This window comes from Salinisphaera sp. RV14, assembly GCF_052044135.1.
GTDB lineage: Bacteria > Pseudomonadota > Gammaproteobacteria > Nevskiales > Salinisphaeraceae > Salinisphaera.
Window position 1 is genome coordinate 57,672 of record NZ_JBQDYF010000009.1, and the last position, 57,671, is coordinate 115,342.

A 57,671-nucleotide genomic window follows, 5' to 3' on the forward strand; every position below is an offset into this window, starting at 1 on the left:
GTGGGCCCAGATACAGATCGCCGCTGTGTTCTGCGAGTTCGAGCCGGTGCAGGCAGAGGTAGTTCGACCGGCCCTTGAGGACCGCGGTATGCACGCTCCGCCCGAGCACGGCCTGTGCCAGGGGCACGTCCTTCTCGGCCAACTGCGTCTGTAGATGGCGGGTCGCGGTCGACACGATCACCTTGCGGCGGGAAGCGAGCGCCGGCAACAGATAGGCCAGGGTCTTGCCGGTGCCGGTGCCGGCCTCGACCACCAGCCGGCCGCCGCCGTCCATGGCCTGCGCCACGGCCGAGGCCATTTCCGCCTGCCCCGGTCGCGGGCGGTAACCGGGCAACGCAGCGGCCAGCGCGGCGTCGTCCTGGAACAGCGCGGCGCCTGCCGCTGCCGTCATTGCGGGTATTGCGAGGCGGCCTGGCGGAAGTTCACCGCCTGCGCACGGGCTTTCTGCGCGCCGTTGCTGTTGCCTGCCTGCTTGCGCGCCTCGGCGATCAGCTGCCAGTTGCCGGCCTCCACGAAGGGGTTGTTGTTGGACACGCTGTTGGATTTCATCGCCAGCTGTTCCGCCTGGCCGTTTTCGCCCTGAGCCAGTCGCACCGCGGCCATACGCTGATAAATGAACGGATTGCGCGGCGCGAGATCGAGTGCGCGCTCCAGCGTCGACGCCGCGGCATCCATATGTCCGGCATTGGCCAGTGTATCGGCGCGCCCCAGCAGCGACATCACGGCCGGGCTGCTGATCTGCGATGCGTTTTGCGGCGGCGTCTTCTTCTTCTGCTGCTGCTGCGGTGGCTGCTGCGGCGCATTCACGCTCGGGTTACCGCTGTTGGCGGGCGGCGGCGCCTGTCCCGCCGGGCCCGAGGGGGACGCCTGCGACGGCTGCGACGGCGCGTTACCCGAAGGCGCGGACATGCCCCCGGACTGCGTGGCACAACCGGCCACCAGAATAAGCGCGCCCAGCGCGAGGATCGATTTGATCTTGTTCATATCAGAACAGACGGTGGAACCAGTTGCCCTTGCCTTGATCATTATTCGGTTGCTGTTGCTTCTGCTGGTGACGGCGATTCGCGCTCATGATGTCGGTATCGCACGGCGCGAGGCCCTGTGGCACATAACCCTTGATAAAGGGTACTTTTACCGCATTGGGACAGTTTTGCCCATTGCCGTACATCGCATCGGGGTCCGGCCCGAGGCCCTGGTTGACCGCGCTCGGGTCGAACACCAGGTGCAACGGAACTTGCTTGATGCTGTCCGGCGGCGTGTTCACGATACCGCGCGCATCGATATCGCTCATGATGCGCGACCAGATCGGCAGCGCACCGGTGGCCCCGGTGAGATGCGCCGACTTGTCGTCGTCGCGCCCGACCCAGACCACGCTCACGCGATTGCCGCCAAAACCGGCGAACCAGGCATCGCGCAGATTGTTGGTGGTCCCGGTCTTGCCCGCCATCTGCTTGGCCCCATCCAACACCCGATACATGCCGGCACCGGTACCGTGGCGCGCCACGCGCTCCATCAGCCACTGGATGATATAGGCCGGCCCCGGCTGGACTACCTGATGGACCTTGAGCGGATAACGATTGAGCGGCTTGCCGGTGCGCGTGGTCACGTCACGAATGGCACGCAGCGGCGTGTAATACCCGCCGGTGGCCAGCGTGTTGTAGATCTGGGCCACATCGAGCGGCGTCATGCCGACCGCACCCAGCGCGAGCGACGGCACCGCCATCGGATTACCGGGATAACCGAGATCGTGGAGCGTCTTGATGATATTCGGGATGCCGGTCGACAACGCCAGCCGCGAACTCGCCAGATTGAGGCTGTGTTCCAGCGCGTAGTACACCGGCACGTCCGTGCCGTGGCTGCGCCGTTCGTAATTGTGCGGGCGCCAGGTCTGGCCGTTGGCCAGCTTGACCGCGAGCGGTGAATCGTCGAGCGGGGTGATCGCATTGAACTTGGACGGATTTTCCAGCGCCGTCAGGTAATCGATCGGTTTCATCAACGAGCCGACCTGCCGATGCGCATCGAGCGCGCGGTTGAAGCCGGCATAGCCCTGATCGCGCCCGCCGACCAGCGCCAGCACCTTGCCGCCCTCGACGCTGGTGACCACCGCTGCCGATTCCAGGCTATTCTTCTTGATGCCGTGGGCCTTCTCGACCCGCTTCAGCCCCTGGTCGACTTCCTTCTCCGCCGCGGCCTGCACGCTCGGATCCAGCGTGGTGAAGATTCGCAGGCCCGCCTCGGTGAGGTCGGCATCCTTGTACTGGCCGTGCAGCTGCTTGCGCACCAGATCAATGAAGTCAGGGTACTGGCTGTTGCCGTAAGCCGAATGGCTGGTCACGCCCAGCGGCGCTGCCTTGGCTTTCTTCCAGGCCTTGTCCTTGAGAAACCCGGCGTTGTGAAACATGTTCAGCACCAGGTTTCGCCGCGACTTGGCGCGCTTGGGATGCCGGCGCGGATCGTAGTAGCTCGGGCCCTTGACCATGCCCACCAGCAACGCGATTTCGTTCGGCTGCAGTTCCTGAATCGGCTTGCGGAAGTAGAAGTAGCTCGCCAGCCCGAAGCCGTGGATCGCGCGCGAACCATCCTGGCCGAGATAAACCTCGTTGATATAAGCCTGCAGAATCTCGTCTTTCGAGAAGTGCGCATCCAGCAGAATCGCCATCAGCGCTTCCTTGATCTTGCGCCCCAGCGTCTGGCGATTGCTCAGATAAAAGTTCTTGACCAGTTGCTGGGTGAGCGTCGACCCGCCCTGCACGATATGTCCGGCGCGCAAATCGGCCCAGGCCGCGCGAGCAATCCCCTTGGGCGAAATTCCCCAATTGGTCATGAAATTGCGGTCTTCGACCGTGATCAGCCCGGCGGGCAGCATGGGCGGCACATCGCCCAGCTTGACCAGAATCCGATCCGACCCCTTGGCCGGATAAATGCTGCCGATCAGCAGCGGATCGAGCCGGATCAGCGCCAGATTGCCCTTGCCGTCGATGGCATTGATGGACGACACGCCGTTGCCGTTGAACGTGAGTTTCACCTCGCGATCCGGCTGCGTACCGTCCCAGAACTGGAACTGGCGGGTATGGATCGACAACGTCGAGCTCGACGCCTCGAATGTCCCCTGGTTGTTGATTGAATCGGCCTCGCGATAGCCCAGCCGCCCCAGCCGTTGCTCAAGCCCCTGCTTCGACATATCCAGCCCGGCATACAGTTGTAGCGGGCTCGCGAAGACCTTGGCCGGCAATTTCCAGCGTGTTCCCTCGAACTTGGTGCGCACCTCGTGATCGAGATGGACCATGTACAGCGCCAGCGCCGCCGCGCCCGCGCAGAGCAGTAACGCCAGGTAGGGCAGCAACCGGCGAAGCCAGCCGCGCGGCTGTCCGCGTTTCGGCCGGGATCGTTTACCGGGTTTACGAGATTTTTTCGCCAACGGGACCGTCCACGCATTCGAACCGCGCAGATAGTATCAAAGCTCGGCCCCCTGGCGTTCGAGTCCGGCCCTGTTGGCGCTGCGCGCAAACACGCCGAGCCCGCTCAGACCGCCCGGTAGCGATCCGCCAGCAGCGGCGGCAAGGCCTTTCGGAGCTATCGCCTTTCCCGGACAAGGGCCGGCAAGGTACGACTGGCGAAGGTGCCGCGTTGCCGATAGCAAGCGCCAGGCGACGCACCGGCATGCGCGCTGCGCTGCATCGCCCGCCCGAGCCGCCCGGGCACAAGGCCGGCGCCGCCGCCGACTGCCCTTGTCGCCTGCACCGCCGACCCACCGGCCGGTTTCTCGGCCATTCAGGCGCCGTAGGCCGCGGCGATACGCCCTATTGCCGGATACGGCGTATCACCGCGCCCTGCCCGGCACGAAAAAGCAATCGAAAACCACGACTTGAGCGGTGGTCGTCACAGGGCGCTGGCTAGCTTGGTTTGCGCCGACTGCTCTTGACTTCCTTTTCCAGTTCCTCCATGCCGATGTGCCGCACGTCGCGCCCGCCGACAAAGTAGACGACATACTCGCCGATGTTCGTCGAGTGGTCGCCGATGCGCTCCAGTGCCTTGACCGCCCACATCACATCCAGCATGTGCCGAATCGTGCGCGGATCCTCCATCATGAAGGTGATGCACTGCCGCATCACCCCTTCATACTCGCGATCGACCTCGGTGTCGTGCTGCGCGACGGTCAGCGCCGTCTCGGTATCCATCCGGGCAAAGGCGTCGAGCACGTCGCGCACCATCTGGCGCACGTGTCGGCCCAGTGCGTCGATCTGGTGGAAGGCGCTGTTGGGGCGTTCCTGCCCCGCGAGCTGCATCGCCATGCGGCCGATCTTTTCGGCCTCGTCGCCGATCCGCTCAAGGTCGGTGATCGTCTTGGCAATCGCGAGCACGAGCCGCAGATCGCCGGCCTGGGGCTGTCGCCGCGCCAGGATCTTGGTGCATTCTTCGTCGATCGCCACTTCCATGGCATTGATCTTGTAGTCGCTTCGGGCGACTTCCTCGCCCAGCGCGCCATTGCCTTCGACCAGCGCCTTGACCCCATTGGCAATCTGTTGCTCGACCAGCCCGCCCATGGTGAGTACGCGTTCGCGTACATCCTCAAGCTCGACGTCGAACTGTTTGGAGGTATGTCTCTCGATGCCGACCTTGTCCAATTCCATGATGATGACCTCGTCGCGGTTGCGCGTCGTTTGTATCGATCAGCCGTAGCGGCCGGTGATGTAGTCTTCGGTGCGTTTTTCCCGCGGGTTGGTGAACAGCGAATCCGTATCCGAGTATTCGACCACTTCGCCGAGATGGAAAAACGCGGTATAGCCGGCCACGCGGGCAGCCTGCTGCATGTTGTGGGTCACGATCACGATCGTGTATTCCTCGCGCAGTTCGTGCACCAGCTCCTCGATCTTCAGCGTCGCCACCGGATCCAGCGCCGAGGCCGGTTCGTCGAGCAGCAGTACATCAGGCTTGACCGCCACCGCACGCGCGATGCACAGCCGCTGCTGTTGACCGCCCGACAGCGCGCTGCCGTTGGCGCGCAGCTTGTCCTTGACCTCGTCCCACAACGCAGCCTTGCGCAACGACCATTCCACGCGGTCGTCCATCTCGCGGCGCTTGAGCTTCTCGTAAAGGCGCACGCCGAAGGCGATGTTGTCGTAAATACTCATCGGGAACGGCGTGGGCTTCTGAAACACCATGCCGATCTTCGAGCGCAACACGTTCAGGTCAACGCTGCGATCGAGCAGATTCATGCCGTCCATCTCGATGGCACCGGAGGCCTTGTGGCCCGGGTACAACTCGAAGATCCGGTTGAAGCAGCGCAACAGCGTCGACTTGCCACAGCCCGACGGGCCGATGAAAGCGGTCACTTCCTTGTCGACGATTTCCACGTTGATGTCCTTGAGCGCGTGGAAGTCGCCGTAGTGGAAGTTCAGGTCGCGCACCGCGACCTTGCAGGGGTTGTCCTTGGCGACGACGCCGGTGATCTTCTGCGCTTCGGTCTTCGAAGCGCCGGACGTAGCGTTGTCGGCGGCGCCGTCCGCCGTCGGCGACTCCGTCTTGCTGCGTGGCCCGGCCTCGTCATGGGTGTTGCGTGTCGTCACCGACGACGTCGAGCTCGGGGAAAGCGAATCGGTCGAAGTACTGGCCATGATAATGCTCTCCTATTTGCTCGGGCGGAGTACGAGCCGCACCAGAACGTTGAGCGCCAAGATTGCGAAAGTGATGAGAAACGCGCCAACCCACGCCAGATGATGCCAGTCCTCGTACGGACTGAGCGCGAACTGAAATATCATCATGGGCAGATTCGCGATCGGCTGCAGCACATTCGTGCTGAAAAAGTTGTTGTTCAAGGCCGTAAACAGCAGTGGCGCGGTCTCGCCGGCGATGCGCGCAATGCCGAGAATCACGCCGGTGATGATGCCGGACAACGCCGCGCGATAAACGATCCGGGTGATCACCTTCCAGCGCGGGATACCCAGTGCCGCGGCCGCCTCGCGCATCTGATCGGACACCAGGCGCATCATGTTTTCGGTGATCCGCAGGGTCAGCGGGATCACGATCAGCGACAACGCGATGCCCCCGGCCAGCGCCGAGAAATGCCCCATCGTCAACACCACGATCTGATACACGAACAAGCCGATGATGATCGAGGGCGCCGACAGCAGCACGTCGTTGAAGAACCGCACGATCGCCGCGATCCGCCGGTTGCGGCCGTATTCGGCCAGATAAGTGCCGGCGAAGATGCCGACCGGCGCGCCGATGCCGGTACCGATGAAAGTCACGATCAGGCTGCCGACGATCGCGTTCGACAGCCCGCCACTATTACCCGGCGCCGGCGTCGGCTGGGTGAAGACCTCCCAGTTCAGATAGCCCACGCCATGCCCGACCAGCGTCCAGAGCAGCCAGGCCAACCAGAACAGGCCGAACGCCGTGGTCGCGACCGCGGCCCCCATATTGAAGCGATTGATGAACTGGCGTTTCTGATAAAGCGTCACGTTCGATCCCCCGGGGTTAGCGTTTCACGTCGCGCCGCGTTGGCGGCCGGCCGGCCGGCGCTCGCACTGTCGCAAGGCCGGACACGGCGGCGCGCCGTATCGGGAAATGCGGTGCCTGGCGGCGGCGCCGCATGGCGCGAAAAAGCGCCGCAACACGGCAATGAATCGGCGTTACCGAGCACTAGCGGCCCTCCTGGCTCGACAACTGCATCAACAACAGCCGGGCCAGGACGAGCACGATCAGCGTGATCACGAACAGCACGAGCCCGAGCGCGATCAGCGCCGACGTATACAGCCCGCCCGAGGCCTCGGTGAACTCGTTGGCCAGCGTCGCGGCGATGCTGTTGCCCGGATAGAACAAGCCATTGGGAATACTGTGCGAATTGCCGATGACAAAGGTCACCGCCATCGTTTCGCCGAGCGCGCGCCCGAGTCCCAGCATGATGCCACCGATCACGCCGGTCTTGGTGAACGGCAGGATCACACTGCGCACGACTTCCCAGGTGGTCGCGCCCAGCGCATAGGAGGATTCCTTGAGCACGGCCGGCACGACCTCGAAGGTATCGCGCATTACGGCCGTGATGAAGGGAATCACCATGATCGCGAGCACCAGGGCCGCAGTGAATACGCCGATACCGATCGGCGGCCCGGAAAACAGGTAACCGAAGACCGGCAGGTCGCCGAAGGCGCCGTTCAACCATGGCTGGACGTAATCGGACAGGAATGGCGCGAAGACAAACAGGCCCCACATGCCGTAGATGATACTGGGGATGGCCGCCAGCAACTCGATCGCCGTGCTGATCGGCCGGCGCAGCCAGGCGGGCGACAACTCGGTAATGAACAGGGCGATGCCAAAACTCACCGGCACGGCGATCACCATCGCCAGCGCCGAACTGACCAAGGTACCGAAGATGGCAACCAGCGCGCCGAAGGTATCGGTCACCGGGTTCCATTCACTGCTGAGCAGAAAGCCGAAGCCGAACTTGCTGAGTGCCGGCCAGGCGCCGATGACCAGCGACACGGCAATACCGGCAATCAAGGCGAGCACAATCACGGCGCAGGTCGCGGTCACCACATGAAAAATGCGATCTCCGAGGCCGCCAGCGGCGCGCCGGCCCGTCGGGAATGCCTGCGGGCTCTCAGGGGCGATCATGTCACTCAATCTCGTTCTCCATCGGGCGAGTCAGCCGTTTTCCTCGCATGCCCCGGGGCGCATACCATGGCACGCGAAGAAAACGGCCGACCCAGTCATTGGGTCGGCCGCTCGATGCGATCCGCCGCTCGAACGGCGAATCGCGTCGCAACAGGGATTACTGCTGCACGGGCCAGATCGGCTGGCCGTTGTCGTCTCTCATCTGGCTGTGCCACTTGTCCTGAACCAGCTTCACGGCGCTGTCGGGCATCGGCACATAGTCGAGCTTCTCGGCCATCCGGTCGCCGTTCTTGTACGACCAGTCGAAGAACTTGAGCACGGCCTGCGCCGTCTTCGGATCCTTCGGGTGCTTGTACATCAGGATGTAGGTCGCCGCGGTGATCGGCCAGCTCTTGGCGCCCGGCTGATCGGTCAACACTACATAGAAGCCCGGTGCATTCGCCCAATCGGCGTTCGCGGCAGCCGCCTGGAAGTTGGCCGCGGTCGGCTGCACGAAGTTGCCCGCCTTGTTCTCGAGCGAGACATAGGTCATCTTGTTCTGCAGCGCGTAGGCGTACTCGACGTAACCGATCGAGTTCTTGATGCGGTTCACGTAGGACGCCACACCCTGATTGCCCTTGCCGCCAACACCGGTCGGCCAGGACACGGCCTTGGCGTGGCCGGGGCCATTGGCCCAGATGTCGCTGACCTTGGTCAGATAGCTGGTGAAGTTCCAGGTCGTACCCGAGCCATCGGAACGGTGCACCACCGTGATATCCGTGTCCGGAAGATTCAGGTTCGGATTGAGCTGCTTGATCGCCGGATCATTCCATTTGGTGATCTTGCCGGCATAGATCCTGGCCAGGGTTTTACCGTCCAGGCGCAGCTTGCCTGGCTGGATTCCCTTCAGATGCACGACCGGCACCACGCCGCCCATCACCATCGGGAACTGCAACAGACCGTGTTTGTCGAGCTCGTTCTTCTTGAGCGGCGCATCCGACGCGCCGAAATCCACGGTCTTGGCTTCGATCTGCTTGATGCCACCGCCGGAACCGATGGCCTGGTAGTTGAGTTGCACGCCGGTTTCTTTCTGGTAGGCCTGCGCCCACTTGGAGTAAACCGGATAAGGGAACGTCGCACCAGCGCCGTTGATTTGCTTAACCGCCGCACCGGCCGACCCCCAGATCGACAGCGCCGCAACAGCGGTAACCAACGTCTTAATGAAACTCATTCGCACAGAATTCTCCTTTCTGCCGCATCCGCATAACGGGCGCTTCTCGGCCCGCCCCAATTGGAGTCTTCAACGTTAGGCGCAAATTATGACACTCATATGACACTTGACGCAGGCCCACGCGGGCCCCGGAAGAAGCGGCACGCGCACCGCTGTCCAGGCGCCCCGCTGAACCCGACCGGCAACGATAACGTCTTTCGCGACGGGCGCCGGCCGGCGCATCCGCCGCACGAATCCGTTGGCACACAATCCCCGCCTCCCACGGCGAACGACCTGGCGGTGATCCGCGTTTATCGACGACGCTATCGTCCGGCACGAAACCATTGATGCCGAAGCCCGTCCGTATGCGACAACACAAAAAAATAGCCCGGACAAGCCGGGCTAAAGAATGGGAGCCATCTGTGGATGTGGGTTGCATCGCATCAGACAATGCGACCGGCAGGGACAGAACCGGCCATGACCCACCTTGCGGGATCGGCTCGAGCGCTGGACTCGGCAGCCGCGACCCCGGTCGCGGGGAGAACGCGACCGGGGAAATTATGCGCATCGGATATGACGGGCTCGTGACAACGGCGACGAACAGCCGGAAAACACAAGCAATCGCGGCGCTTCACGCGGCCCGCGCCCCAGCCCCGCCGGGCGCCACGCCAAAAAAAACCCCGGACGAGCCGGGGTTATCGTTCAGACGCCAAAACAGGAACACGGCGTCAGCAGCAGGACATTATTCCTACTGCTGCTTCTGTTGCCGCTCCCAGCGCTTGTACTCCTTCCATTGCTGGAAGGTCTGGAAACGCTGTTTTTCCGGCGAATTCGCAGGGAGATTCTTGAAATGCTCGTATTCCTGGAATTGCTTGAAATCGGAGAAGCTGCCGTTGGCGCCGGCGCCGGAGGCGCTCGGCGAACCGCCCGATGCATTCGAGGCCGACTGACCCTGGTCGCTGTTCGAGCGCTGGCTGCGTACCGATCCGAACACCGACTTTTGCGGGTTCTTGTCCGAATACAGCAGCGTACCGCCACCGTCCGAGGCGTCGTAATGGTCCCCGCTGAGCAGACCCGGCCCCTTGGCCGAATCGTTTTCACCGGGCAGGTTGTCGTAGTCGACCTGCTTGCCATGGGGAAAGCCGGATGCACATCCGGCCAACCCCAACAGCATCACCAGGCCCGTAATGGCGTAGGTAGATTGCATTGATTTCCTAGAAGAACTTCACACGCACGCCAGCGAACACGACGTTCATGTTCTTGGCGTTGAACGAATTGCCGTTGCTGCCGACCAGATTGTCGCCGGTCAGGTGATGGTACGAGGCGTACATGTTAACCGACTTGAGCAGATCATAGCGATAAGCCACGCCGTAGTTGCGCACGCGGCTGTTTTTGCTCTCCAGATCATCGGTCTGGCCGAAGAACGCCTGGATATGGTTCTTGCCGCGGATATAGCCGATGCCGCCCGAGTAGGACTGGGCATGATCGATTTGGCCGCCGCCAAAGCTATACGTCGTATCGTGATAATTGCGGCGCTTGTACTGGGCAAAGAAGTTCAGCCCCGAGGGCAACAGCACCGAAGCCGATCCGCCGAACTCATGGAAATACTCATTGCGGCTGACATAGCCAGCCTGGTTAATACCCTTGTTCCGGTTGCCACTATCGACATAGTCGACGGCACCCGCAACTTTCACACCGTCGGCAAACTTGTGCTCGTAACGCGGCGCGATTTCGTAAGCCTGGCCCTGATCATAACTCACCGAAAGCGTCGCGCCATTGAAGCTCGGCGTGTCGTAGCGCACCGTGTTCACACGTGACAGCGCGTCGAAGTTACTGTAGCCGTTTTTAAGTGTGGGACCCGCTTGGCCGGCACCGTTGACGAAGCTCAGGCCGCCGAAGTAGTCGCCCACGACCGAACCACCACCCAGATCGGTCAGACCCGACAGGTCAACCTTGGACGTGCTGTTGGCGGCGCCGTCGGTCTTGCCGAAGGTCAGCTTACCGAAGCTGCCCTCGAAGAAGACATTGGCCTGACGGTTATCGGTCGAGGTGCCGGTCGCGCTCTTGTTGACGTCGTAAGTACCGGACTTATTGACGAATACACCGAGCTCGTAATCGAAACCGACCTTGAGGTTCGGGTTGACGTCCTGGGTGCCCTTGAACGCGAAACGCGTCGGCGAGGAACCGTTGTCCACCAGACCGGCGTCCGTGGACTTGCCATTGTCGGCGGCGATAACGGCCCGATTGACCTGGCCGGAGATCTTGAAATCCAGCGCATGCGCGGCGGGCGCGACGCCGAACACCGTGGCCATGGAAACGAGGCCGGTTGCCAAACCAGCGTATTGGGCCTTAATCGACATAAAGTTTCTCCCTCGAAGCAGATTGATCCGGGCGTCTTTGCCCTACTGGCACAGTCGGTTCCCGACTGCATCGCTACCCCGGCCGGGCGCGTGCCCTTGCACCACACCTGGTTGCGCAGGTGCAATCGCAACTCGACCCGAGCTGGACGATGCGCCAATTAAACACCCCGCTTATGACCGTTTTATTGCAAGAAGTGAAAATTACGATTCTCGGGGCGCATGGCCCAGCCCCGCGAGACAAGACGCAGGCATTTCAAGGGGTTCGATGACAGGGCCAGCGCGGATTTCAGCGTAGCGGGCACCGGTTCGGCGGCACGGAACGAACGATTACACCGAATCGCTATGCTGCGTCGGCGCCGACCAGCCGCTGATGCGGGAACAGGCAACGGAACGTGGTGCCCTGCCCGAGCTCGCTGTCGATATGCAGCTCGGCCTCGTGATGTTCGAGGCTGTGCTTGACGATGGCCAGCCCGAGGCCGGTCCCGCCATCCGAAGAACTGCGACCGGAATCGATCCGGTAGAAGCGTTCGGTGAGCCGCGGCAGATGTTCCGGCGCGATGCCGGGCCCGTTGTCGCTGACGGCCAGCTGTGCTGCCCCGCGACCATTGCGCCACTGCACGGTGACGTGCCCGCCTACGGGTGTGTAGCGCAATGCGTTGGCCACCAGGTTCGAGATCACGCTCTCGATCTCGGACGGACGGCCGAACAGCGACAGTCCGGCCTGGATATCCGTATCGATCTGGTGGCGGCCTTCGTCGGACTTGCGGAAGTCGGCCACGATACGGGCGATCATGGCCGGCATGTCGACCGTCTCCTGGGCCTGCGCCAGGCCCTCACTTTCCAGTCGCGCCAGGCGCAGGAGGCTGTCGATGATGCGTCCCATACGCGCGGACTGGGCATCCATTTCACGAATCGGGGTGCGCCAGGCCGCAAGCGCCCCTGCGTCGGCCGCGTCCTCGGTCATCATTTCCAGATAACCGCGCAGCACGGTCAGCGGCGTGCGCAACTCGTGCGAGGCATTGGCGACGAAGTCGCGCCGCGTCGATTCGAGCCGTTTCTGCTCGCTGACATCGCGCGCGATGAGCAGGCGCTGGCCGTTGCCATAGGGCACGATGCGCAGCGAGAGTGTGTCGGTATCGTTGGCCGGGGACGGCACTTCCAGCGGCTCACCGATATGGTCGGCGCGCGCCAGGAATTCGGCGAAACGCGGGTGCCGCATCAGGTTGACGATACGCTGGCCGTTATCCTGGCCGGCGCGCAAGGCCAGCAACGCCGCGGCCGCATTGTTGAACCACACGATACGTCCGCGCCCGTCGATGACCACGGCACCATCGGGCAGCGCGGCGGTCGATGCCTGGAACTCGCCGACGATGCTCTTGAGCCGCTTCTTGCGCCGCCGGTTGCGCTGCTTGAGGCGATACAACTCGGTATAGATTTCCTGCCACACGCCCACCCCCTCGCGGGGCTCCACTCGGGGTTGCGCCAGCCAGCGGTGCAGCTGATAGGCGAATATCAGATGCCCCGAGGTGTAGATCGCAAGCGCGATCAGCAGGGCCAGGGTGACCCGATCGAACGCCAGCCCGACCAGCGCCGCGGCCGTCAGCCAGGCGGCGAACCGCAGGCCGACCATGCACCAGATACGGCGTACTTCATTGGCCGAGGGATCCATGCCGGCCGGCTACACCGAACGACTCGAAAAACGGTAGCCGCTGCCGCGCACGGTCTGGATGAAACCGTCGAACCCGTGCGGCGCCAGCGCCTTGCGCAACCGGCGGATATGCACATCGACCGTGCGCTCCTCGACATAAACATTCTGCCCCCAGACGCGATCCAGCATCTGTTCCCGGGTATACACCCGCTCGGGGTTGCTCATGAAGAAACGCAGCAGGCGATATTCGGTGGGGCCCAGCCGCACCGAGGCGTCACCCACCGATACGCGCTGGCTGGCGGCATCGAGGGTCAGACCGTCCAGCTCCAGCGTCTCGTCCTCGCCGCCCGGCAGGCTGCGACGCAACACGGCACGCACCCGGGCCACCAGCTCCGACGAAGAAAACGGCTTGGTCACGTAATCGTCGGCGCCGAGATTGAGCCCGCGCACGCGGTCGTTTTCATCCACGCGCGCGGTCACGAGGATGATCGGCAGGTTTTGGGTAAGCTCGTCACGCCGCCACTCACGTGCGAGCTCCATTCCGGATACCCCCGGCAGCATCCAGTCGAGCAACACCAGATCCGGCCGGCGCTCGGCCACGGCCAGCCTCGCGGCCTGGGCATCCGGTGCCTCGGCCACCGAGAAATCCGAGCGCTCGAGCGCGAACCGGATCATGTCGCGAATCGGGGCTTCGTCTTCGACAACGAGTATGTGCTTGCGTGACATGGCAGCGGTATCGCATCTGAACTTGTGGCGATGTTATGAACGTCATGTGACATCTGTATGACACACCCAACGCCGCCGCGAGACAACTCGCTCAGGCCGCGTCGGCTGCAAGCCCCGCGTCCACGATCTCGCGTGTGTTGTCCGACAGCTCGGCCGCGCCGACGCGCGCCAGGGCATCGCGCATGCCCGCGGCGTAGGGCTCGGTATAGCGCCGCCACGGCGCCAGCAGGCCGGCCAATGCCGCCGCCAGTTGCGGGTTGAACCGGTCCAGGCGCAGGATTTCGTCGGCCACGAGTGCGTAACCGGCGCAGTCCGCCCGATGAAAACCCAGCGGGTTGCCGCGCACGAAACCGCCGACCAGCGCGCGCACCCGATTGGGGTTGCTGAAATCGAAGCGGGCATCGCCCAGCATATCCCGCACCCGCGCCACGGTATCGCCGTCGGGCGTGGCCGCCTGCAGCCGCAGCCACTTGTCCATGACCAGCGGCTCATCGGCAAAACGCTGCGCAAAGTCCGCGCGCACCGCATCGCGGTCGGCACCGGGCAGCTCCTGCAGGGCGTTCAATGCGGCCATGCGATCGGTCATGTTGTCGGCGGCATCGTATACCCGATGCGCGCGATCGCGCAGCGCCGGCGTATCCAGGCAGGACAGATAGTCCAGAGCAGTGGCGAAAACCCGCCGGCGGCCGGCCGACTGCGGGTCGAACACATAACCGGGGCGCGGCGCGTGCGCATCGGCGAGCTGGCCGAGCTCGGTCCGAAACCGCGTCGCGATCTCGTGCTTGACGTGCCGGCGCGCGGCCTCGACCGCCGCGACGTCGATCGCATCGAACGCCTCGCCGATCTGGGTCGTGCTCGGCAGGCTCAGCATTTCGGCCAGCAACGCACGGTCATCCGGTGGATCGGCCAGCAGGGCCGCGATGGCCGTACTCATGCCCGCGCCAAGCACCGGCATGGGTTGCGCGTTCTGATAGGCACTGACCGCTGCGGTGGCCGTGGCCATGTACAGGCTCTGGGCGGCGTCCCAGCGCGACACGGGATCCGAGTCGTGCGCCATCAGCCGAACCAGCGCGGCTTCGGGCTGATCGAATGTCAGCCGCACCGGTGCCGTCAGGCCGCGCAATACCGAAATCGTCGGCGCCGAGGGCACCTCGTGGAATACGAACGTGCCGCGCTGCTCGCTCAGCCGGACGATCTCGGGGGCACGCAGTGGATGGCCAGCATCATCGAACAGGGCCACGGCAACGGGTATGTCGAAGTTCGGCTTGTCTTGCTGGCCGGGCGTCGCCGGCGTGGCCTGTGCCAGATCGAGCTCGAGCCGGCCATCGGAGAAACGTGACGTCACGCGCAGGCGCGGGGTGCCGGCGAATGCGTACCAATGACGGAATTGCGTCAGGTCCAGTCCGGTTGACTCCTCGATCGCGAGCACGAAATCCTCGATGGTCACGGCCTGGCCATCGTGCTTGTCCAGATAATGCCGCACCGCCCGGGTGAATGCCTCGCGCCCGGCCATCTGCGCCATCATGCGGATGAGTTCGGCGCCCTTTTCATACACCGTAATGGTGTAGAAGTTGTTCATCTCGACGTACGATTCCGGCCGCACCGGATGGGCGCGCGGTCCGGCATCCTCGGGAAACTGGACGTCGCGGAGCATGCGCACCTGCTCGATGCGGGTCACCCCGGGCGAACCGTGGTCGATGGCGAACTGGTGCTCGCGATACACCGTGAGCCCTTCCTTGAGCGAGAGCTGGAACCAGTCGCGACAGGTCACGCGGTTACCGGTGTAGTTGTGGAAATATTCATGGGCGACGACGTCGCGCACGCGGGCGAAGTCACCGTCGGTGGCGGTATCGGGGTGGGCGAAGATACAGGCCGTGTTGAAGATGTTGAGGCCTTTGTTCTCCATCGCGCCCATGTTGAAGCTGCCGACGGCCACGATCACGAAGGTGTCGAGATCGTATTCCAGGCCATAGGTCGCTTCGTCCCAGGCCATGGCGTCCTTCAGCGACGCCATGGCGTGATGACACTGGCCCTCGTTGCCGTGCTCGGTGTAGAGCGCCAGCGCGACGTCGCGGCCGGAGGCCGTGGTGAAGGTATCCTGGATCACACCCAGGTCGCCGGCCACCAGCGCGAACAGATAACAGGGCTTGGCGAACGGGTCCTCGTAGACGGCGTAATGCCGGCCCTCGCCCGCCGCGCCGGATTCGATGCAATTGCCATTCGACAACAGCACCGGATAGCGCGCGGCATCGGCTTCCACCCGCGTGGTATAGCGCGACATCACGTCCGGACGATCCGGAAAGTACGTGATGCGCGAAAACCCGGTCGCCTCGCACTGCGTGCACAGAATCGAGCCGGAACGGTACAGCCCCTCCAGCGAGAGATTGCTGTCGGGATCGATTTCGGTGACCACCGTCAGGGCGAAACGATCCGGCAGATCGTCGAGCCACAAGCCGCTGTCGGCGATTTCCAGCGCGTCATCCGCCACGGGCGCGCCGTCAACCGCGATGCTCAGCAAACGCAGATCGCGGCCATCGAGCCACCAGCGCCCGCCATCGCCGATGCGCTGCGGATTGCGACGCACCGCGTAGCGCGCGGTCACCCGGGTCGCGCCGTCGCCAATGTCGAAATCGAGTTCGACGCGGTCGATCAGATAGATCGGCGCTTGATAGTCGCTGCGATACTTGCGCTGTGGCGTGCCGGTCATCGGGAGTCCCTGGAAAGAAAGAGCATGGCTTCAGCGCCGACGGAGTACGACGCTGCCGGCCGAATACCCCGCACCGAAGCCGCACAGGACGCCGACATCGCCGGGCGCGAGATCGTTGGAGAATTTATGGAACACGATCACCGGCGAGGCCGAGCTGGTATTGCCGTATTCCGCCAGCACCGACGGCATTTCGCCGTCCTCGGGCGCGCGGCCGAACACGCGCTTGGCGATCAGTGTGTTCATGTTGATGTTGGCCTGGTGCAGCCACAACCGCTTGAGATCGCTCGCCGCCCGATCGTATTCGGCCACATGGTCGACGATCATCTCGGCCACCATCGGCCCCACTTCCTTGAACACGCGACGTCCGTTCTGCACGAACAGCCGATCGGCCTCGGATCTCGGTTCGATCTCGCTGCGATTGAGGAAACCGAAGTTGTTGCGGATGTTGTTGGAAAAGTGCGTGGCCAGGCGCGTACCGAGCACATCGAAACCGGTGCCCTGCGGGGCGTCGTCGGCGTGCTCCAGCAGCGCGGCGGTGCACACATCGCCGAAGATGAAATGGCTGTCGCGGTCGCGGAAATTCAGGTGCGCGGAACAGATTTCCGGATTGACCATCAGCACGCGCCGCGCGCTGCCCGACTTGATCATGTCGGCCGCGGTCTGGATACCGAACGCCGCGGAGGCGCAGGCCACGTTCAGATCGAAACCGTAACGCCCGCCGCCGAGAAACTCCTGCACTTCCACCGCCAGCGCCGGGTAGGGCCGCGGCAGGTTGGAACAGGCCACCAGAATCACGTCGATATCCTCGGCGCGGCGACCGGCGGCCTCGAGACAGGGCGCGATCGCCGCCAACGCCATCTCGCACTGCAGCGAGGGCTCGTCGTTGCCGCGCGTGCGGATACGCGGATGCATGACTTCAGGATCGAGGATGCCGGCCTTGTCCACCACGTAGCGGCTCTGGATGCCCGAGGCCTTGGTGATGAACGCACTGTTGGAATGCGACAGCGGCGCCACCCGGCCCGCGGCGATATCGTCGGCGTGCGCGGCGTTATGGATATCCACGTAGGCGTTGAAAGACGCCACGAGTTCATCGTTGGAAATCGCCTCGGGCGGCGTATACAGCCCCGAGGCCGTCAGAACGACATTGCTCACCGCTGCTCCTGATCTCGATGGTTCGGCGATAGGCAATTCTGGCCCTCGGGCGCGACGTCCACAACCGGCGGCGGCACAAAAACGCGCATCGCACGTACCGCGGGCCCTCGGTCGAGGCCGATCCGTGGGCGCGCCCGCCCGGCCGGCTTCCGAACGGCAACAACCACGCCACGGCTCAGCCGCGCATGCCCGACTCGGCCAGTGCCCGATCGATAAACGATCGGACATCGGGTTCGTGGCGCACCGACAGATGCGACCCGTGATACCACTGGAGCGCCGGTTCGCCCCAGTGTCGCCAGAGCGCGAGCGGCTGTTCCGGGGCAATCAACTGGTCGGCCGTCGCGGCGAAGATATAGCGTCGCTCGCGTGGCGCGCACGGCTCGGCCGCGAGCGGCGACACGGCCGCCAGCCGCTCGCCCACCGCGGCCGCGCTCAGCCCGCGCGCTTCCAGGTAATGCGCGTGCGCGGTCGGCAAATGCTGCCAGAGGGTCGCCGGGATGTCGGTCATCGGGATGCCGGCGATCACACAGGCCAGCGCCGGTTCGTGCGCAGCCAGCAGCGCCGCGTGGTAGCCGCCGAGGCTGTAGCCCAGCACACCGATGCGCGCGTCGGGGTCGATCTCGCGAATCCAGGCGACGCAACTGCGCAGATCGCACAGCGACTGCGCCTGGCCGTGCAGCAGATCCGCGAACGGCCCGTCCAGGAACAGCCCGCCCGTGAGCGGCGTGGCGCGACGGACGCCATGCAGCGGCAGGATCGGCATGACCAGGTTCAGACCGAGATGCGCGTGCAGCCGGGCCACGTCGAACAACTGAAAATCGAGCCCGGCGACGCCCATGCGATAGCCGTGCACGCACAGCAACCAGGGCCGCCCGCGACCTTCGCCGTGGCGCAGAATGCGCGCGGCCATCGTTCGGTTGTTCTTGTGGCCGCGCCAACGCGCACCGCCCGGCAATGCGGGATCGGGGGTGTAGCGCGAAGGCGCGGTGAGCCATTCGTAGTCCACGCCGAAGGTTCGCATCGGTTCGATGCGCGGCGACTCGAACGGGGCCGCGGCCCCGTGCAAACGCGCCGGGAAGTTCTGCCAGTCGCGCTCGACCGCGATCTCGCCGATCGCATTCAACTCGGCGATGTCGTTATCCACCGCGGCCCCGCGCGGCACGCGCGCGCAGTTGATGAAAAAACCGAGCACGGCCGCATCACAGGCCATCTTGGCCAGCAGTCTCGGTTGCGTCGGCGGTGGCGCCACACCCGCGGGTACCGGGTGCTGGATGCGCAGCGCCCACCCGGCCACCATGAACACCGCCGCGCCGCCGATAATCAACCCCACACCGGGCCACAAGCCGAGCCAGTAGATCAGGATCAGCGCCAGGAGCGAACTCAGCGGGCCCGCCAGCGCCATATGGCAGCACAGCTGGCGATCCCCCGCCCAGAGCAGTTGCCCCGCCCCGGTGGCGATAAGCACCACACCGGGCACGGTACCCAGCGCCGCAACCCCCCAGTTCGTCGGCCAGGCGGCCACCAGCCAGAACAGGCCGATGGCCAGCACGATGCCCGCGGACTTGAAACGCCGCGGTTGCCAACGCATCGGCGACACTTCGCGCAAGGGTTCCATGTCAGCGGCTAGAAATGCCGTAATAGAGTGCAATGAGCACAGCGACCGCGAGCGCCAGTTCCGCGATCCAGAACGTCGGGTGCCGCTTGTCGGTCAGCCAGGTCGCGATGGTTGCAAACAGCGCCACGCCCGCCCCCAGTTCGGTGGCAAGCCATATGTCGGCCAGACCGCCGCCGTTATCGGAGACCTGTGGAAACGGCCAGGTCAGCATACTGATCACCGCGCCGGTCAGGGTGGCCAGCACCGCCAGCGTGAGCACGACCCAATTGACAAACGACAGCCATTTCAGAATCCGGCCTTGCGCCTCGCGCCCCATGACATCGCCACCCAGTGTCCTGTCACCCCAATTCATTGCCATATTCCGGCGCGTCGCCGCGGCATTGCGGCCATTTACCGTCCTGCCTCACGCGATCCCTCCCCGTGCCCTGCCGGGCACGAAAACACGCGAAATACCGGCGCGAACCCGCGTTGCCACAGGCAAGCATAGTAGCCCGCCACCCGAATGGCCGTCCATCGACGGCGCAACGCGGCGCCCTCGCATGAAACGCGCGGCCCCCCTGGGAGGCGCCCATCAGACGGTTAACGCCCCTTTTCGATATAACGCAGCAGCAGGCGCGAGCTTAACGTGATGGTGAGGGCGAAGAAGGTGATCAGCAGGGCCGCGGCGAAGGCCAGCTTGTGGGCCGACTCGAACGGTTCGTTGATGAACGACCAGATGACGTAGGTCAGGTAGCCCACCGGCTCCTGGGTCAGTTGGCCGCTCCACGTGTAATTGGACCAGCCCACGGTGTAGATCAGCGGCGCTGTCTCGCCCATGGACAGGGCCATGGCCAGCAACAGACCGGTCAGAATGCGGCCCGCGCAACTCGGCATCAACACGCGCAGAATGACGCTGGCCTCCGAGGCGCCCAGCGAGTACGCGGACTCGCGCAGACTGCCCGGCAACGCGACCAGTGCCAACTCGGTGGTGCGGGCAATATACGGAATAATCATGATCGCCAGCGTGATCGCACCGGCGAGCACGGAGAAATGCCAGCCCAGGGCCACGACCATGGTGATATAGCCGAACAGGCCGAGCACGATTGACGGCACGCCGACCAGCACATCCCCCATGAAGCGCACCACCCGCGAAAACAGATGATGGCGTTTTTCCGAGCAATACACGCCGACACCGATGCCCAGCGGGCCCGCGATGGCCACCGAGCCGACCGTGAGCAGCGCCGTGCCTTCGATCGCGTTCAGAAGACCGCCGGACACGCCCTGTGTGGGTTCGGTGAACAGCTTGAGATTGAGCGCGGAAAACCCGCCCACCGTGACTTCCGCCAGAATATCAACCAGCGCCGCGGCCAGAATCAGGAAACTGGCACCGCAGATGGTCCAGCCGATATAGCTCACCAGTCGTCGCCGGTGGTACCGGACCCGCGACTTGGCGTCGAGGGCGAACGCCGTATTCGCAAACGTTTCACTCATGTTCGGTTACTCTCTTATCTGCCAGAGCAGCAGGCGCGCGACCGCGTTGACGATCACCCCCATGATCAACAGCACCAGACCGATCTCGGTAAGACTGTTCACCGCCATGCCGGTCGGGTCCTGCAGCGCGCTGTCCAGCTGCGAGACAATGAAAGCCGCCATGGTGGACATCGGGTTATAGATATTCGTCGGCACCGCCAAGGCGTTACCACTGACCATGAGAACCGCCATGGTTTCGCCCAGCGCACGCCCCAAGCCGAGAATGGTCACGCCGATGATGGCGCGCCGAACCTGGGGCATGACCACCTTGCGCAACACCTCGAAGCGCGTCGCACCCAGCGCAAAGCCGGCCTCGACTTCGCTCTGGGCCACCGCGGAAATGGCCTCGCGCACGTTGGCCGTGATGATCGGCACGACCATCAGCGCGAGCACGATGCCCGCGGTCAACAGACCGTAGCCGGCCCCGACCGGGCGGCCGAAACCCGGGATGAAGCCCAGCACATCCGCCATATAGGGATACACATAATGTGAGGCCAATGGTATGACAACGACGTACCCCCACAGCCCGAACACCACACTGGGCACCGCGGCCAGTAGTTCGACGATGGCCGCGACCAGATCGCGCACACCGGCCGGAACGATCTCGGCGATGAACATCGCCGCCAGCACCCCGACCGGCACCGCGAACAGCAGCGCCAATCCGGAACTCGCCAGGGTGCCAAAAATCAGAAAGAAAATGCCGTAGCTCGCGCCCGGCAGGACCATATGGCCATCGACCGTGGTCGGCGTGCCGTATTGGCTGCCCAGATTCCAGTCGTTACTGCCCAGAAAACCCAGGCCATTGAACTGGAGCGCAGGCCACGCCTTCCACGTCAGAAAAAGGAAAAGTCCGACCAGGAGCGCGGGAATGATCAGCGAGAACAAGCGCAGCAACAGGGCGAACAATACCCGCTGAATGCTTTGCCAGCGCGCATTGCGCCGAGTCGAGACGAAATCCGCAGTAACTTCGGACATATTGGTTTTATCTGCTGGCCGGAAACGCGTAAGAGCCGGCACCCCGGCGGCGCGCATGCACCGCCGGAGCCCGGCTCATCAACGCTGCACCCGGACTTTAGCCGTGGATCTTGTCGATCTGGTTCAGCGTGAGCTTACGCGCCGGAGCGGGCAGCGGCATGAAGTGAACCTGCTTGAGGTACTGCATGCTGTTGCCGCCATCCGAGCTCACCGCCCAGGTCAGGAAGTTCTTCAGTTCCTTGGCGGTCTGCTCATCCGACTGCTTCGACTGTACGAGCACATACTCGTAGTTGATGATCGGATAGGACTTCTTGCCCGGCGCGAAAATCAGGCTGATGCGCTCGCTCTTCGGCGTCTTCGGCACCATCTGAGCGGCCGCCGCCGGGACAGTCTTCTCGTCCGGCTGCACGAAGTTGCCGGCCTTGTTCTTCAGCATCGCTTCGCCCAGACCGGCCTTGTCCGTCTGATCCTTGTAGCTGACACCGATGTAGGCGATCGAGTACGGATTGTTACCCAGCGCGGTCACCATGCCCGAGTTGCCGGTCGCGCCGATGGCGCCCTGCACATTCGGCCAGCTGACGGTCGTGCCGTAACCCGCCTTCCAGTGATGCCCGGCCGACTTGGTCAGGAACTGGGTGAACAGGAAGGTGTCGCCACTGCCGTCGGCGCGATGGAGCGGCACGATGCGCTTGTGCGGGAGATCGGCGCCATGGTTCATGGATTCGATCTTCTTGTTATCCCAGTAGCGGATCTTGCCGCTGTAGATCTCGGCCAGCACCGGACCGCTCAGCTTGAGATTGGCATCATTCTCGCCCGGCACGTTGTAGTTGACCATCTGCGAGGAAATCGCCACCGGGATGTTCAGCATGCCCGGATGCTTTTTCATCTGCGCGTTGCTGAGGTAGGCATCCGAAGCGCCCATCTGCACGATGCCCTGGGTCGACTGGGCAATGCCCGTGCCGCTGCCCGTGGCTGCCGTGTTGATTTTGAGATCGCTGTGGTTGCTTGTGTAGGCGGGAACCCACAGGTTGAACAACGGATACAACAGGCTGGAACCGGTTTCGGTCAGCGTCGTGGCGCCGAAAGCCACGCCAACCGATGACGCCACAAGGGCAGCGCCGGCGATCGCTTTGACCGAACGACTATAGAAAGGATGATTATCGAACATAAACCTCGTGCTCCTAATATTTTTAGGTGAAGCGCCCTAGGTCTTCGCAATAGGGTAGCCACACTTTGCATGGACTATGTGACGAAAACATGACAGCACTTTCCCCGTCCCGGCTCATTCATTTCGCGAAATCGCCGTCACACAATCGTTAACCAGCGCCGGCCCGCGATAGATCAACCCAGTATAAATCTGCACCGCACGGGCCCCCGCCGCAATCTTTGCCGCCGCATCCGCGCCGTTCATGATCCCGCCCACCCCGATAATCGGTATATCCTCGGCAAGACGTGCATGCAGCGCGGTAATCACGCGATCAGAGGCCGCTCGAACGGGCCGTCCGCTCACCCCGCCCGCCGCCTCGCGCCAGGCCAGAGGCAGATCGGCACGCGCCGTCGTGGTGTTGGTCGCGATCACGCCATCGATGCGATGATAACGTAGGCGGGCCACGATCGCGTCGATGCCGGCCTCGTCCAGATCCGGGGCGATCTTGAGCGCGAGCGGCACATAGCGCCCGCGCGCCTCGGCCAGCCGGTTGCGCTCGGCCACGACCGCCGCCAGCAGCGCATCCAGCGCATCCTCGCCCTGCCAGTCGCGCAAGCCCGCCGTGTTCGGCGACGACACGTTGACGGTGACGTAATGGGCCGCATCGTAGACCGTGGCCAGTGCCGATATATAGTCGTCGACCGCCCTGTCGGCCGGGGTGTCCTTGTTCTTGCCGATGTTGATGCCGAGCACGCCGTCGTATCGCGACGACGTCAGATGCGCCACCAATGCGGCCGCCCCGGCGTTGTTGAAACCGAAGCGATTGAGCAACGCGCGCTGCTCGGGCAGTCGAAACAGGCGCGGTTTCGGATTGCCGGGCTGAGGCTTCGGCGTGACCGTGCCGACCTCGATGAAACCGAAGCCGAGACCGGCCAGCCCGTCGACATGCGCGCCGTTCTTGTCGAGCCCGGCGGCCAGGCCGACCGGATTGGGCAGGGTCAGCCCCATCAGGGTCGTGGGCAGCGCCGGTACGCGCGCGCCATACAGGCGATGCGCGAGTGAGGGGAAGCGCGACAATCCACCCAGCGTGAGTTCATGCGCGCGCTCGGCCTCGAGGCCGAATAGCGCCGGTCGAATCAGCGAATACATGCAAATGCGGACTTGGAATGCATGCCTATTGTGCGGGCTGAAACGACGCAGCGCACCATTTGGTCTGGACGGCCATGATGCGATAATCGCGGCATGACCAAATATTCACGCAGAAATCCCGCGGGCGCCCGCCTGTCCGTGGCCCCGATGATGGACTGGACCACCCCGGCTCAGCGCTACTTCATGCGCCGCATCACGCGCCATGCGCTGCTGTATACCGAGATGGTCACCACTGCCGCGCTCATCCACGGCGATACCGCCCGGTTTCTGGATTATCACGCCGACGAGCACCCGCTGGCGCTGCAGCTCGGCGGCAGCGATCCGGCGGCCATGGCGCACTGCGCGCTGCTGGCCGAGAACGCCGGCTTCGACGAAGTCGACATCAACGTCGGCTGCCCGTCGGACCGGGTCCAGAACGGCGCCTTCGGCGCCTGCATGATGGCCGAGCCGGAGCGCATTGCCGATTGCGTGGCCGACATGAAAGCCCGCGTCGCCATCCCCGTGACGGTCAAGACCCGTATCGGCATCGATCATCAGGACAGCTATGAATTCCTGCACGATTTCGCCTCGCGCGTGGCCGAGGCCGGCGCGGACCGGCTGATCGTGCATGCGCGCAAGGCCTGGTTGTCGGGCCTCTCGCCGAGGGAAAACCGCGAAGTGCCGCCACTCGACTATGCCCGCGTGCACCGGCTGGCGGCCGATTTTCCGGATCTGCCGATGTCGATCAACGGCGGCATCGTCGATCTGGATACGGCGGAAACGCAACTCGCACATGTCGACGGCGTGATGATCGGGCGCGAGGCCTATCGCAACCCCTATGCGATGGCCGGGGTGGATTCACGCTTTTTCGGTGACGATACGCCCGTGCACTCACGCCTGGATGTGGTCGAGGCCATGCGGGACTATATCGCCAACCATCTGGCCGCTGGCGGCCAGCTCAAAAGCGTCACCCGCCACATGCTCGGATTGTTCCATGCCCAGCCCGGCGGTCGCGCCTGGCGGCGCGTGCTGTCCGAACAGGGCAATCACCCCGACGCGGGTCTTGAGGTGCTTGATGCGGCGCTAGCCCCGGCCACCGGTGCGGTGCCGGCGTAGGCAACACCGGCGCATTGCCGCACAATAGCGGTTTTTGCGCGGAGCCTGTTCATCATGGTGATCTTCAAGACCAATCTCGGCGATATTCATATCGATGTCGACGAGCACAACGCCCCGATCTCGGCCGAGAACTTTCTCACCTATGTTCGCGACGGCTTCTACGACGGTGTGATCTTTCATCGCGTGATCCCGGGCTTCGTCGTCCAGGGCGGTGGGTTCGACGAAAACTTCAACCAGAAGACCACGCGCGCGCCGATCAAGAACGAATCCGCCAACGGGCTGGACAACGAGCGCGGCACCCTGTCGATGGCCCGCACCCAGGACCCGCATTCGGCCACCTCGCAGTTCTTCATCAATCTCGAAGACAACGAGGCGCTGAACGACATGGGTACACGGCCCGGCTATGCCGTATTCGGCCGTGTGGTCCAGGGCATGGAAGTGGTCGACGCCATCGCCAAGGTGCCCACTGGCGGCGCCGGGCCGTTCCATCAGGACGTCCCGCGGGACACTGTTCGCATCGAGTCGGCGGAAATCGTCTGATCGGCACGCCGTGGCCGCGACCCACTTCATCGCCGATCTGCACCTGATCGACGATCGCGAGCCGGCTGCGCGCCGGCTCGCCGGCTATCTCGCCGGCCCGGCGCGAGCCGCCGATGCGTTGTATGTGCTGGGCGATCTGTTCGATGTCTGGATCGGCGACGACGGCTCGATTCCGCAGCACGCGGCAACGCTGGATGCGTTCGCCGAATTCGCCGGCACCGGCGTACCGGTGTTCTTCATTCGCGGCAACCGTGATTTCGCCGTCGGCCCGGCGTTCGCATCACGCAGCCGCATGCAGATCCTGGATGACCCCACGGTTGCCACGCTTCACGGCGTGCCCACCCTGCTCGCCCACGGCGATGTGTTTTGCAGCGACGACATCGCCCACCAGGCATTTCGGGCCCGATACACTGACGCCCGCTGGCGACAACGGCGCCTTGCCCTGCCGTTGTGGCTGCGGCGCAGGGTGGCAAGGCGCGCGCGGCGCCGTTCGGCTCGGGAGAAAACCCGCAAGCCGATGCGCATCATGGATGTGAACGCGGCGACCGTGGCGGGCATGGCCGACGAATACCGGGCCCAGCGGATCATTCACGGCCATACCCACCGGCCCGCCGATCATCTGGACGGCCATATTGCACGCTATGTGCTGGCCGACTGGCGCGACGACCGCGCCGAAGTATTGGTCGTGGACGATAACGGCGTCGCGCGCCGGCGGCTGGACCACGCCGGGCGCTTCATCGACTGATTACGGTCGCCGCGCGTCGCGCGCGGTCAGTTCGTCCAGTTCCGGCTCGGAAAAACGCGCCTCGCGCCGTGCGGCGAGGTTGTACGGCCCGGGCGGGCCGCCGTTCATGTATTCATCGAGCAGTCGGAAAAATGTTTCGTCCGGATCGAGCCCACGTGGCTCGGCGAAGTAGCGAAACCACTTGCTGCCGATCTCCACGTGCGGCACTTCCTCGGCCAGAATCTGCTCGAAGATGGCAACGGTCTTGTCGTCGCCGACCCGCTTGAGTTTTTCGATCATGCCGGGTGTGACATCGAGCCCACGCGCTTCCAGTACACGCGGCACCAGGGCCATGCGCACCATCGGGTCGTGCGCGGTCTTGACCGCCATTTCCCACAGTCCGTTGTGGGCATCGAAATCGCCGTAGGCATAGCCGAAATCGGCCAGCCGGTCATTCAGCATCTCGAAGTGGCGTGACTCGTCGGCCGCCATCGACAACCAGTCGGCGTAATAGTCAGCCGGCAGTCCGCGATAGCGATAGGCCGCGTCCAGCCCCAGATTGATCGCGTTGAACTCGATATGGGCGATGGCATGAATGAGCGCGGCGCGGCCATAATCCGAGCCCAGGCCGCGCCGCGCCAGTTTGGCCGGATGTACCAACGCCGGACGCGCCGGGCGCCCCGGCACCGGCACGGCTTCCGCTTCGCCGGACACGACCGACAACCCGCTGGAATCGGCCGCGTGCAACGCCCGCGTGGCGAGACATTTCGCCCGCGGGTCACGCGCCATCAGCGCGGCATGCACGTCGGCCGGCGTCATCAAGCGGCCAGAGCGCGCCACAGATCGGCGATGATGTCGTCCACATTCTCCAGCCCCACCGAGATCCGGATCAGACCCTCGCCGATGCCGGCCCGGGCCCGATCCTCGGCCGAGATGCGGACATGGGTGGTACTGGCCGGATGCACGATGGTGGTGCGGGTATCACCAAGATTGGCGGTGATCGACAGCATGCGGGTGGCGTTGATGAGCTTGAACGCATCCTCGCGCCCGCCCTTCACATCGAACGACACGATGCCGCCAAAGCCGCCCGGCTGCTGCTTTACGGCCAGCTCATGCTGCGGATGCGATGCCAGACCGGGGTAATAGACATGCGCCACACCGGGCTGGGTTTCCAGCCATTGCGCGAGCCGGGCCGCGCCGTCGCAATGCGCACGCATCCGCACTTCCAGCGTCTCCAGTGCCTTGTAGAAGATCCAGGCATTGAACGGGCTCATGCTCGGCCCGCAGGTGCGCAGGAAACGAAAGACCTGGTCACCCACGATATCCGCATCGCCCACGACCGCGCCGCCGAGCGCCCGACCCTGGCCGTCGAGATACTTGGTGGCCGAATGCGTCACGATATGCGCGCCCAGTTCCAGCGGGCGCTGCAGCGCGGGCGTACAGAAACAGTTATCGACCACGAGCTTCGCGCCGTGCGCCTCGGCGAGCGCCCCGAGTGCGCCGAGATCGACGATCTCGGTCAGCGGATTGGACGGTGTTTCCACGAACAGCATCTTAGTATTCGGCTCGATCGCGGCCTGCCAGGCGTCGACGTCATCCGGCGCGACATAGCTGGTCCGGATGCCGAGCTTGCCGAGGTAGTTGTTGAACAGACCGATGGTGGAACCGAACAGCGTATGCGCGGCCACGATATGGTCGCCGGCCTCGAGCGTGGCCAGACAGGTCGCCAGAATCGCGGCCATGCCGGAACCGGTGGCCACACACGCCTCGCCGCCTTCCATCGCTGCCAGCCGGTCACAGAAGGCATCGACGGTCGGATTGGTGAAACGCGAATAGATGTTGCCCGGTTCGTCGCCGGCAAAGCGCGCCGCACAGGCCTCGGCCGAATCGAACACGAAGCTCGAGGTCATATAGATGGCGCTGCTGTGCTCGCCTTCGGGGCTGCGATGGGTGCCGGCGCGTACACCGCGTGTGGCGGTGCCCCACTCGGGGTCGTAATTAATAGTCATGGCGTCTCCTGTGAGAAGCGGCGGGCACAAAAAAACCTGCAAGCGCGAACGCAGCAGGCGGTGTCCTCTTGACGCCCGCTTAGCTGATGTTTCGATCGCAAGGACAGCGATCCGCGCCCGCAAGCTGTGCAAATCGGCGCGCGGCAAGTATGGCCCGAGGGCGGGCCGGCATCAAGCCCGGCGGAGCCGGTTGCGACGCTACTTCAAGCGTACGTAAACGATGTGAGTGTCCGCGTCGCTGCGCGACTCACGGAAATCCAGGGTCACGTAATCCAGCGATTCCATCAGCTTGCTCAGCTTGGAAAAGCCGTAGTTGCGCGAATCGAACGACGGATGATTCTTGTTCACGTAGCTGCCCACCGCACCCAGCGGCGCCCAGCCGTCATCGCGCGAGACCGCTTCGATGGCCGTGGTGAGCATACGCCGCAACTCCTTGGGATCGCCGGTCGGCGCGGGTTCGTCACGGCTCGGTTCGGCCGCCAGGATTTCAGTGAACACGAACCGGTCGCAGGCCGAGACGAACGCCGGTGGCGTCTTTTTCTCACCGAAACCATAAACCGCGAGCCCGGATTCCCGGATGCGTGTGGCCAGACGCGTGTAGTCGCTGTCCGACGAGACGATCACGAAGCCGTCGAGATGCGCCTGATGGAGCAGATCCATGGCATCGATGATCAACGCCGCGTCGGTCGCATTCTTGCCGGTGGTGTAGGCGAACTGCTGGATAGGCTGGATTGCATGATCGTGCAGGGCCCGCTTCCAGCCCTTCAGATGGGTCGTGGTCCAGTCGCCGTAGGCCCGCTTGATGCTGGCCAGCCCGAAGGTCGAGACTTCCGCCAGCAACTCGCCGCAGCGCGACGACGGCGCATTGTCGGCATCGATGAGTACGGCGAGCTTGAGATTGTCGACGGCGGAGGACAACTCGTTCGTCACGCGTCGTTATGGATTTCGAGCACGGCGTTGTCCTTCTTGCGCCGCGCCTCGCGGGTGGCATCCGCGCGGAACAGCTCGAGCTGTTCCAGATACTCGGCCGATACATCCGCGGTAATGTAGTTGCCGGTGAACACCGAATCCTCGTAGCTTTGTAGCGCGTCGTTACCGACCGACACCGCGCGCTTGAGATCATCCATATCCTGGTAGATCAGCCTGTCGGCACCGATGATCTCGGCGATCTCGTCGTCGGAGTGGCCATGCGCGACCAGTTCGGCCGCGCTGGGCATGTCGATGCCATAGACGTTGGGGTAGCGCACCGGCGGCGCGGCGGAGGCGAAATAGACCTTGTTCGCCCCCGCGTCGCGCGCCATCTCGATGATCTGGCGCGAGGTGGTGCCGCGCACGATCGAGTCATCGACCAGCAACACGTTCTTGCCAGCGAACTCCAGGTCGATCGGGTTCAGCTTCTTGCGCACCGATTTCACCCGCTGCTGCTGGCCGGGCATGATGAAGGTGCGGCCGATATAGCGGTTCTTGATGAAGCCTTCGCGATACTTCACGTCGAGTTGGCTGGCCAGCTCCACTGCTGCCGTGCGGCTGGTCGAGGGGATCGGGATCACCACGTCGATGTCGTGATCGGGCCACTCGCGCCGGATCTTGTCGGCAAGATAGGTACCCATGCGCAGCCGCGCCTTGTAGACATAGACATCGTCGATCACCGAGTCCGGGCGCGCGAGATAGACGTATTCGAAGATGCACGGCGAGTGATACGGCTGGTCGGCACACTGCTGGACGTGGATCTCACCATCGAGCGTGATCACCACGGCCTCGCCGGGGCCGATATCGCCGATGCGTTCGAAACCGAGCGCGTCCAGCGCCACCGATTCCGAGGCGATCATGTAATCCGTGCCTTCGGCGGTCTCGCGTTTGCCGTAGACCGCCGGGCGGATGCCATTGGGGTCGCGGAAGCCGACCAGGCCGTAACCCGTGATCAGCGCGGTGGCCGCATAACCGCCACGACAGCGGCGATGCACCGCCGCCACCGCCTCGAAGATATCCTCGGGCGCCAGCTGTAGACGCTCGCTCTGCATCAGTTCGTGGGCAAACACGTTGAGCAGGATCTCGGTATCGGAGTCGGTATTCAGATGCCGCCGGTCCGAGCGATACAGTTCGTCCTTGAGCTGGTCGGCGTTGGTCAGATTGCCATTGTGCGACAGGCAGATGCCATACGGCGTGTTGACGTAGAACGGCTGCGCCTCGGCGGTGGAATCCAGCCCGGCCGTGGGATAGCGGACATGCCCGACGCCCGCGTTGCCGACCAGGCGCAGCATGTGGTCGGTGCGGAACACATCCCGGACCAGGCCGTTGTCCTTGCGCAGATATAGACGTCTGCCGTCCGTGGTGACGATGCCGGCCGCATCCTGGCCTCGGTGCTGCAGCACCGTCAGCGCATCATAGATATCCTGATTGACCGGGGAGGTCGAGACCATCCCAACAATGCCGCACATAAGCGAGTCGCTCGGTTTGGAGAAGGAAAAACGTCAGGTCGAAGTCGTCGTCGGGCGGCCCGCGGGCAGCGTCGACGGCGCATCGGGATAGGTGATCGCGTTGGCGATGTCGGGCGGCAGATAACCCCGCACCCAGAGCGCGCCGGCCTCCAGCTGCCCGATGAAGATCGAGCGCTGCCACCAGCTGTCGCGCGGCACGGGGGTCACACCGGCCAGCAGGACCAGAACAATGAGCACGGCCACGCCGCGCACCACGCCGAATATGATCCCGACGGCACGATCGGTACCGGCGAAACCGGTCTGGTTGATCAGCCGGCCCAGCAGGTAATTGAAGATGGCGCCCGCGACGAGCACGCCGAGAAAGACAATTGCGAACGCCACGGCCAGACGCGCCGAACCGGAATCGATCCAGCGCTGCAGATAGACGGACGCCGGCGCCGCCAGAACAAACGCCAGATAAAAGGCCAGGACCCACGTCGCCAGACCCAGGGCTTCCCGCAGAAAACCACGGAAGAAACCGATGGTCGCCGACAATGCGACCACCACAACGATAGCGACATCGATCCAGATCATGACAGCCAGCCGCCGGAGCGAGACCGCTCAATGATAACAAATTGGGCGCGCAACCGCGGCTGGTGTGGCATCAGGGCAACTGGCGCACCAGCCCCTTGTGCCCGGCCTTGCTCAGCCGATCGGCCGCCGACTGTGCCGCCTGCTTGCTGTCGAACGGGCCGACATTCACGCGATACCAGGTCTTGCCGTTGACCTGGCCCGGGGCATATGACACCGGGAATCGGCCCTTGAGCTGGTTTGCCAGGTCCGCCGCATTGCCTTGTTGACTGAAGCTCGCCACCTGCACCACCCAGCCCTGGATACTGGATTTTTCCAGACCGGAGCTGCTGGACGACGAAGCACTGGCGGCGCCGGAGCCGGCGGCCGACGCGCCGTGATCATGCGATCCCGAATGCGGATTCCCGCCCGCCCCGTTGTTCGCGGATGCAACGCCCGATGCCGGCTTGCTCGACGGTGCGTGCGAACCCGAAGGCTTCGAAGCCGACCCGCTACCGCCATGCACCGGCGGTACGGAGAAGCCCTGCTTACTCTGCGGCGAGACCGCATCCGGTGTCGGTGCCTGCGGGCGCCCCTGACTGGCGCCACTCTCGTCGCCGCCGGCTGCCGATGGTGCCGTGGCCGGACTCGCCCCTGCCTGATCGTCGTTATCGTGACCCGCCGGCTCCGCCTTGCCATCGGGCTGCACGTCATACACGCGCATGGAGCCGCGGCCGTTGTCCTGGCTGCCGCCATGCATGCAGCGCGAGAGCAGCAACGGCGCGAGCACGCCGATGATTACCAGAATGGCAACGCCGATCAGGCGTTTTTTCATCACGTCATTCATGATCAGGACTCCGCGCCTGCGCCACGGTGAAAAATGAACCACAGACGACGATACGATCGCCCGGCACGGCCGCTGCCTGCGCCGCGGCCAGCGCCTGTTCGGGGCTGGCATGAACAGGCCCGGCATGGCGCAGCCGCGCGGCCAGCGCCTCGCCCGTCAAGCCGCGCGTACTGAGACCGTCGAGTCCGGCCGGATACAGCGCGTCGGCCCAGGGCATCAACCGCCGGCCGACGGCTTCCACCGGTTTGTCCGCCAACATACCCAGCACCACGTGTGTCCGTCCCGAAACAGGCCGCTGCTGCAGCGATTCCGCCAGCAGAGCCACCGCATCCTCGTTGTGGCCCACATCGTAGATGATCGCTATCGGAGCGTCGATAACTTCGCGCCGTCCGGGCAGTAATGCCTGCCGGGCGCAGGCGCGCCGGATATCCTCGGCGCCCGGCCGGTACCCGGCCGCGCCTGCGCCCGCGATTGCGAGGGCGAGATTGTCGGGGTGCACGGCCGCATGCGGCACGATATCGAGGCAGGTCGCGCCATCCGACCATGTCCAGCGTTGCGGCGCGCACGTCAACTCGAAATCGCGGCCCAGACACGCCAGATGCGCGCCGCAGGCCGTGGCCGCGGCCGCAATGCTGTCCGGCGGACGCCTGTCGCCACAGAGCGCCGGCCGCCCGGCGCGCATGATGCCGGCCTTCTCGCGACCGATCGCCTCACGGGTATCGCCGAGCCAATCCGTGTGGTCGAGACCGATCTGCGTGATCAGCGCCACATCGGCATCCACGATGTTGACCGCATCGAGCCGCCCGCCGAGCCCGACCTCCAGTACGGCGACATCGACCGCCATGCGCCGAAAGATGACGAGCGCGGCGAGCGTGCCGAACTCGAAGAACGTCAGGGACGTCCCGCCGCGCGCTGCCTCGACGGTCTCGAAGGCCGCGATCAGGGCCGCATCGCCGACCGGCTCGCCGTCGATGGCGATGCGCTCGTTGTAGCGCCAGAGATGGGGCGAGGTGTAGCACCCGACCCGGGCGCGCACGCCGATCAGGCCCGCGACCAGGGCCACACAGCTGCCCTTGCCGTTGGTGCCGGCCACGGTGATCGTGGCATGCGGCGGCGGCATCAGGCCGAGCCGATCGGCCACCGAGCGCACGCGACCGAGGCCAAGCTCGATCTCGCTCGGATGCATCGCCTGCTGGTAATCCAGCCACTGGGCCAGCGTCCGGCGCGCAGACGCCGGACGCTGCGGGTCCTGCTCGCTCACGCCTGGCTCGTCACCTCGGGCGTTTCGGCTTCCTCGGGCGCCGGCGGGCGATGCATGAGCGTGGACACGACGCGGTGAATGCGATCGCGTAGATCGGCACGTTCGACGATCATGTCGATGGCACCGTGCTCGAGCAGGAATTCGCTGCGCTGAAAGCCTTCCGGCAACGTCTGCTTCACGGTCTGCTCGATCACGCGCGGTCCGGCAAAGCCGATCAGCGCTTCGGGTTCGGCCACGTTGATGTCGCCCAGCATGGCGTAACTGGCCGCCACGCCGCCCATGGTCGGGTGCGTCAGTACCGAGACGAACGGCAGCCCGCGATCCGCCAGCCGCGTGAGGGCGGCACTGGTCTTGCCCATCTGCAGCAGCGAGAACAACCCCTCCTGCATGCGGGCACCGCCCGAGGCCGAGAAGAACACGAACGGCGAACTCGCCTCGATCGCGGCATGCACGCCGCGCACGAACGTCTCACCGACCACGCTCCCCATCGAGCCCCCCATGAACTGAAAGTCCATGGCGCCGGCGACGATCGGCATGGATTTGAGGCTGCCGGTCATCATGATGACCGCTTCGCGCTCACCGGAGTCCTTCTGCGCCGCCGACAGGCGATCGCGGTATTTCCTGGAGTCGCGGAACTTGAGCGGATCCCGCGGTTCGAGATCGCGGGCGATCTCGGTTCGATCGCCCGCGTCGAGAAAGAAATCCAGACGTTGGCGGGCGCGCAGGCGCTGGTGCGTGTTGCACTTCGGGCAGACATGCAGCGTCCGCTCCATCTCGGCGGTGTACAGCACCGCGCCGCAGCTGCTGCACTTGGTCCACAAGCCTTCCGGGACGCTGTTCTTGCGCCGAGAGGCATCGTTTCGCATCTGCGATGGCATGATTTTTCCGAGCCAACTCATACGCTTTCGCCCTCCTGTTCGCGTTCGTCCCGTTGCTTGGCGTCTGCCAGGTCGATCGCGGCACGCATCGCCGCCAGCGTTTCGCGCAGTTCCGCGGTGGCCGTGGCCACATCGTGCCCGTGTTCCGCGATCCGACTGACCAGCGCGCTGCCCACGATCACCGCATCCGCCACCGCGGCCACGGCCGCCGCGTTGTCCGGCGTGCGAACACCGAAGCCCACCCCGACCGGCAGCCCCGTCGCACGCCGGATCGGCGCGATCTGGGCCGCCAGACTGTCGGTGTTCAGGCTCGACGCACCGGTGACGCCCTTGAATGAAACATAGTAGATAAAACCGGCCGCGTTTTCGCAGATCCGGCCAATGCGCGACTCGCCGGTGGTCGGCGCGATCAGACAGACCGGGTCGACACCGGCCACCCGCAGCTTCGGCGCGATATCCGGCGCTTCCTCGGCGGTCATGTCGACGATCAGCGCGCCGTCGACCCCGGCAGCCGCCGCCTGTTCGCCGAATGCCTCGAGCCCCATGGAATCGATGGGGTTGAAATAGCCCATCAACACCACCGGCGTGTCGGTATCGCGTTCGCGAAACCGCGCGACCATGGCCAGCACGTCGCGCAGGCTCGTGCCGTGCGCCAGCGCACGCTCGCAGGCCGCCTGGATCACCGGGCCGTCGGCCATCGGATCGGTGAACGGTACGCCCAGCTCGATGACATCGGCACCGGCCGCCACCAGCGCATGCATGAAATCGACGGTCGCGTCCGGCCCCGGATCACCGGCGGTCAGAAAAGGGATCAGCGCGGTGCGCTGCGCCTGCTTGAGTGCGGCAAAACGATCGGCGAGACGGCTCAAAGCGTTTCTCCCTCGGCTTCGGCCACGCTGGCCATGTCCTTGTCACCCCGGCCCGACATGTTCACCAGGATGTTGGCCTCCGGGCTCATCCCGGCGGCCAGTTTCTTGGCGTAAGCGACGGCATGGGCCGACTCCAGTGCCGGCATGATGCCTTCGATGCGAGTGCATTCATGAAACGCGGCCAGCGCTTCGGCGTCGGTGACATCGACATAGTGCGCCCGGCCAATGTCCTTGAGCCAGGCATGCTCGGGCCCGACGCCGGGATAATCCAGCCCGGCCGAGATCGAATGCGTGCCCTGGATCTGGCCGTTGTCGTCCTGCATCAGGTAGGTGCGGTTGCCGTGCAACACGCCCGAGCGCCCGGCCGAAAGCGGTGCCGCGTGCCGGCCGCTGGCGATGCCGTCGCCCCCCGCTTCCACGCCGTAGATGGCGACCTCTTCATCGTCGAGGAACGGATGGAACAGGCCGATCGCGTTCGATCCGCCCCCCACGCAGGCCACCAGCGCGTCCGGCAGGCGCCCGGTTCGGTCCAGCATCTGGCGGCGCGCCTCGCGGCCGATCACCGCCTGAAAGTCGCGCACCATCGCCGGATACGGCGCCGGGCCGGCCACCGTGCCGATGATGTAAAAAGTGTCGTCCACGTTGGCGACCCAATCGCGAAGCGCGTCGTTCATCGCATCCTTGAGCGTCTTCGAGCCGGACTCGACCGGCCGCACCTCGGCGCCCAGCAGGCGCATGCGGTAGACATTGGTCGCCTGGCGGCGCATGTCCTCGCTGCCCATGAACACCACGCATTCAAGCCCCAGACGCGCGGCGACCGTGGCCGTGGCCACCCCGTGCTGGCCCGCGCCAGTCTCGGCGATGATGCGCGTCTTGCCCATGCGCGCGGCCAGCAGTGCCTGGCCGATGGTGTTGTTCACCTTGTGCGCGCCGGTATGGTTCAGATCCTCGCGCTTGAACCAGATCTTCGCCCCGCCGACCACCTTCGACAGGCGTTCGGCGTAGTAGATCGGGGTCGGCCGGCCGACATAGTCGGCCAGATCGGCATCCAGTTCGGCCATGAATGCCGGGTCCCGGCGGGCGTCGGCATAAGCCGCGGCGAGTTCGTCGAGCGGTGCCATCAGCGTCTCGGCGACGAACTTGCCGCCGTACGGCCCGAAGTGGCCCCGGGCATCGGGCATGTCGCGCCAGGCGTGCGGGCCGTGGGCTGCGGGATTCGCCGGGTCCTTGGATATCGTCGTACTCATGCCTTACCCATTTCGGTTACTGCGTTGACGAACACACGCATGCGTTCGCTGCTTTTCACACCGGGCTCGCTCTCGACCCCGCTGCTGACATCCACTGCATACGGTGCAAACCGCGCAATGGCTGCACCCACATTACCCGGCGTCAGCCCGCCCGCGATCACGATCGGCCGATCGATCGTCGCTACCGTGGCCTGCCAATCGAACGCGCGTCCCTGGCCGCCGGCCTCGCCGACGCGATTCGCGTCGAGCAGAAAAGCCGCGGCGCGCGGATGCCGCTCGGCCCAGTCGGTCAGGACCACCCCCGGCTCACCCATCGGCACAGCCTTGATGTATGGGCGATCGAAGGCATTGCAAAAATCCGCCGACTCGGCGCCGTGGAACTGGATGACATCGATCGGGACCGCGGCCAGGATCCGGACGATCTCGTCGGGATCGTCGTCCATGAACAGCGCAACCCGTGACACGAACGGCGGCAGTGCCGCCGCGATCACGGCGCCCCGTGCCGCCGTGATGCGCCGACTGCTCGCTGCCGCAAATACCAGCCCGACCGCATCCGCCCCGGCCGAGGCCGCCGCGCGCGCATCGGCGACGGAGCGCACGCCGCAGATCTTCGTGCGCACACGGTTGACCGTGATCGGCTCGGCTGTATCGAGGGCTGTCATAGACCTATCATTTTACCAGCCCGCGTCATCGAGGGGCGGTTCGGGCAATTGAATATCTTCGGGATAATGCACGCGCCGCAGCGATAAACCCGCCGCTGGCGCGGTCATGCCGGCGCGGCGCCGATCCCGGCCGCCCAGCAACTCGCCCACCCATGCCGGCGCCGCCTCGCCGCGCCCGACCACGGCCAGCGTGCCGGCAATGTTACGCACCATGTGATGCAGGAATGCATTGGCCCGCACGTCGATGCGCACCCAGTCGCCGAGACGGGTGACGCTGACATGATGTACTTGGCGAACCGGGCTCTTGGCCTGACAGCCCGCGGCGCGAAACGCGCTGAAGTCGTGCCGGCCGACGAGTGCCTGCGCTGCGGCGTGCATGGCCTCGTGGTCCAGGCGTTTGTGCACGTGCCAGACACGATTGCGCCAGAGCGCCGACGGCGCATCGCGATCGATGATCCAGTAGCGGTAATCGCGAGCAATCGCATGGAAGCGGGCATGAAAGGTTTCCGGCACGGGCACGAACCACTGCGGCGCGATATCGTCGGCCAACCAGCGATTGCTGCCCAGCAGCCAGCTGCGATCGCGACGCTCGGCCCGGGTGTCGAAATGCACGATCTGGCCCTGCGCATGCACCCCGCTGTCGGTGCGTCCGCTGCAAATGGTGCGGATCGGCTCATCGGCCACCTTCGATAATGCCGCCTCGAGGCTGTCCTGCACGCTGGGCGCATGCGGCTGGCTCTGCCAGCCGCTGTACGCGGAACCGTCGTATTCAATGCAGGCGGCCCAGCGCATCAGGCGGCCCCGCCCCGAGCAGGTCCATGCCGCTCAGGAATCGAGGCGCTCGAGCAGTCGCTCGGCCTCGTCGCGCTGGGCGTCGTCGCCCCGCGTTCGCACATCGACAAGCAGCTCGCGGGCGGCGGCGCTGTCTTCCATGTCAAGGTACATTCGGGCGAGATCGAGACGGATCTCCACGCTGTCGTTCGGGTCATCGTCGGTCGGCCCAGCGGTCTCGGAAGGCGGATCGTACAGGTCGAACCCGCCGGGATCGATCATTTCGAGACCATAGGGATCGGGGCGGCCTGCAGCCGGCGTGGCGCCGCGGGTCTCGCCGGGCACATCGGTAGCGGGTCCGCTGTCGGCATCGAAATCCAGCCCCGGCGCCCCGTCCGCGCCCAGATCGTGCTCACGCGCCCCGGTCTCCGGCAGCGATTGCGTCTCGAAGGCCAGGGCCTCGATTTCTTCGTTCGTGGCCGGGCGGCGATGCGCCAGCAGGTCGCGATGAGCGGGCGCCGCTGCCGCAACCGGTTCGAAACGCATCGCGGGATCAGGCGCCCGCGCTGACTCGGCGGCGGCAGGGGTGGACTCGGCGCCCGGCTCGGCCGGTTCATCCGCGCCCGCCCGATCGCCGCGCCCGCCCGGCGAAGACGCGCCGGCGCGTTCCGGCCGCGGCATGTCCCGATCCGCGCTGGCAGCCGGCGTTGCCGGGCGTTCCGGCTCAGGTTCCGGCTCCCGTTCGGGTTCCGGCGCCGGCCTGGGCGTCCGGACCGCCGTTGACGCCACTTCGCCCGGCCCGGCGGTATCGCGGCGGGCGGCTTCGCGGGCGACTGCGGGATCCGCCGTCGCACCGGCCGGCTCCGCATGCGCCGCCGCATCATCCGCAGCCGGTGGCACCTGCTCACGCTCGAGCGTGACCGGCTTGTATCCGCGTTCGCGCAGACGCCGCAGCACCCACCCGATCAACACCAACAACAGCAGGAACAACAACACATTGCGCGGCGACAGCCAGACGTCACCGCCGGCCTGGGCCACGTCGCCCGGCGGCGGGGATGCAACGCGCGGCGGATGGGCAGCGCGGCTGCCGCCGGATGAATCGGTCGCCGGCTCGGGGTTCGGCTTGGACTTGGATTTCGACTTGGATTTCGACTTGGATTCGGGCGCGGGTTTCGGCTTCGGACTGCCGTTCATGGATGCGGCCGCCGGGGCCGTTGCAGTCGACGCGGCATTGCCGGCTGGCGTGGCGCCCGAGCCCGCGCTGGACGCTACCGGCGCCGACGCCGTGGCCTGGCCACCCGGGCTCGCCTGCGGCGTCGGCCATGGCGCCGCGGACGGCAGGCTCAGTTGGCCGAAGGGTCCGGCCGGCGTCGTTTTCGCGCCGGCCGGTGTGGCTTTTGCTGGCGCGGGCGGCGTCTTTGCTTCGGCTTTGCTCGCACTCGTGGCCCCGGGCGCGGCATTGGCATCCGGGGACTGCAGCGCCGCTGGCGGCGCTTCGCCACTCGCCGCCAGCTTGGGTGAATTATCGGCACCGCCGCGCCCGGCGGCGTTGTGGCGCGCCCGAGCATTCTGCAAGCGCTGCTGCGCCGTGCCGGCGTTCACGGCGCGAATGCGCTCGGCGCCCGGAATGGTCAGTCGCGCGTCCTGCAATAGCGCCGCCATACCGCCATTGAAGGCGGATGGATTGGCCCGGTAAATCGCCAGCATGGTCTGCGCGATCGTCGCCCCGGGCGGCGTGTGGCCCGCGGCGATCGACCAGAGGGTTTCACCGGCACGCACCTCGTGACGGGACGCGCGGCCCGTGGCGGCACTCGCGCCGGCGGCGGATGTCGCCGCCCGGACCGCCGACGTCGCACCGGGCGCCGGCGACGACGCCGCATTCGCCTCGGGCGCCGGATTGAGCAGGGCGGTGTATTCGCGCAGCGCGCTGCCGCTACCCGAGTCCACTTGCAGCAGAAAATCCACGAACGGCTCGCTCACCGGGCGATTCGTGGCGATATGCACTGTCGCGCGATGGCCGCCCGGACTCATCTTGGTATCGACCTTGAGGCGGTCGACCGCGCTGCTTCGGCGGATGCCGAAACGCTGGAACATGGCCGGCGGCGCGATACCGACGTCGAGCGACGCGCGCTCGGCGGCATCGATATCCTTCAACACCACCGTGGCGTCGAGCGGCTGATTGAGGTGCGAGTGCACCGTGAGTGCCCCGAATTCGAGGGCGAACGCGGATGAGGCATACCCTGCCGCCGCAATACTCGCGGCGATCAGACCGCATCGGATAGCTCGATCGATGAAAACGGCCACGCCGTATGCAACCCCCTGTTTACTCCCCGCGGCCAACGCGGCCCGGCCGCCCGCCCGATCACTGTTATCGGCAGACAGGGACGGCGCTCAAGCGCCGCGCCCAGGTCGCGGGCCGATGCGATGCGCCCGCCGCCTGGCTATCCGGCCGGCTCAGCGTAGCATATCGACGATCGCGCCCCCCATCTCCCGGGTGCTGGCAATCTGGGTTTCATCGTCCATGATGTCGCGGGTGCGAAGCCCTCGGTCGAGCGCATAACCGACCGCCGCCTCCACCTTGTCGGCCAGGTCGCGGCGATCCAGCGTATAGCGCAGCATCATCGCCACCGACAGGATGATTGCCAGCGGATTGGCCAGCCCCTGCCCGGCGATGTCGGGCGCGCTACCGTGCACCGGCTCGTACAGCCCCTTGCCGTGGGCATCCATCGATGCCGAGGGCAGCATGCCGATCGAGCCGGTGAGCATGGCCGCAGCATCGGAGAGAATATCGCCGAACAGGTTGCTGGTGACCACCGTGTCGAACTGCTTGGGCGCACGCACGAGCTGCATGGCGGCGTTGTCGACATACATATGCGAGAGCTCGACGTCCTCGTACTCGCTGGCGAGTTCGTTCATCACATCGCGCCACAACTGCGAGACATCCAGCACGTTGGCCTTGTCGACGCTGCACAGGCGATGGCCACGCGCGCGCGCGGTCTCGAACGCCGCCCGGCCGATGCGCTCGATCTCGGCTTCGTTGTAGCGCAGCGTGTTCCAGGCCTCGCGCAGACCGGCTTCGGTGCGGCCGGAACCCGCCGGCGTGCCGAAATAGATGCCGCCGGTCAGCTCGCGCACAATCATGATATCGAGCCCCGACACCATCTCCGGCTTGAGCGCCGAGGCATGCGCGAGTTGGGGATAGAGAATGGCCGGCCGCAGGTTGGCGAACAGGCCGAGTTCGCGGCGCAGCCGCAACAGTCCGGACTCCGGCCGCATGGCGCGCTCGAGGTTGTCCCAGGCGGGCCCGCCGATCGCACCGAACAACACGGCGTCGGCCTCGCGCGCGGCGGCCAGCGACGACTCGGGCAACGGGTCGCCCTCGACATCGATCGCAGCCCCGCCGACCAGCGCCTCATCCAGCTCGATGTCGAGCCCGTGATCGGCGGCCAGCACTTCGAGCACGCGCACCGCTTCGCGACAGATTTCGGGGCCGACGCCGTCGCCGGGCATTACCAGAATGCGTGAGGTCATGACAATCCTTGTTCAGCTTTCGTCGGATATATCCGAGAAGACAAAAGCGGTCCGCAAATGAACGCCAACGAACGCAAATTAAAAGTCGTACAACACGGAATTTGCGTTAATTCGCGTTCATTTGCGGACGTTTTCAATAAACGATTACAACTCGCGAAAGAGCCAGGGCTTTTCGGCCGCGCGCTGTTGTTCGTACGCGCGAATCGCGTCTTCGTGCTGCAGTGTCAGGCCGATGTCGTCGAGGCCTTCGAGCATGTTCTTGCGGCGATAGCCCTCGACCTCGAAAGCGTAGACGGAGTCGTCGGGCAGGCTGATCCGCTGCTCGACCAGATCGACGCGAGCCCGCAGGCCGCCGGTCGCGTGGGCTGCCTGAAACAGCGCGTCGACCTGCTCCGCGGCCAGCGCGATCGGCAGCACGCCGTTCTTGAAACAGTTGTTGTAGAAGATATCGGCGAAGCTGGGCGCGATCACGCAGCGAATGCCGAAATCCTCCAGCGCCCACACCGCATGCTCGCGCGAGGAACCACAGCCGAAATTCTCGCGCGCCAGCAGGATCGAGGCGTCGCGGAACGGTTCCTTGTTGAGGATGAAGTCCGGGTTTTCGCGCCGGTCGGCGATATCCACGTCCAGGCCGCCGGCATCCAGATAACGCCAGTCATCGAACAGATACTGGCCGAAACCGGTGCGGCGGATGGATTTCAGGTACTGCTTGGGGATGATGGCGTCGGTATCGATGTTGGCGCGATCCAGCGGCGCGACCAACCCTTCGTGAATGGTGAATGCCTGCATGATGAGAATCCTCTTACACGGGTTTGCGGGCGACAAAGCGCAGCCGCACGTACGGGGCGACCCACTGGCCGTCGTGGTGGCGCAGCTCGCCGGCCAGGCGTGCGCGCACCGCGGCGACGTAATCGTCGCGCGCCCGGCCTTCGGCAAAGGCGGTCACGAACGGGCGCGCCAGCGTGGTCAGCCAGTCGGCCACGTCGCCCGGCAACTGGGTGGGCCGCTCGAAACTGTGCGAGCGCTCGATATGAAAGCCGGCGGTGGCGAGCCGGTCGAGATAGGTCGTCTCGCTCGGGAAATACCACGGATCGAGCGTATCCGGGTCGATCCCGCGTGCATCGGCCTCGGCGCGCAGCGCGGCCCGGATGGGGGCGATATTGCCGGCGCCGCCCATCTCGGCCACGAAGCGCCCACCCGGCTTCAGGCGCGCGAACACGCCGTCGATGACGGCCTGCGGATCGTCTCGCATCCAGTGCAGCGCGGCGTTCGAGAACACGGCATCGAAGGCCCGGTCGAGCTCGGGCACCGTATCCAGGCTCTGGCCGTCGGCGACGACCGCCGCCAACCCCCGGGCCCGCGCCGCGGCCACCATCGCCGGGCTGCCGTCGGCGCCGACCACTTCGGCACCGGTCTCGGCCAGGCGTTCGCTGAGCGCGCCATCGCCGCAGCCCAGATCCAGGATCTGCTCGCCCGCGACCGGCGCCAGCCACGCCACCAGATCCGCCGCCAGATGGGCGACGAAACGGGCATTGCGGCCGTAATCCTCGGCCCGCCAACCGCCGGCGTTGATTTCAGCCGTCTCGCTCATGCCGTGACATCCAGCTCGCGAATATCCACGAAATGGCCATGAACCGCGGCGGCGGCCGCCATGGCCGGGCTGACCAGATGGGTCCGGCCGCCCTTGCCCTGGCGCCCTTCGAAGTTGCGGTTCGAGGTCGAGGCACAACGCTCGCCCGGCAGCAGGTTGTCGTCGTTCATGCCCAGGCACATCGAGCAGCCGGCGTCGCGCCATTCGAATCCGGCGGCCTTGAAGATCGCGTCCAGACCTTCTTTTTCGGCCTGGGCCTTCACCAGCCCGGAACCCGGCACGACCATCGCCAGTTCAATGTTCGGCGCGATCCGGCGGCCTTCCAGATACTTCGCGGCCACGCGCAGATCCTCGATGCGCGCGTTGGTACAGGAGCCGATGAATATCTTGTCCAGCATGATCTCGGTAATCGGCACGCCGGGCGTCAGATCCATGTAGTCGAGCGCGGCGCGCCAGCCTTCATTCTGACCCGCGCGCGGCGCGCTGTCCGGCTCGGGCACACGGTCGGTGACGGGGGCGACCATCTCCGGCGACGTGCCCCAGGTGACCTGCGGCGCGATCTTGGCGGCATCCAGCACCACCACCTGATCGTATTCGGCGCCCTCGTCGGAAACCAGCGCGCGCCAGTAGGCTTCCGCCGCCGGCCATTGCTGTTCATCCGGCGCATAGGGGCGCCCGCGCATATAGTCGATGGTGGTGTCGTCGACGGCGACCATGCCGGCGCGCGCACCCGCCTCGATCGACATGTTGCAGATCGTCATGCGGCCTTCCATCGACAGCGCGCGAATCGCCTCGCCACCGTACTCGATGACATGACCGGTACCGCCCGCCGTGCCGATCTTGCCGATGATGGCGAGCATGATGTCCTTGGCCGAAATGCCGGGTGCCACCTGCCCGTCCACGCGCACCAGCATGGTCTTGGAGCGCGACTGCGGCAGCGTCTGGGTCGCCAGCACATGCTCGACCTCGGACGTGCCGATGCCGAAGGCCAGCGCGCCGAAGGCGCCGTGGGTGGCGGTATGCGAGTCGCCGCAGACGATGGTCATGCCGGGCTGGGTCGCCCCCTGCTCCGGGCCGATGATGTGCACGATGCCCTGGCGCCGGTCGCCCATGCCGAACAGGCGCACGCCGAAATCGTTGCAGTTGACCTGCAGCGCCTCGACCTGGGCGCGCGAGATCGGGTCGGCGATACCGCCGTCGCGATGAGTGGTCGGGACGTTGTGGTCCGGCACCGCCAGGTTGGCACTCGAACGCCAGATATCGCGATGCGCCAGGCGCAGGCCCTCGAAGGCCTGGGGCGAGGTCACCTCATGCACCATGTGCCGGTCGATATACAGCAGGGCATTGCCCGCTTCCTCGCGGACGACGTGTTCATCCCAGATCTTTTCGTACAGCGTGCGGGCCATGAGCGCATCTCGTTGCTTGAGCTTGCGTGGAGTCTAGGCGCGGCCTATCGATTACTCAAATGAATAATTTTTCGTGCAGCATTCCAATCCGGAATACAATGCCGGCATGCGTATCGATGCATTGCAGGCCTTCGTGGCCGTGGCCGAGCTGGGTTCTTTTCAGGACGCCGGGCACCGCTTGCATCTGAGCCAGCCGGCGGTGAGCAAACGCATCGCCGCGCTGGAAACCGAACTCGGCCATCGTCTGTTCGATCGCGTGGGTCGCGGCATCGGGCTGACCGAGGCGGGACGCGCCTACCTGCCGCATGCCCGCGAGACGCTGGCCGCGGTCGCGGACGGTGATCGGGCGCTGGATAATCTTGCCGCGCAGGTCGCGGGCACACTCGAACTGGCGGTGTCGCACCATGTCGGCATGCACCGCATGCCCGAGGTGCTGCGGGCATTCGTGGCGCGCTATCCGGATGTGGCTCCCCAGATCGAGTTCGCCGATTCGGAGCAGGCCTGCCAGCGCGTGGTCAACGGCGAATCGGAACTCGCCCTGATCACGTTGCCGGTCAAGCCCCATCGGACGCTGATCGCCCGCACCATCTGGCACGACCCGCTTGCCATTTATGCCGGCATCGACCACCCGCTGGCCCGGCGTGCGGCCATTCCATTAGCGGCACTGGTGCGTTATCCCGCGGTGCTGCCGCCGCCGGACAGCTATACTCATCGGATCATCGAATCCGCCCTGGCCGAGCACGGCGTCGCGGTGACTGCGCGCATGACCAGCCATTCGCTGGAAACCCTGCGCATGCTCGCGGACGTGGGTCTGGGCTGGACGGTCCTGCCCGAGGCCATGCCGCATCGGCTGGTGCCGCTGGCACTGCCCCGACTGCGGATGCATCGTGAGCTGGGTGTCATGCGGCATCCACAGCGGCACCTGTCGAACGCAGCGCGCGCGTTGCTCACCATGCTGGAAGCCGAAGCCGGGGGCGCTCAGCTCTCCTGACGGATACGCCAGGCCCCATCCTCACGCACGAACACCATGTGCCGGGTGGCATCGCGTTCGTTGCCCGCGGCACGATAATGCTCCCGGAAGGTGGCCCGGGCGCGATTCGCGCTGTCCGCCGTCACCCGAATATCGGACACGCTCACATCCACCGATTTCGGCCGGGTCACCCGCGCACGCTGCTGGCGAATCCACTGTGCGCGGCTGATCTTGCCCTGCGGTTGATAGTCGTCACTGTATGTCGCCAGGTAAGCCGACAGATCCTGTTGCGACCACGCATTTGCCCAGTGCGACAACACCCGATCGATGGCCTGCCTGGGCGGACCCGAAGCCGGCTTTTCGGCCACGCTATGGCCGCTGCCGCTCGCTGCCGCGGCATCCGCCGGCGTGGCGGCGCCCGGCGTTGCCGAAACCGGGTTCGGTTGGGCCGCGCTCGGCAAGGCGGGAACCAGCTGTTCCAGTGCGCTGCGGCGACGATTCATGGCCTCGGCGCTCGCGCCCTGCTGCTGCGCGCGCCGATAGGCCGCGCTGGCCAACGCCACATAGACATCGCCGAGATTCTCCTCGGCAACGGCGTAACCCGGCTCGGCTGCGATCGCATGGTCCAGCGCGTCGCGTGCCTTGTCGAGCCGGCCCTGACGGGCATAGAGCACGCCGAGGTTGTTCCACACGCGTGCACGCTGCGGATACTCAGTCGACAACTTGCGATAGAGATCGATCGCATGGGGTGCATCGCCGGTTCGCGCCAGCGCCATGGCGTGCAGGAACTGCGCCTGCCGGTCGTCGGGATGGTCGGCCAGGCGGGCGTTCGTTGCTTCCAGCGCCTGCACGGCCTGACCGTTCGACAGCTCATGACCGACCGCGGCCGGATTCCAATCGTCTGCCGCCGCCACCGCTGACCCAGCCGCCAATACGGCGATACAGGTAATACTCGAAAACCACTTTTTCACGCGATGCCCCCAGCCGCTAACCCTTGGCGCATCCTAGCCGGCCCGCGTCGCCACGCAAAGCCCCACGCTCGGTGATATCAGGTGGTCTAGAACATCGGCCCGCCACCCAGGGGCGCCATCGGCGGCGCGACGTCGGCGTTCTGCCCGCGATGGCGAAGCGCATGGTCGAGCAGCGTGATGGCGAGCATCGCTTCGGCGATCGGCGCCGCGCGCAGCCCCACACAGGGATCGTGCCGTCCGGTGGTCCGCATCTGTGTCGCCTGGCCGGCCGTGTCGACGGTATCGCCCGGGATGGTGATGCTGGAGGTGGGCTTCAGCGCCATGCTGGCGCGAATCGCCTGGCCGCTGGAAATACCGCCCTGGATACCGCCGGAATGATTGCTGGCGAAACCGTCCGGGTTCATTTCATCGCGGTGTTCCGATCCGCGCATGGCGACGACGTCGAAACCGTCGCCGATCTCCACACCCTTGACGGCATTGATGCTCATCAGTGCCTTGGCGATATCGGCATCCAGCCGGTCGAACACCGGTTCGCCCCAACCTGCCGGCACGCCGGTGGCCACGACATCGATACGCGCGCCGATGGAGTCGCCATCGCGCCGCAACTGGTTGATATAGGCCTCCAGTTCGGGCACGCGATCCGGTTCGGCGCAGAAAAACGGGTTGTCGTTGGCCGCGGCGAGATCGGTGCAGCCGAGACGAATACCACCCATCTGCGCCAGGTACCCCTGGATGGCGATGCCCCAGCGCTCGGCCAGGACCCGGCGGGCGATCGCGCCGGCCGCCACGCGCACCGCGGTTTCGCGCGCCGAGGAACGCCCGCCGCCACGATAATCGCGAATGCCGTATTTCTGCAGATAGGCGTAGTCGGCATGATTCGGCCGGAACACGTCCTTGATCTTGGAATAATCGCGCGAGCGCTGATCGGTATTCTCGATGATGATCGCGATCGGCGTGCCGGTGGTCACGCCTTCGAATACGCCGGAGACGATGCGCGCCTCGTCGGCTTCGCGGCGCTGGGTCACATAGCGCGACGTACCGGGCTTGCGCCGGTCGAGATCGCGCTGCAGCAGCGCCTCGTCGACCGCCACGCCGGGCGGGCAGCCGTCGATCACGCAACCGATCGCCGGTCCGTGCGATTCGCCGAACGAGGTGACGGTGAACTGCTGGCCCCAGGTATTGCCTGCCATGCGATTACGCCCCCACCTGCTGTGCTTCGACCCAGGCGGCGAGGTCTTCGGCCTCGACCGCGCCCACGCCCATGCCGCCGCGCGCCAGATCGATCCAGGTAACCGGCAGGTCCGGGTAGCGCTGTTCCAGCAGGAACGCCGATGCGCCCACCTCCATGATCAACAGGCCATCCTCGGTCAGGTAATCGGGCGCGCCGAACAGGATGCGCTCGACCAGGGTCAGGTCGTCGGCGTCGCCATGGAAGGCGAAACCCGGTTCGTGAAGAAACTCCGGATCGAGGCCGGACCATTCATCCCGCGTGACGTACGGCGGATTGGTCACGATCAGGTCGAACCGCTGCGCTTCCAGCCCGTCGAACAGGTCGGCCCGCACCAGTTGCACCTGCGGTCCGGTGTCGTGCTTGTCGCAGTTGATCGCGGCCACTTCCAGCGCATCGTCACTGGCGTCGGTTGCCACGACCTGCGCATCGGGGAAGGCGTAGGCACAGGCGATCGCGATCGCGCCGCAGCCCGTGCACAGATCCAGCACCGCCAACGGCTCGCGGTGCCCGAGCCACGGCTGGAAGCCCTGCTCGATCAATTCGGCGATCGGCGAACGCGGCACGATGACGCGCTCGTCGACGAAGAACTCCATCTCCGCGAACCAAGCGCGGCCGGTGATATAGGGCGCGGGCAGCCGTGTTTCGATCCGGCGCTCGATGACCGCGATCACGCGCTCGCGCTCGCTCGGCATGAGCACGGACTCGAGATACGCATCAGGCAGCCCCGGATCCAGATCCAGATCCAGCGCATCCAGCACCAGATGCGCGGCCTCGTCGATCGCATTGTCGCTGCCGTGGCCGAACGATAGATCGGCCGCCACGAAGCGCGATGCGCCCCAGCGGATGTAATCGACGATGCGCGTCAGGGTCGCGGCGATCTCGGACGCCGGTTCGGCGGTGTCGCTAGCCATAGTCTCACTCGCGGGCCCGGGCCCGCTCCTGTCGGTGGCACGACGCGCGACCGGTATCGCGCGTCATTCTCAATCGGGAACAGCGGGCTAGGATAAACCAGATCGCCTGTGTTGCGGCGTTGCGCTAGGGTGACGGCTCGCTCCGCTGTCGTTTCCCGCTTGACCATGCCCAATGTCCCGGTTCGCTTCACCGATCGCCTGTTCGCCGTTGCGCTGGCGCTGTTACCCACGCGCGCCATCTCGCATCTGGCGTTTGTCATCGCCGAGATCCGGCTGCCACGGATCAAGAACGCGCTGATCCGAGGCTTTCTGCGCGCCTATCCGGCGATCGACATGAGCGAAGCGGCCGAGCCGGAACCGACGCAATATGCCTGCTTCAACGATTTTTTCACGCGCGAACTCGCTGCCGATGTGCGGCCGTTACCGGCCGACGACCACACACTCGCCTGCCCCGTCGACGGCCAGCTCGGCATGTTCGGGGCGATCGAGACCGGCCGCCTGTTCCAGACCAAGGGCGTGGCCTACGACCTGCGGCAACTGGTGGCCGGCGACGACAGTCTTGCCGCCGCTTTTCTCGGCGGCCGCTATGTCACGCTGTATCTCGCGCCGCACGATTATCATCGGGTACACATGCCGCTGGACGGCCGGCTGCGCGAGACACGCTATATACCCGGGCGCCTGTTCGGCGTGAACCCGCGCTGCGTGCGCGCCATCCCGCGGCTGTTCTCGCGCAACGAACGCCTGGTGAGCTGCTTCGATACCGCGGTCGGGCCAGTGGCCGTGGTGATGGTCGGGGCCTTCATCGTCGGTGGCATCCACACCCGCGCCGCCGGGCGCATCTGCCCGCCTCATCAAAAGGCCCGCCGCCACACCAGCTATATCGATGCCGGCCAGACCGAACACCGCTACGGCCGCGGCGATCCGATGGGGCATTTCATGCTGGGGTCGAGTGTGATCGTGCTGACCGGGCCTGACGCGGTGGACTTCGATCCCGAACTGACGGCCGGCCAGCCGGTGCGTCTCAACCAGTCGCTCGGACAACTCGTGCCGGGCGCCTGACACGCCGGATCAGCGCCCGCTGGCGAATGGCAGAACCGGGGCGATCGCGTCGACACCCTGCAACAACGCCAGCAACCGGTCGATCCCGAGCGCGACGCCGGCGCAGGGCGGCAGTCCCGCGCGCATCGCCGCCAGCAAGGCCTCGTCGACCGGCGGCACCGGGCTGCCCTGCGCGACGCGCGCGTCCTGCTCGCGCTGCATGCGCTGCCCGGCCAGGGCGGCGTCCGCCAGTTCGCGCGCGCCGTTGGCGAGTTCGACGCCCTGCCAGAAGCATTCGAACCGCAGCGCCTGACGCGCATCGTCCGGATCGCTGGCCACCAGCACGGCGTCGTCGGCCGGGAAATGCGTCACCAGCTCGGCGCCGTCGCGGCCCAGCGTCGGCTGTACGCAGGTCGCCATGAGCAGATCGAGCCAGAACACGCGCCCGGCCTCGGCCCCCATGCCACCCGGGGCAACGCCCTGGGCGGCCGCGCAGTCGGCAAGTGCGCGGGCGTCGGCCACCAGCGGATCGAGGCCGAGCGCCTCGCGGAACACGGCGCGATAGGTACGCGCCGGCCGGCCCGCGGGCACGCCCAGCCGACGCAGCAGCGCGGCGAGCCGGGCCATCGCCGCGCCCATGTCCTCGTCGACGCCGTACCACTCGAGCATGGTGAACTCGGGATTGTGCCAGCGCCCGGTCTCCCCGGCGCGAAAGACATGCCCGAGCTGATACAACGAGCCGGCACCCTCGGCCAGCAGACGCTTGAGCGCATGCTCGGGCGACGGCACGAGATAGCCCGCACCCGCGACTGCCAGGCATTCCAGCGCGCGCTCGCTCGGTGCGGCCGCCGACAGCACGGGCGTATCCACTTCCAGCAGCCCGTGCTCGGCCATGAAGACACGAATATCGGCGAGCAACCGCGCCCGCGCCGCCAGCGCGCCCGGGGCGAGCCCCGAGCGCCAGCGGCCATCGTGGCTCATGCGGGTCTCAGCTTTCGTTGGCGCGCGAGACGTACTCACCCTTGCGGGTATCGATGCGCAGGGTCTCGCCTTCTTCGATAAACAACGGCACCTGGACCACCGCGCCCGTTTCCAGCGTGGCCGGCTTGGAACCGCCCGAGGAGGTGTTGCCGCGCACGCCCGGATCGGTCTCGGTGACCTGCAGGACGACGAAGTTGGGCGCATCCACCTGCAGCGGCACACCGTTCCACAGCGTGACATCGCAGCTGTCCTGGGGCTTGAGCCACTTGGCGGCATCGCCGACCGCGGCTTCGCTGGCCTGGTACTGCTCGAACGTGTTCGGTTCCATGAAATGGAAGAACTCACCATCGTGGTACAGGAACTGAAGATCGAGGTTGAACACGTCGGCCGCCTCGACCGAATCGCCCGACTTGAAGGTGCGCTCGACCGTGCGATTGGTCTTGAGGTTGCGCACCTTCACGCGATTGAAAGCCTGGCCCTTGCCGGGCTTGACGAATTCGTTCTCGACGATGGTGTACGGGTCGCCGTCGAGGATGATCTTCAGGCCGCCCTTGAACTGGTTGGTGGAAAACTGCGCCATAAAACGAAACTCCAAGGCTGGAATGCGTCGCGCCGGCATGCGCGGCGCCCCGGTCTCAAGAATCCGTCGTCAGGCCGTGCGGCACGGGCTGACGACAGCCTCTATACTGGTTCGATATGAGCACACGCCCCGCGCCATCACGGATTACGCCGCTGATCGAGCCGCGCAGTCTATCGTATCGCAGCGGTGGCTGGCAGCAGGCCATGCGTGACGCCATCACCGACGTCGATACGCTGTTTGCCGAACTCGACCTGCCGGCCGAGTACAAGCCCGCGGCCCGACGTGCCGCCGCTCTGTTCGATCTGCGCGTACCGCGCGGCTATGTCGCGCGCATGCGCCGCGGCGACATCGCCGACCCCCTGCTGCGCCAGGTTCTGCCGCTGCACGCCGAGTGCCACGATCCGCCCGGTTTCGTCGACGATGCGGTGGGCGACAATTCGAGCGCCGTCGGCGATGGGCTGCTGCACAAATACCACGGCCGGGCGCTGCTGGTGACCACCGGCGCCTGTGCCGTGCATTGCCGCTATTGCTTTCGCCGGCACTTCGATTACAGCGCCCAACATGCGGGCGGCTCGCATACCGAGGCCGCGCTGGCGCGCATCGCCGCGGACCCGAGCATTACCGAAGTGATCCTGTCAGGCGGCGATCCGCTATCGCTGTCGAATGCGCGGCTGGACGCACTCGGGGCGCGACTGGATGCCATCGACCATGTCCGGCGACTACGCATACATACGCGCACACCCGTTGTGCTGCCCGAACGCGTGGATGACGGGCTGCTCGCATGGTTCGCCGCACGCCGCGCGCGAACGGTGGTCGTGTTGCATGTCAATCACGCGGCTGAACTTTCCTTCGAAGTTGCCGATATGGCTCGTGCGATCGCGGGTACCGGCGCCGTACCGCTCAATCAGGCCGTGTTGCTCGCCGGCGTCAACGACGACGCCGACACGCTCGCGGATTTGAGTCTGGCGCTCTTCGATGCCGGTGTTATGCCTTATTATCTGCACCTGCTTGATCGCGTTCGCGGAACCCATCATTTCGAGGTGCCGGAATCGCGTGCGGTCGTGTTGATGCAGGCGCTTGCCGCACGCTTGCCGGGCTACCTGGTACCGAAGCTGGCGCGCGAGGGCGCGGGCGACGATGCCAAGAGCGTACTTGGCGTGCCGGCACGGGCACGGCATGCTGGGTCCAGGGGACAAGGGGACTGATACCGATGGCCATTGCCGACGCAACCAACGCACATCGATCGAATGCAAGCAACGACAGGGCCGACGCCAATGCACTGATCGCGGTGATTGGCGACGATGACGCCACCAGCCGGCGACTGGCCGCTCGCCTGCAGACGCTTTCGCCGCGGGATTGGGCGACCCACCGGTTTGACGACTTCGATACCGCCGCGAGCCAGGTGCATCCGCCGGTGGCCCTGCTCGCCCTGGTCTGCCGCGACGGCGACCGCTTCGATACCGCGACGCTGATTCAGCGCGTGGAACACGTCGGCAGCGTCCCGCTGCTGGTGGCGGGCACCGAGGTGCGTCTGCCGCCCCGCGGCGCCTGCGTGCGCGCCGGCGTCTGTCAGCGCATCGATATCGACGAGGATGCGGAATTGATCGACGCCCGGCTGTCGCGCGCGGTGGATCTGGCCATCGACCGGCGCCGCCTGGCCGAGTTCGAGCAACAGAGCGAGGGCGCGAGAGCCCGCCTCGACGGGGGCACGCTGGTCGGGGTGACGCCGCATTTCGCCGACCTGATCGGGGCCGAGTCCGCCGCGGCCATCAACGGGCAAGCGCTCGGCAGCTGGCTGTCCAAGACCGACGCGGCGCGCCTGTCCGCCGCCCAGGCGCGCCTGAACGACTCCCACCGGCCGGCCGGGCGCGGCGTGATCCTGCGCCGCGCCAGCGCTGGCGCCACGCATCCGCTGTCCGCGCATCTGTATACCGGTGCCGATCGCAGCCAGTGGCTGTCGCTGGCACCGATCGAGACGACCAGCATGCCGGTTCTGGGCGCGAGCCCCATTGCCGACGCGCGCATGGCGCTGCATCGACACCTGGCCAGCATCAGCCGCTGGTCCGACAGCGGTCGCCTGCGCGGTCTGGTGTTCGTGGCCCTCGACGGCGTGCCGGCACTGCAACAGCAATTCGGCCTCGCGAGCACCGATGAATTGCTCGAGGAGGTCAGCCTGTTCCTGATCGACAACCTGGCCGATACCGACCGCTGCTTCCGCTTCGCCGTGGGCGAATACGTTCTGTCGATCGAACGCGGGGCGCCGGCCGATGTTTCAGCCATGGCGGAAACCCTGGTACGCACCATCGGCGACACCGAGTTCGGCGGTCATCATCGCTCGGTGCATGTCACGGCCAGCGTGTCCGCCATCATGCTCGGGGCGGAATCCACCGCCAACGATCGTCGGCTGCAACAACTGGTCGACACCGGATATCGCCTGCGGGAGACCGGCGGCGACGCGTTTCGCGAATGCGAAGGCGATCCGATGGCGGACGCACAGGCCGGCTCGGACGCCTGGCAGAGCCGGCTGGAACAGGCGCTCGCCTCGGATCGTTTCCGGCTGGCATTCCAGACCGTGACCAGCCTGGCCGGCGACCAGCGTCGTTACTACGACGTGCTGCTGCGCTACGTCGACGATCACGACGGCATGATCATGCCTGGCAACTTCCTGCCGGCCGCCGAGCAGGCCGGCCTGATGCCCGAGATCGATCGCTGGGTGACCCGGCGCGCGGCGCGCGTGATCGCCGAACAGGCCGCCCGCGACGTCGAACTCGCGCTGTTCGTCAAACTGTCGAGCGCCACGCTCGACAGCGCGCAGACATTCATCCAGTGGCTGGCAGAGGACGAGGCCATGGCCGCGATCGATCACCAGCAGATCATATTCTGCGTGCGTGAATCGGACGCGCGCTCACACGTGGCCGCGACGCGTCGCCTGGCCGCCGAACTCGACCGTCAGACTTATCGTTTTGCGCTGACGCATTTCGGCGAGTCGAGCAGCCATGCGGCGATGCTCGAAAACCTCACGCTGTCGTTCATCAAACTGGCACCGGCGTTTGCGCGCCAGCTGGCGGAACAGAACAGCGAGGATGCGCGTCTGCAGCGGGTCGTCGATTTCGCCCGCGAGCACCGCGTGCCGCTCATCGCCGAGCATATCGAGGATGCCGCCAGCATGGCACGCCTGTGGCAGGCAGGCGTCAACTACGTCCAGGGCCACTTCATTCAGGAGCCGGACCCGGCGGCGCTACAGCATGGCGAAACCATCGGCTGATCGCGCTTTCGGGGGCGCGGGCCGAGCCGGCCGACGGCCGGCATCGCCCGGAGGTTCTCAGCCCTGACGCGACAGGCGCTGGACCTGTGTGAAGCCACGTGGCAGACGCTTGCCGCGCGAAGCCCGCGGGCCGCGATAGGGATCGCGTTCGGCGGGTTTGAGCGTCATGTGGCGCTTGCCGCTGTGGATCACCAATGTCTGGTCGCCGGATACCGCCTGAATCGCGATCACGGCCTCACCGGCCTTGAGCGCAATCAGCTTGTTGCCCTTGCCCTTGGCGAGCTGCGGCAGCTCCTCGAGTGACAGGCACAGCAATTGGCCGGCGGTGGTCACCACGCAGACCTCCGGGTCATCGCCCGCGACCGTCGTCGGCGCCAGCGCCGTCGCCCCCTTGCCCGGCGTGAGCGTGGCCTTGCCCGATTTCTGCCGACTCGCCATATCCGCCAGTCGCGTGGCGAAGCCGTTACCCGCCGTCGACGCCAGCACGCAGAGCAGATCCCCGCCGCCGATTGCCAGACCCACGAAGCGCGCCCCGTCGGCTGGCGACAGCGAGCCGGTGAGCGGCTCACCCTGGCCACGCGCCGACGGCAACCTGTGCGCGGCGAGACTGTAACTGCGTCCGGCCGAGTCGAGCACGATCAGCTTGTCGTTCGAGCGGCCCGCCGCATCGGCCAGGTATTCGTCGCCGGTTCGATAGTTCATGCCCATGGCGTCGACATCGTGGCCCTTGGCCGAGCGGATCCAGCCCTCGCGCGACAACACCACCGTGATGTTCTCGCTGGGCACGAGATCGGCCTCCGACAGTGCCCTGGCCTGATGGCGTTCGACCAGCGCGCTGCGGCGATCGTCGCCGTACTGCTCGGCATCGGCGGTGAGTTCGTCGGCAATCAGCTGGTTGAGTTTCGCCCGGGAGCCCAGCGTGGCCTCGAGATCGGCGCGCTCGGCCGCGAGCTCTTCCTGCTCGCCGCGGATCTTGAACTCCTCGAGTTTCATCAAGTGCCGCAGACGCAGGTTGAGGATCGCGTCTGCCTGCACGTCGGTGATTGCGAAGCGAGCCATCATCACCGGCTTGGGTTGATCCTCGGTGCGGATGATGTGAATGACGTCGTCGATGTTGAGATACGCAACCAGCAGGCCTTCGAGGATGTGTAACCGGTCGGTGACCGCCTTCAGGCGATGTTCCAGACGCCGCGTGACCGTGGTCGTGCGATAGATCAGCCATTCGGACAACAGATCGCGCAGATTCTTGACCCGCGGCGCACCGTCCAGCCCGATCACGTTGAGGTTCACGCGTACATTCTTCTCGAGCCCGGTGGTAGCGAACAGATGCGCCATCATCGCCTCGATGTCCACGCGGTTGCTGCGCGGCACGATCACCAGCCGGGTCGGATTCTCGTGATCGGATTCGTCGCGCAGATCGGAGACCATCGGCAGCTTCTTGGCCGTCATCTGGCCCGCGACCTGTTCCAGCACCTTGGCGCCCGAGGTCTGGTAGGGCAACTCGTTGATCACGACTTCGCCGGATTCGATCGTGTACGTCGCGCGCACGCGCACCTGGCCGTTGCCGGTGGCATACATCTGGCGAATGTCGGCGGCCGAAGTGATGATTTCGGCACCGGTCGGGAAATCCGGCGCCGGCATGTGCGCCATCAGCGCGTCGAGATCGGCATCCGGGTTGTTCAGCAGATGGATCGTGGCCGCGGCGACCTCGCGGATGTTGTGCGGCGGGATATCCGTCGCCATGCCGACCGCGATCCCGGTGCCGCCATTCAGCAGCACGTTCGGCAGGCGCGCCGGCAGGGTTTCGGGCTCATCCAGCGTGCCGTCGAAATTCGGCCGCCAGTCGACCGTGCCCTGGCCGAGTTCGGACAACAACGTCGCCGCATAGGCGGTCAGGCGCGATTCGGTGTAGCGCATGGCCGCGAACGATTTCGGATCGTCCGCCGTGCCCCAGTTGCCCTGGCCGTCGACCAGCGGATAACGATAAGTGAACGGCTGGGCCATGATCACCATGGCCTCGTAGCAGGCCGAGTCGCCGTGCGGATGGAACTTGCCGATCACGTCGCCGACCGTGCGCGCCGCTTTCTTCGGCTTGGACGCCGCCGACAGGCCGAGCTCGCTCATGGCATAGACGATGCGCCGCTGCACCGGCTTCAGGCCGTCGCCCACGTGCGGCAAGGCGCGATCGAGGATGACGTACATCGCATAATCGAGATACGCCTTTTCGGCAAAGGCGTTGAGCGGCAGGCGCTCGCTGTCGTGTTCGAAGGTCGTGGCCATCGTGCCTCGCTGGCGAATCGTTCCCCGGGGGGCCGACGGTATGCCGGCCTCAGGAACAGTATCAGGCCGCAGCAAGGTACCCGCCGAACCACACACACGGCAAGCCGGGATCGCACGCCGGCCGTCCCGGTGGCGATGTTTGCAGATCGTGGTTCACGACACGTCGCGCCGCCGGCCCGGGGCAGAACACGGGCGAGCCGCCGCGCCTTGCCGGGACGATGCCAGCGCTTTTGCCGGCTCAGCTTCGCTTCGAGCGCACCAAAGACATCGCGCTGCTCGGTCCCAGCGACGCGTACAAGGCTCATATACCCACCCGGAGTCCCCGGATAGATCGGACCCGGATCAGTCGGCCGTGATAACGCGGGTTGAGGTTGAAACACGGGCTCGGCTACGGCCTGCCTGTCGTATTTGCTGACACGCCGATTTCACCGATGCCCAACAGATGTATCTGTTTTTTTATTTATATTTAATGAGTATTACATATTTAATACAGCTCTTTGCGTCGAAAAACAATACATCTTTAATTGCCGACGCCTGCGATTAAAGTTGTTAATACAGTTATATTTCAATCGCTTAAATATTATGGCATGCACCTTGTAATCGCAACAAAAGAAAACACACCCAAAGCCGAAACGCGCCCTAAAAGGTTCACGATTATGTCTTTTTTACGTTATACTTGCTTCTCAGTCGCCATTTCAACTTTTACAGCATTTACTTCGGCGCACGCCGCATATCTTGGCTATGGCAGCCAGCTGGACGCCGATGGCGTGCCGACCAGCCGGGTTGCCGCCGCTACCCGCATCGATTTCAACGACGCCAGTAATCTTTGCGATCCAGCCAGCTGTGATTCGACGGCCATCTACGCGAACGACGGCAGCTTCCGGCAGAGCTATCGACCGACCGGCGATAACACCGTGTTTGCCTCCGTTTCGCCTTCATACAGTCCGGCAAGCCCGGCGGCCAAGCTCGACCTGCAGTCATCGAACAATTACTTCGGCCTGTACTGGGGCAGCCTCAACGCTGGCGACACAATCACGTTTCGCTACAACGACACGTCCGTCGCCTCGTTCAACGGCACGGCGATCGCCGGGGCGACCGACGACAGCCTCTATGTAAACTTCTTTGACCTGCCGACGTTCAACGCCGTCGAGTTCCGGAATAACAACAATTTCAGTAACAGCGATTTAGGCGACTACTTGAACTGGTCGAATTTCGCTTTCGACAACGTCGCTTAC

Annotated in this window: 51 protein-coding genes (2 of these 51 cut by a window edge); 8 read left to right on the forward strand and 43 right to left on the reverse strand. The window is 65.3% G+C overall.

The window, feature by feature from the left end:
• The 20 genes from ACS8Y6_RS10775 to ACS8Y6_RS10870 all read right to left on the reverse strand — a co-directional run.
• Positions 1-391, reverse strand: the 5' portion of a protein-coding gene (locus ACS8Y6_RS10775; RefSeq protein WP_440855547.1) for an ATP-dependent DNA helicase. 1,538 nt of this gene lie to the left of the window's left edge; only the first 391 of its 1,929 coding nucleotides appear in the window; the start codon lies at positions 389-391; the stop codon falls past the left edge of the window.
• Positions 388-984, reverse strand: a complete 597-nt coding sequence (locus tag ACS8Y6_RS10780; protein WP_440855548.1) for a tetratricopeptide repeat protein — start codon at positions 982-984, stop codon at positions 388-390. Before ACS8Y6_RS10780 ends, ACS8Y6_RS10775 begins: the two co-directional genes overlap by 4 nt.
• 1 nt (position 985) lies before the next feature.
• The gene (mrcB, locus tag ACS8Y6_RS10785) at positions 986-3,343 is read right to left on the reverse strand and encodes a penicillin-binding protein 1B (RefSeq protein ID WP_440848425.1); all 2,358 of its coding nucleotides are present in this window, start codon (positions 3,341-3,343) and stop codon (positions 986-988) included.
• A 550-nt stretch (positions 3,344-3,893) separates the two neighbouring features.
• Entirely contained in the window at positions 3,894-4,625 is a 732-nt protein-coding gene (phoU, locus tag ACS8Y6_RS10790; RefSeq protein WP_440848564.1) for a phosphate signaling complex protein PhoU, read from the reverse strand.
• Between the two features lie 45 nt (positions 4,626-4,670).
• Positions 4,671-5,615 (reverse strand): phosphate ABC transporter ATP-binding protein PstB, encoded by a 945-nt coding sequence (gene pstB / locus ACS8Y6_RS10795; protein WP_440848424.1) that lies wholly within the window; start codon positions 5,613-5,615, stop codon positions 4,671-4,673.
• 12 nt (positions 5,616-5,627) lie between these two features.
• Positions 5,628-6,461 carry a phosphate ABC transporter permease PstA gene (gene pstA / locus ACS8Y6_RS10800; protein ID WP_440848423.1) on the reverse strand — a complete coding sequence of 278 codons (834 nt, stop codon included), beginning with the start codon at positions 6,459-6,461 and terminating at the stop codon, positions 5,628-5,630.
• Between the two features lie 181 nt (positions 6,462-6,642).
• Positions 6,643-7,623: a phosphate ABC transporter permease subunit PstC gene (gene pstC, locus ACS8Y6_RS10805; protein ID WP_440855549.1), complete on the reverse strand. Its 981-nt coding sequence runs from the start codon at positions 7,621-7,623 to the stop codon at positions 6,643-6,645.
• A gap of 148 nt (positions 7,624-7,771) precedes the next feature.
• Positions 7,772-8,824 (reverse strand): phosphate ABC transporter substrate-binding protein PstS, encoded by a 1,053-nt coding sequence (pstS, locus tag ACS8Y6_RS10810; protein ID WP_440848421.1) that lies wholly within the window; start codon positions 8,822-8,824, stop codon positions 7,772-7,774.
• Between the two features lie 727 nt (positions 8,825-9,551).
• The gene (locus ACS8Y6_RS10815; protein WP_440848420.1) at positions 9,552-10,010 is read right to left on the reverse strand and encodes a hypothetical protein; all 459 of its coding nucleotides are present in this window, start codon (positions 10,008-10,010) and stop codon (positions 9,552-9,554) included.
• 7 nt (positions 10,011-10,017) lie between these two features.
• Positions 10,018-11,163: a porin gene (locus tag ACS8Y6_RS10820; RefSeq protein ID WP_440848419.1), complete on the reverse strand. Its 1,146-nt coding sequence runs from the start codon at positions 11,161-11,163 to the stop codon at positions 10,018-10,020.
• Between the two features lie 340 nt (positions 11,164-11,503).
• Positions 11,504-12,832, reverse strand: coding sequence for a phosphate regulon sensor histidine kinase PhoR (gene phoR / locus ACS8Y6_RS10825; protein ID WP_440848418.1), 1,329 nt, complete (start codon positions 12,830-12,832; stop codon positions 11,504-11,506).
• A 9-nt stretch (positions 12,833-12,841) separates the two neighbouring features.
• A complete protein-coding gene (gene phoB / locus ACS8Y6_RS10830) occupies positions 12,842-13,537 on the reverse strand; it encodes a phosphate regulon transcriptional regulator PhoB (RefSeq protein ID WP_440848417.1) in 696 nt (231 codons plus the stop codon).
• Positions 13,538-13,628: 91 nt separating this feature from the next.
• Complete coding sequence (gene pepN / locus ACS8Y6_RS10835; RefSeq protein WP_440848416.1) at positions 13,629-16,244, reverse strand: aminopeptidase N; 2,616 nt, start codon at positions 16,242-16,244, stop codon at positions 13,629-13,631.
• Positions 16,245-16,274: 30 nt separating this feature from the next.
• Entirely contained in the window at positions 16,275-17,396 is a 1,122-nt protein-coding gene (locus ACS8Y6_RS10840) for a beta-ketoacyl-ACP synthase III (RefSeq protein WP_440848415.1), read from the reverse strand.
• Between the two features lie 175 nt (positions 17,397-17,571).
• Entirely contained in the window at positions 17,572-19,011 is a 1,440-nt protein-coding gene (locus tag ACS8Y6_RS10845; protein ID WP_440855550.1) for an alpha/beta hydrolase family protein, read from the reverse strand.
• A 1-nt stretch (position 19,012) separates the two neighbouring features.
• The gene (locus ACS8Y6_RS10850; protein ID WP_440848413.1) at positions 19,013-19,363 is read right to left on the reverse strand and encodes a hypothetical protein; all 351 of its coding nucleotides are present in this window, start codon (positions 19,361-19,363) and stop codon (positions 19,013-19,015) included.
• A gap of 227 nt (positions 19,364-19,590) precedes the next feature.
• A complete protein-coding gene (gene pstA / locus ACS8Y6_RS10855) occupies positions 19,591-20,481 on the reverse strand; it encodes a phosphate ABC transporter permease PstA (protein WP_440848412.1) in 891 nt (296 codons plus the stop codon).
• 6 nt (positions 20,482-20,487) lie between these two features.
• A complete protein-coding gene (pstC, locus tag ACS8Y6_RS10860; RefSeq protein ID WP_440848411.1) occupies positions 20,488-21,495 on the reverse strand; it encodes a phosphate ABC transporter permease subunit PstC in 1,008 nt (335 codons plus the stop codon).
• A gap of 97 nt (positions 21,496-21,592) precedes the next feature.
• Positions 21,593-22,663, reverse strand: coding sequence for a phosphate ABC transporter substrate-binding protein PstS (gene pstS / locus ACS8Y6_RS10865; RefSeq protein WP_440848410.1), 1,071 nt, complete (start codon positions 22,661-22,663; stop codon positions 21,593-21,595).
• Between the two features lie 114 nt (positions 22,664-22,777).
• On the reverse strand, positions 22,778-23,791 hold the full coding sequence (locus ACS8Y6_RS10870; RefSeq protein ID WP_440848409.1) for a quinone-dependent dihydroorotate dehydrogenase: 1,014 nt from the start codon (positions 23,789-23,791) through the stop codon (positions 22,778-22,780).
• A gap of 93 nt (positions 23,792-23,884) precedes the next feature.
• Between ACS8Y6_RS10870 and dusA the strand changes: the two genes are divergently transcribed.
• The 3 genes from dusA to ACS8Y6_RS10885 are packed head-to-tail and all read left to right on the forward strand — an operon-like array spanning position 23,885 to position 26,171.
• Positions 23,885-24,886: a tRNA dihydrouridine(20/20a) synthase DusA gene (dusA, locus tag ACS8Y6_RS10875; protein WP_440855551.1), complete on the forward strand. Its 1,002-nt coding sequence runs from the start codon at positions 23,885-23,887 to the stop codon at positions 24,884-24,886.
• A gap of 54 nt (positions 24,887-24,940) precedes the next feature.
• Positions 24,941-25,426: a peptidylprolyl isomerase gene (locus tag ACS8Y6_RS10880; RefSeq protein WP_440855552.1), complete on the forward strand. Its 486-nt coding sequence runs from the start codon at positions 24,941-24,943 to the stop codon at positions 25,424-25,426.
• A 10-nt stretch (positions 25,427-25,436) separates the two neighbouring features.
• Positions 25,437-26,171 carry a UDP-2,3-diacylglucosamine diphosphatase gene (locus ACS8Y6_RS10885; protein ID WP_440855553.1) on the forward strand — a complete coding sequence of 245 codons (735 nt, stop codon included), beginning with the start codon at positions 25,437-25,439 and terminating at the stop codon, positions 26,169-26,171.
• Here ACS8Y6_RS10885 and ACS8Y6_RS10890 read toward each other — a convergent pair whose 3' ends face one another.
• The 17 genes from ACS8Y6_RS10890 to leuC all read right to left on the reverse strand — a co-directional run bounded on the left by ACS8Y6_RS10890 (position 26,172) and on the right by leuC (position 44,209).
• A complete protein-coding gene (locus ACS8Y6_RS10890) occupies positions 26,172-26,969 on the reverse strand; it encodes a ferritin-like domain-containing protein (RefSeq protein ID WP_440848405.1) in 798 nt (265 codons plus the stop codon).
• A complete protein-coding gene (locus tag ACS8Y6_RS10895; protein WP_440855554.1) occupies positions 26,969-28,159 on the reverse strand; it encodes an O-succinylhomoserine sulfhydrylase in 1,191 nt (396 codons plus the stop codon). Before ACS8Y6_RS10895 ends, ACS8Y6_RS10890 begins: the two co-directional genes overlap by 1 nt.
• Before the next feature lie 198 nt (positions 28,160-28,357).
• A complete protein-coding gene (locus ACS8Y6_RS10900) occupies positions 28,358-29,089 on the reverse strand; it encodes an NYN domain-containing protein (protein WP_440855555.1) in 732 nt (243 codons plus the stop codon).
• Positions 29,086-30,597: an amidophosphoribosyltransferase gene (gene purF / locus ACS8Y6_RS10905; RefSeq protein ID WP_440848402.1), complete on the reverse strand. Its 1,512-nt coding sequence runs from the start codon at positions 30,595-30,597 to the stop codon at positions 29,086-29,088. Before purF ends, ACS8Y6_RS10900 begins: the two co-directional genes overlap by 4 nt.
• 33 nt (positions 30,598-30,630) lie before the next feature.
• Positions 30,631-31,170: a CvpA family protein gene (locus tag ACS8Y6_RS10910; protein ID WP_440848401.1), complete on the reverse strand. Its 540-nt coding sequence runs from the start codon at positions 31,168-31,170 to the stop codon at positions 30,631-30,633.
• A 70-nt stretch (positions 31,171-31,240) separates the two neighbouring features.
• Positions 31,241-31,993 carry an SPOR domain-containing protein gene (locus ACS8Y6_RS10915; RefSeq protein WP_440855556.1) on the reverse strand — a complete coding sequence of 251 codons (753 nt, stop codon included), beginning with the start codon at positions 31,991-31,993 and terminating at the stop codon, positions 31,241-31,243.
• Entirely contained in the window at positions 31,986-33,254 is a 1,269-nt protein-coding gene (gene folC, locus ACS8Y6_RS10920; protein ID WP_440848399.1) for a bifunctional tetrahydrofolate synthase/dihydrofolate synthase, read from the reverse strand. The genes ACS8Y6_RS10915 and folC overlap by 8 nt, the downstream gene beginning before the upstream one ends.
• On the reverse strand, positions 33,251-34,153 hold the full coding sequence (accD, locus tag ACS8Y6_RS10925) for an acetyl-CoA carboxylase, carboxyltransferase subunit beta (protein WP_440848398.1): 903 nt from the start codon (positions 34,151-34,153) through the stop codon (positions 33,251-33,253). The genes folC and accD overlap by 4 nt, the downstream gene beginning before the upstream one ends.
• The gene (gene trpA, locus ACS8Y6_RS10930; RefSeq protein WP_440855557.1) at positions 34,150-35,001 is read right to left on the reverse strand and encodes a tryptophan synthase subunit alpha; all 852 of its coding nucleotides are present in this window, start codon (positions 34,999-35,001) and stop codon (positions 34,150-34,152) included. The genes accD and trpA overlap by 4 nt, the downstream gene beginning before the upstream one ends.
• The gene (gene trpB, locus ACS8Y6_RS10935; RefSeq protein WP_440848396.1) at positions 34,998-36,248 is read right to left on the reverse strand and encodes a tryptophan synthase subunit beta; all 1,251 of its coding nucleotides are present in this window, start codon (positions 36,246-36,248) and stop codon (positions 34,998-35,000) included. Before trpB ends, trpA begins: the two co-directional genes overlap by 4 nt.
• Positions 36,245-36,910, reverse strand: coding sequence for a phosphoribosylanthranilate isomerase (locus tag ACS8Y6_RS10940; RefSeq protein ID WP_440848395.1), 666 nt, complete (start codon positions 36,908-36,910; stop codon positions 36,245-36,247). The genes trpB and ACS8Y6_RS10940 overlap by 4 nt, the downstream gene beginning before the upstream one ends.
• Positions 36,911-36,922: 12 nt before the next feature.
• Positions 36,923-37,702, reverse strand: a complete 780-nt coding sequence (gene truA, locus ACS8Y6_RS10945) for a tRNA pseudouridine(38-40) synthase TruA (protein WP_440848394.1) — start codon at positions 37,700-37,702, stop codon at positions 36,923-36,925.
• A 33-nt stretch (positions 37,703-37,735) separates the two neighbouring features.
• Positions 37,736-39,985 (reverse strand): FimV/HubP family polar landmark protein, encoded by a 2,250-nt coding sequence (locus ACS8Y6_RS10950; protein WP_440855558.1) that lies wholly within the window; start codon positions 39,983-39,985, stop codon positions 37,736-37,738.
• 150 nt (positions 39,986-40,135) lie between these two features.
• On the reverse strand, positions 40,136-41,212 hold the full coding sequence (leuB, locus tag ACS8Y6_RS10955) for a 3-isopropylmalate dehydrogenase (RefSeq protein ID WP_440849966.1): 1,077 nt from the start codon (positions 41,210-41,212) through the stop codon (positions 40,136-40,138).
• 144 nt (positions 41,213-41,356) lie between these two features.
• A complete protein-coding gene (leuD, locus tag ACS8Y6_RS10960; protein WP_440849965.1) occupies positions 41,357-42,001 on the reverse strand; it encodes a 3-isopropylmalate dehydratase small subunit in 645 nt (214 codons plus the stop codon).
• A 13-nt stretch (positions 42,002-42,014) separates the two neighbouring features.
• Positions 42,015-42,803 carry a class I SAM-dependent methyltransferase gene (locus ACS8Y6_RS10965; RefSeq protein WP_440849964.1) on the reverse strand — a complete coding sequence of 263 codons (789 nt, stop codon included), beginning with the start codon at positions 42,801-42,803 and terminating at the stop codon, positions 42,015-42,017.
• Entirely contained in the window at positions 42,800-44,209 is a 1,410-nt protein-coding gene (gene leuC / locus ACS8Y6_RS10970; protein WP_440849963.1) for a 3-isopropylmalate dehydratase large subunit, read from the reverse strand. Before leuC ends, ACS8Y6_RS10965 begins: the two co-directional genes overlap by 4 nt.
• Before the next feature lie 106 nt (positions 44,210-44,315).
• Here leuC and ACS8Y6_RS10975 point away from each other — a divergent pair, with 106 nt between their 5' ends.
• Positions 44,316-45,200 carry a LysR family transcriptional regulator gene (locus tag ACS8Y6_RS10975; RefSeq protein ID WP_440855585.1) on the forward strand — a complete coding sequence of 295 codons (885 nt, stop codon included), beginning with the start codon at positions 44,316-44,318 and terminating at the stop codon, positions 45,198-45,200.
• Here ACS8Y6_RS10975 and ACS8Y6_RS10980 read toward each other — a convergent pair.
• The 3 genes from ACS8Y6_RS10980 to prmB form a co-directional block, all read right to left on the reverse strand.
• The gene (locus ACS8Y6_RS10980) at positions 45,188-46,150 is read right to left on the reverse strand and encodes a L,D-transpeptidase Cds6 family protein (RefSeq protein WP_440849962.1); all 963 of its coding nucleotides are present in this window, start codon (positions 46,148-46,150) and stop codon (positions 45,188-45,190) included. The two genes, ACS8Y6_RS10975 and ACS8Y6_RS10980, sit on opposite strands and share 13 nt — an antisense overlap.
• An 86-nt stretch (positions 46,151-46,236) precedes the next feature.
• Positions 46,237-47,340 (reverse strand): chorismate synthase, encoded by a 1,104-nt coding sequence (gene aroC, locus ACS8Y6_RS10985; RefSeq protein ID WP_440849961.1) that lies wholly within the window; start codon positions 47,338-47,340, stop codon positions 46,237-46,239.
• A 4-nt stretch (positions 47,341-47,344) separates the two neighbouring features.
• On the reverse strand, positions 47,345-48,292 hold the full coding sequence (gene prmB, locus ACS8Y6_RS10990) for a 50S ribosomal protein L3 N(5)-glutamine methyltransferase (RefSeq protein ID WP_440855559.1): 948 nt from the start codon (positions 48,290-48,292) through the stop codon (positions 47,345-47,347).
• 165 nt (positions 48,293-48,457) lie between these two features.
• Between prmB and asd the strand changes: the two genes are divergently transcribed.
• Positions 48,458-49,351 carry an archaetidylserine decarboxylase gene (gene asd, locus ACS8Y6_RS10995; protein ID WP_440849959.1) on the forward strand — a complete coding sequence of 298 codons (894 nt, stop codon included), beginning with the start codon at positions 48,458-48,460 and terminating at the stop codon, positions 49,349-49,351.
• Positions 49,352-49,360: 9 nt separating this feature from the next.
• Here the strand turns inward: asd and epmA are convergent, their stop codons facing one another.
• Both epmA and efp read right to left on the reverse strand, forming a co-directional pair.
• Positions 49,361-50,311, reverse strand: coding sequence for an EF-P lysine aminoacylase EpmA (epmA, locus tag ACS8Y6_RS11000; protein WP_440849958.1), 951 nt, complete (start codon positions 50,309-50,311; stop codon positions 49,361-49,363).
• 7 nt (positions 50,312-50,318) lie between these two features.
• Complete coding sequence (efp, locus tag ACS8Y6_RS11005) at positions 50,319-50,891, reverse strand: elongation factor P (RefSeq protein WP_109994755.1); 573 nt, start codon at positions 50,889-50,891, stop codon at positions 50,319-50,321.
• A gap of 116 nt (positions 50,892-51,007) precedes the next feature.
• Here efp and epmB point away from each other — a divergent pair, with 116 nt between their 5' ends.
• Together epmB and ACS8Y6_RS11015 are read left to right on the forward strand one after the other, a co-directional pair.
• Positions 51,008-52,096 carry an EF-P beta-lysylation protein EpmB gene (epmB, locus tag ACS8Y6_RS11010; protein WP_440855560.1) on the forward strand — a complete coding sequence of 363 codons (1,089 nt, stop codon included), beginning with the start codon at positions 51,008-51,010 and terminating at the stop codon, positions 52,094-52,096.
• Between the two features lie 5 nt (positions 52,097-52,101).
• Positions 52,102-54,156, forward strand: a complete 2,055-nt coding sequence (locus tag ACS8Y6_RS11015; protein ID WP_440849956.1) for an EAL domain-containing protein — start codon at positions 52,102-52,104, stop codon at positions 54,154-54,156.
• 57 nt (positions 54,157-54,213) lie between these two features.
• Here the strand turns inward: ACS8Y6_RS11015 and parC are convergent, their stop codons facing one another.
• The gene (gene parC, locus ACS8Y6_RS11020) at positions 54,214-56,436 is read right to left on the reverse strand and encodes a DNA topoisomerase IV subunit A (protein ID WP_440849955.1); all 2,223 of its coding nucleotides are present in this window, start codon (positions 56,434-56,436) and stop codon (positions 54,214-54,216) included.
• 656 nt (positions 56,437-57,092) lie between these two features.
• On the opposite strand from parC, the gene ACS8Y6_RS11025 reads away from it, so the two are divergent.
• Positions 57,093-57,671, forward strand: the 5' portion of a protein-coding gene (locus ACS8Y6_RS11025; protein WP_440855561.1) for a PEP-CTERM sorting domain-containing protein. Its footprint extends 114 nt past the window's final position; 579 of the gene's 693 nt are visible here — the first part of the coding sequence; the start codon lies at positions 57,093-57,095; its stop codon lies beyond the right edge, outside the window.

Bases quoted from the DNA above. Each gene is read 5' to 3' on its own strand.
- ACS8Y6_RS10780 (WP_440855548.1), bottom strand. From the start codon at position 984: ATGAACAAGATCAAATCGATCCTCGCGCTGGGCGCGCTTATTCTGGTG.
- pstB (WP_440848424.1), bottom strand. From the start codon at position 5,615: ATGGCCAGTACTTCGACCGATTCGCTTTCCCCGAGCTCGACGTCGTCG.
- pstS (WP_440848421.1), bottom strand. From the start codon at position 8,824: ATGAGTTTCATTAAGACGTTGGTTACCGCTGTTGCGGCGCTGTCGATC.
- ACS8Y6_RS10815 (WP_440848420.1), bottom strand. From the start codon at position 10,010: ATGCAATCTACCTACGCCATTACGGGCCTGGTGATGCTGTTGGGGTTG.
- ACS8Y6_RS10820 (WP_440848419.1), bottom strand. From the start codon at position 11,163: ATGTCGATTAAGGCCCAATACGCTGGTTTGGCAACCGGCCTCGTTTCC.
- phoR (WP_440848418.1), bottom strand. From the start codon at position 12,832: ATGGATCCCTCGGCCAATGAAGTACGCCGTATCTGGTGCATGGTCGGC.
- phoB (WP_440848417.1), bottom strand. From the start codon at position 13,537: ATGTCACGCAAGCACATACTCGTTGTCGAAGACGAAGCCCCGATTCGC.
- pepN (WP_440848416.1), bottom strand. From the start codon at position 16,244: ATGACCGGCACGCCACAGCGCAAGTATCGCAGCGACTATCAAGCGCCG.
- ACS8Y6_RS10845 (WP_440855550.1), bottom strand. From the start codon at position 19,011: ATGGAACCCTTGCGCGAAGTGTCGCCGATGCGTTGGCAACCGCGGCGT.
- ACS8Y6_RS10850 (WP_440848413.1), bottom strand. From the start codon at position 19,363: ATGAATTGGGGTGACAGGACACTGGGTGGCGATGTCATGGGGCGCGAG.
- pstA (WP_440848412.1), bottom strand. From the start codon at position 20,481: ATGAGTGAAACGTTTGCGAATACGGCGTTCGCCCTCGACGCCAAGTCG.
- pstC (WP_440848411.1), bottom strand. From the start codon at position 21,495: ATGTCCGAAGTTACTGCGGATTTCGTCTCGACTCGGCGCAATGCGCGC.
- pstS (WP_440848410.1), bottom strand. From the start codon at position 22,663: ATGTTCGATAATCATCCTTTCTATAGTCGTTCGGTCAAAGCGATCGCC.
- ACS8Y6_RS10870 (WP_440848409.1), bottom strand. From the start codon at position 23,791: ATGTATTCGCTGATTCGACCGGCGCTATTCGGCCTCGAGGCCGAGCGC.
- dusA (WP_440855551.1), top strand. From the start codon at position 23,885: ATGACCAAATATTCACGCAGAAATCCCGCGGGCGCCCGCCTGTCCGTG.
- ACS8Y6_RS10880 (WP_440855552.1), top strand. From the start codon at position 24,941: ATGGTGATCTTCAAGACCAATCTCGGCGATATTCATATCGATGTCGAC.
- ACS8Y6_RS10890 (WP_440848405.1), bottom strand. From the start codon at position 26,969: ATGACGCCGGCCGACGTGCATGCCGCGCTGATGGCGCGTGACCCGCGG.
- ACS8Y6_RS10895 (WP_440855554.1), bottom strand. From the start codon at position 28,159: ATGACTATTAATTACGACCCCGAGTGGGGCACCGCCACACGCGGTGTA.
- purF (WP_440848402.1), bottom strand. From the start codon at position 30,597: ATGTGCGGCATTGTTGGGATGGTCTCGACCTCCCCGGTCAATCAGGAT.
- ACS8Y6_RS10910 (WP_440848401.1), bottom strand. From the start codon at position 31,170: ATGATCTGGATCGATGTCGCTATCGTTGTGGTGGTCGCATTGTCGGCG.
- ACS8Y6_RS10915 (WP_440855556.1), bottom strand. From the start codon at position 31,993: ATGAATGACGTGATGAAAAAACGCCTGATCGGCGTTGCCATTCTGGTA.
- accD (WP_440848398.1), bottom strand. From the start codon at position 34,153: ATGAGTTGGCTCGGAAAAATCATGCCATCGCAGATGCGAAACGATGCC.
- trpB (WP_440848396.1), bottom strand. From the start codon at position 36,248: ATGAGTACGACGATATCCAAGGACCCGGCGAATCCCGCAGCCCACGGC.
- ACS8Y6_RS10940 (WP_440848395.1), bottom strand. From the start codon at position 36,910: ATGACAGCCCTCGATACAGCCGAGCCGATCACGGTCAACCGTGTGCGC.
- truA (WP_440848394.1), bottom strand. From the start codon at position 37,702: ATGCGCTGGGCCGCCTGCATTGAATACGACGGTTCCGCGTACAGCGGC.
- leuB (WP_440849966.1), bottom strand. From the start codon at position 41,212: ATGACCTCACGCATTCTGGTAATGCCCGGCGACGGCGTCGGCCCCGAA.
- leuD (WP_440849965.1), bottom strand. From the start codon at position 42,001: ATGCAGGCATTCACCATTCACGAAGGGTTGGTCGCGCCGCTGGATCGC.
- ACS8Y6_RS10965 (WP_440849964.1), bottom strand. From the start codon at position 42,803: ATGAGCGAGACGGCTGAAATCAACGCCGGCGGTTGGCGGGCCGAGGAT.
- leuC (WP_440849963.1), bottom strand. From the start codon at position 44,209: ATGGCCCGCACGCTGTACGAAAAGATCTGGGATGAACACGTCGTCCGC.
- ACS8Y6_RS10975 (WP_440855585.1), top strand. From the start codon at position 44,316: ATGCGTATCGATGCATTGCAGGCCTTCGTGGCCGTGGCCGAGCTGGGT.
- aroC (WP_440849961.1), bottom strand. From the start codon at position 47,340: ATGGCAGGCAATACCTGGGGCCAGCAGTTCACCGTCACCTCGTTCGGC.
- prmB (WP_440855559.1), bottom strand. From the start codon at position 48,292: ATGGCTAGCGACACCGCCGAACCGGCGTCCGAGATCGCCGCGACCCTG.
- asd (WP_440849959.1), top strand. From the start codon at position 48,458: ATGCCCAATGTCCCGGTTCGCTTCACCGATCGCCTGTTCGCCGTTGCG.
- epmA (WP_440849958.1), bottom strand. From the start codon at position 50,311: ATGAGCCACGATGGCCGCTGGCGCTCGGGGCTCGCCCCGGGCGCGCTG.
- efp (WP_109994755.1), bottom strand. From the start codon at position 50,891: ATGGCGCAGTTTTCCACCAACCAGTTCAAGGGCGGCCTGAAGATCATC.
- epmB (WP_440855560.1), top strand. From the start codon at position 51,008: ATGAGCACACGCCCCGCGCCATCACGGATTACGCCGCTGATCGAGCCG.
- ACS8Y6_RS11015 (WP_440849956.1), top strand. From the start codon at position 52,102: ATGGCCATTGCCGACGCAACCAACGCACATCGATCGAATGCAAGCAAC.
- parC (WP_440849955.1), bottom strand. From the start codon at position 56,436: ATGGCCACGACCTTCGAACACGACAGCGAGCGCCTGCCGCTCAACGCC.